Below are 46,614 nucleotides of genomic sequence, written 5' to 3'. Positions count from 1 at the left end.
ATACCCTTAAACGGCTACCCATACCTTTGTTACCGTGCTTGATACATCGACTTTATTTACTTATCTTCACACAGTTTGGTTTTTTTATGTCGTTCTACTTAGTTTATTCAAACTCATTGACAACGATGCCAAAGGATAGGATCTGTCTTAAGAACAAACCTTTGGGTAAGAGGGAGTTTGGGATTTAATGTTATAAAATAAGTAAATAACTGTTAAGCTGTTAAGCGATCGCCTATAGGCATTCCGTTGTAGTAAATCATCGAAACAAGAGCAAAGAGCCGTGTCTGTCGAAACCATTGAGAAGAGTTCCACATCCCGCAAGCTCGCCCCTCGGTATCGCGTTTTGCTCCATAACGACGACTACAACTCTATGGAGTATGTGGTGCAGGCGCTATTAACCACCGTACCGAGTCTCACTCAGCCCCAAGCTGTGAGCATCATGATGGAAGCCCATACAAACGGGTTAGCATTAGTCATTACCTGCGCTTTAGAACACGCTGAATTTTACTGTGAAACATTGAAAACTCACGGTTTATCCAGCAGTATTGAACCTGATGAATAGTCATTGGTTATTGGTCATTTGTCTAAAAACAGCTTTGGCGGCGGGAAGTCGCGGCTACATAGACAAAACCCACCTGCGTGGGTTAAAAACCCTAGATTTTTTCTTAGTCCGCGCAGGCGGACTTTGTTTGTATAGCTGCGATTTCTAATCGCCTAGCTTTGGGTTCTTGAACTACTCAGTATGAAAAACAACCTTGTCCGATTAGCTCAAAGCCCTGCCCCCATTCGGCTGGGTTGTTTTATTTTAATGCTGTTGCTGCTATGGTTGCCTTTTGCAGCACCGATTTACTTACTAGTACGTGATGCTAACTTAGTAAGTATTTTAACAATGGTTTTGCTATACGCAGAATTTATTTTACTTTTGAAGTTGTGGGGTAAGTATGTCTATCAGCAACCTCAGATATTGCAGCATTATGGTTTAGATACTACGCAACACAACAGAATAGATTTGCTGCGTGGCTTGGCTATAGGTTTAACTAATATTTGGATACTATTTGGCATAGAAAGTCTTTTAGGTTGGCTGGTATGGCAACAACCAAAGGTTTTTTTATTAAAAATAGTTATAGAAGGTTTAATTGTTGGCTTGGCTGTTGGGTTTGCCGAGGAGTTATTATTTCGCGGCTGGTTGCTTAATGAATTACAGCGTGATTACAGCCAGCGTATAGCACTTTGGACGAATGCTATTGTATTTGCTGCATTACATTTTATTAAGCCATTAGAGGCAATTATCCAAACTTTGCCGCAGTTCCCGGCTTTAATAGTTTTAGGGTTAACGCAGGTATGGGCAAAGCGTTGGCGTAGGGGACGTTTAGGTTTACCAATTGGTTTACATGGTGGTTTGGTTGGCGGCTACTACATTATCAATATCGGGGGATTAATTAAATATACGGGTGCAGTGCCTGATTGGGTGACTGGAGTATATCAAAATCCTTTGATGGGTGTGATGGGGTTATTTTTAATGAGTATTTTGGCGGTATGGATGAGTAGGCAAGTGAGGCGATCGCACCTCTGATAAAATAAATTAAAAAAATTATGCAATCCAGTAGCCAGAAACAACAGCAAGTTATAGCTATTGGCGATCGCCGCTACGCCACATTTTTGACTGAGATAATTCCTTCACTACACCATTGGATAAGTAGCCATCTGTCAGAATCTTTATCCAGTGCTGGCTTGAGACGGAAATTAAAAACCTCTTGCCATACCTCTACTCCATACTGGGATACAAAGTCTGCCTCCAGTTCTTTAAACTTTTCCCATTGTCGATTTCCGATAGCGGTCAACATAGGAATGATTGCTGTGATTGTGACTTGTGCGGCGACAGGTGTCATTCTGGGTAGTCCTCAAAAATACAAATAAAAGGCATAGGTGGTTTTTTAGTGTTGATGATTTTAACCAACCGTTTACCCTTGCTTCTAGCAAGTGCAAAACAGGCTAACTCTGTTTCTGCTGCTGACCAATCCCTTGGGTCTATTACCGGGTCAAACTCCTCTTCATCTGAGTTGTTTGATTGGCTTTCGTCAGTCATACTTTGATTCTTTAATAGGGATTGCTAGTGGTACAGTTAGGCTTACAAATTTTTACTCGCTTCACCTGCGAAAATTTTAACAATAGCCAAGGATACTGCCTTTTTTAGTGCAATATTTACGCCAGTGTCTCAATTACAGTACCCACCAAACAAGCTTTATCCAACTTCACACCGCTTAAATTTACCCCTTCTAACTCTGCACACAGCAAGTTAGCACCTGTCAAATTTGCCCCTGCTAAATTCGCGCCTCGCAAGTCAGCTTCTTCAAGATTCGCCTCACTCAAAAGTGTTCCTTGCAAGTCAGCACGGCTTAAGTCTGCGCCTTTAAGATTTGCCCCACTCAAGTTAGCACCACGCAAATCAGCACTGCGTAAGTCAACGCCTTGTAAGTTGACATTCATCAAATTCGCGCCACTTAAAAAAGCACCCGCTAACGATACATCATTAAGGGTTGCACCCATTAAGTTAGCACCGCGTAAATTGCTACCGCGCAAGTCAGCACTGGTTAAGTCGGCTTGCATTAAGTTTGCTCCCATCAGGTTCGCCCGCAAGTCAGTTTCTTGCAGGTTAGCCCCCATTAAGTTGGCTCCTTCTAAATGCCCACCTTCGAGTTTAGAACCGCTAAAATTAGTGCCAACAAGCGTTGCGCCTGCAAAATTAATCCGGCTTAAATCGAGTTTACAGAGTTCCTCGTCTTCTAAATTTACCCCTGGCAGTTGTTTGAGGGTTCCTGATTTAATAGCGTCAATGTTCATTTGCGGTAACTACCAATCTCCTCACTACTCTTGCTATGGCTATCCCAGCGAGAATCAAGTAACCACATACCGTTGCTGGCTTTGGTTGTCATCACAGGTAAATCTAGCCCTTGTTGCAAACCCATGACTAATAAAGTTAGGGCATCTATTAGTTTAGGGTCAAAGCGGGTTGATTGTTGCTGTCGGCATTCTTCTAAAGCTTGAGCAAATATTTCTTCTCGACTTTGATTAGCTGATTTTATTTGATTGACTCGCCATTGAAATTCTGCGACTAAGGCTAAAATTCTTGATTCTAAGGGAATTTCATCTCCAGCTAAACCTGCTGGTTCTCCTGTACCATCCCACCACTCGGTTTGGTGCGTGATAAGTTGAGCAACAGCCCGTAGCCTGGGCATGGTTCGCAATACCTGCGCCCCTGGCACTAAAGGACAAGTTAAAGGACAACTGGGCGCGTGTTCTGTGTAACGGCCAGATGTTCCGGGAGTAAGAACGCTTTCGGCTTTTTGTAGCGGATCTATGCGGTGTAATAAACCTGCTAGCCGCAATCTTTTAATTTGCCAAGCTGGTAGTTCTAACAACTGTGCCATTGCTTCGGAAAGGGCTACGACTTCCGCAGCTGCCATTGGGTTGTTGATATCGGCAAAATCTATCAACTGTGCCATCCGCAAAAATGCTTGGATTTCGTTAGAAACCAAGTTACGGTCTAAAGCTTGTTGACGCAGTGCTGTAGGAATCGATAAGTTCTCTTGTCCTGTTTGCAGGTAATCAACTACACGAGAGACTACTGTACTTAAGTCTTCTGGTGCAGCTAGACGAGACTGAATTGCTTCTTTATGTGTAGTGAGTTTTGCTGCTAATTCTGGATTATATTTTTGAATATGAGCGATCGCCAGTTCTGCTGTTTCTTTCACTAACTCCGGTTCAAACGTCCACAAACCGTAGAATTTGCGTTCTAAGTCTGAAGCTGGTAGCCCACCTGCACCATAATCAGCCTCCGATAGCTCTTGACAAAGTACCATTGCTGTGTATCCAGGCGACAGAATAATCAAATGCCATTCCTGCGCTACTGGGTCGTTTGGCTCTAATGCTACTAAGTCTACATTGGGTAATTGGCTGGTAGGATGTTCAGCAAAGCCTGCATCGGTTGCAGCCATGATGCTAATTTCACGGCTGCACTTGGCTATGTCTGCATATCTTTCGGCTTCTTGTAAATACCATTTACCACGTTGGAAGGCTGTAATGACAAGAGGCTGAGTCTGATCAGCTAAAATGTGGTCTTCTAGAGCGTGACACAGAGCAACTAGGGTGTTTTTATAATACACTCCAAATCGAATTGGTCTGGTGGTATGGCGATGCGCTGTTTCCAGCTTTTGTAAAATCGAACCTTCTAACATAGGGGATGGGGAGTAGGGAGTAGGGAGTAGGGAGTGGGGATTACGGAAGGTTTTTTCATACCCCATCCCTTGATTACTACGTATTTTATGATATGCCTGCTAATTGTTTTGCTTTCGTTTCAATTGGCGCGGATAGTGCTGCTTCTAATTCTGCACAACCTAGCCTTTCTTCTAAAATCTTCATAACTTCCCGTCCGAAGTCATTAGGATTTTGTCGCCAAGCTTGTAAGCAGACTTCGCCAAAGAAAGAACCAAGGGGTTCGGGGTTCCATAGCAGTTTTTTAGCTGTCCACGGCATCAAGCTCATAGGATTGTACCCTGGTTTGAGGATGCCTTCTTTAAAGGCATACTCTTCTAAATGGGTGTGGGGTTGCAGTCCAATGAAGAAAATGGCTGGTTCAACTTTATCTGCACCAAAGATTTGTTCTAGTTCGCGGTGATAGGCTATGGTTTGGCGAATAGTTTCAGGGCGTTCGTCAATCACATTAAAAGAGTAATTGACAGAAACTAAATCGTTAAACCCGGCTGCTTTTAAGTCACGACAGTTTTGTAAGACAGTCCGCAGGTTGTAACCCATCCGCATTTTGCGTACCAGTTCTTGAGAACCACTGGTAATGCCGATTTCAAAATAGTTCATCCCGGTTTTTGCCATTAAGTCGCACAATTCGGGAGTTAAGTTGTCGGCTCTGATGTATGCTGCCCAATGAATATCTGTCATCCCAGAATCAACGATCGCCTGTAATAGTTCGATGGCATCATTAATATATCTCCGCGCTGGGATAAATTGGGCATCGGTAAACCAAAAGTTCCGCACACCGCGATTATATAGTTGTCGCATTTCCGCCACAACTTCCTCGGCGGGATTTATCCGAACTTGTTTACCTTCCACAACAGTGTAAACACAGTAGCAGCAGTTATGGGGACAACCGCGCTTGGTTTGTACTCCTATATAAAAGTCTTGGTCTTGCAGATAATAGTTAAACTCTGGCCAGACGTTTTCAATATAGTCGTAGTTACAAGCAGTTTTTTCTAATGGGGTAGGTTGTTCGTGAATCAAGCGTTGGCGTGGTTTACCTTCTCCGACGACATAACAGCGTTCATCACGAATTTCTCTACCACTTAAGAGTTTTTCTAGTAAGGTTTCGCCTTCACCCACAGAAATAATTGTTCCTGAAGGTAAGCTTTTACCCAACTGTTCATAAAATACGCTGACTGCACCACCACCTACAACTGCACGTGCTTCAGAGTTATATTTTTGAGCGCGTTTTAAACCGCGTTTGATTAATCCCAAATTGCGCCATAACTCTACATAGTAGGCAATGAAGATTCGTAAACCACCTAATCCGCCACGTAATTTGGTCAGGGGATTTTTGGCGTAATAAAATTCAAAAGCATTTTGCAGTGGGTTTCCGCCACGTCCACCAACTGGGGCATAAATCTGAATATCTCGCCAAGAAAATACTAGCAGTGTGGGTTTAAATTCATCGATACAACGGTCTAAAGCCGCAGTGTAGTCTAAAGGTGGAACTGTCCCCAAATCGAAAATGCGCTGTTCGATGTGAGGAAATAGTTTGTGGACATGATCACAAAGATAAACAACCCCAATAGGAAATATGGGGTTACAAGGAAGGCGAACGTAGAGAATTCGATTTTTGATCATTAGTGTTTTATCCTCCATCTTGCCATTCTTTAAGGAAAGCGAGACATATTTTTAGAAATGTAGTTTGAGTTAGTCTTATTTATGACAATCTAGATTGACGTTTAGGCTGATTTGTGCTTCTTCTTTTTTCCTGTTAGGAATGGCGGAGATAGCTATCTTGGCTGGGCATCAATCAGGAAAGATTGTTTTATGAATAAATTGTTCATATATCTTTACCATAACATTGAGTTCAACTATTAAGCGATGATCCCTTGCTACCTATCTAAAGGTATAACCGTGTCAACTCATTCAAAATAGATACAAGCTAGAAGAAGGTTTAACATACTCTATTGATAGTTAATTAATGTATGAGGCAATTTCGTTACCAAAGAAAACAATGAGAAATTTTTGTTAATAGTGTATAATTTTTTTTAAAATAGATGATTTTATAAAGTTTTCATAACTTGAACATATCTTTAGATAGAAATAACGTAGAAATTTTCAGTTGGTAGTCGGAGTTACAGTAGCTGGGGATCAGCCAGTGTTAGTCTTGGCTTATGTAATATACAAAGTGTTGCGTAAAGCTCCTCGGCAGTTATGGCTCAAATATTAGATTCTCTACCACCTGAGCAATCGGGGAAATTTCTCTGCTGCTACGTTAATGCCACCAGCAAAATCCAGGTGGCTCGGATCTCTAACATTTCTAACTGGTACTTTGAAAGGGTTGTTTTTCCTGGTCAACGCCTGGTGTTTGAAGCCCCGCTAGAAGCTCAAATGGAGATTCATACCGGGATGATGGCAAGTGCAATTTTATCGGATACAATTCCGTGTGATCGCCTTGCGATTCACGAACCAAGCAGTATTGACTTTAATACCGACTCAGTTACCCTCGACCCTATCAGTAAAAATCCCATAGTCAAGGCAATTAATACCAAAAGCGGAGATACAACAAAACCTTTAACAGTTGCTGGTTAATCATTTCCTTGCTTAAAATAAAAAATTTGTTCAAAAAAATTTAAGGTTGCTGATATCAGCAACCTTTTCTATTGTTAATAAGGGTTGTCATTAAGTTATTCTCCCTTCCTTCTACCTCTTCTTCCACTCCCCACTCCCTAAATTTATGCATCTACCCTCTTTTATCTGGCTGTGGAAAATAGCCGCCTGGTCGATGGGATTATCGCTATTGGCTTATGTGCTGTTAGCTATCACAGGTATATGGATGCGGCAAGCTAGAACTTCTGAGTCCTTACCTAGCTTTCCCGGATTCCCTGTGAGTCGTGGAGGAGTGCGATCGCTCCACTATACAATGGGCATCAGTATGGTGAGTTTAGTGCTACTATTGCTGGCGATCGGTATTATCGGCACCTTAGGACACTTTGGTTCTTTAGGACATTCATCACACTTAGCAGCTGGGCTAATAGTAGTATTTTTAGTATTGCTATCTGCTATCAGTGCAACTCAAATTAGCCCCAGAAGACCTTGGGTAAGAACTTTACATATTACCGTAAATATTATTCTCTTCGCTGCCTTTGCTTGGGTATCTTGGACTGGCTGGACTGTCGTACAAAAGTATTTACCCTAGCCTCTAACCCCTTGCGGCTGTAAGATGAGCATCAGAAGATTCTGGAGTAAATTCCATGACAGGCAGCCTGAGAGCAAGTATCTTGAGTGCTAAGAAGTTGTATAGGTTACTGCTATTATTCTCCACACCTTGGCTGATGAATTTTTGGCCCGGAGTTGCAATTGCAGCACCCCAAAAAGTTGCTCAAGCAGTGACCGGAGCGAGCATTAATCGTCCTACCTTAAGAGTTGGCAGCCAAGGAGATCGTGTATCGGAGTTACAAGCCGCACTCCAGCTTTTGGGCTTTTATTCAGGTAAAGTTGACGGAGTTTATAGTGACAATACAGCTAATGCAGTTTCTCGGTTTCAGCAAGCAGTTGGCTTAAACCCTAATGGCGTGGTTGATGCTGCTACTTGGCAAAAACTGTTTCCCAAAGAGCCAGCATCTACATCCAATACTGCTGCGGCTTTACTAGCTCCATCTGGGCAAAATACAAACACTGCAAAACCGGAACCAAGACCTGCTAATCCCAGAAATAGGGCAACTCAAGTGCCAACTCTAGCACCTGAACCTAGACCAGCTAACCGCAGAACTTCCACAAATCAAAACAGAACTTCTGCCCGGTCTTCCTCGTCAACTCGCAGTACGCCAGCTATCACTTTTCGCCAAGTCCCAGGTCTTCAGTACACCTCGGAAGGATATCCAATTTTACGCTTAGGCAACCAAGGTTCAGAGGTCACTACATTGCAACGACAACTGCAAAGGTTTGGCTTCTTAAGTAGCAGTAATATAGATGGCGATTTTGGCCGGTCTACCGAAGCAGCAGTTAAAGCCCTGCAAAGACGCTATGGTTTAGAAGATGATGGTGTAGCAGGTGGTGCTACTTGGGAAATTCTCTTGCAGCGATCGCCTAGGCAACGATAGGCTAAACATCATAGTCAGTAGTTCTGGCAATTCAAGTACAAAACTTCCTGCTCCTTCTTACAACTCCCGTCCTACTTTCTGTTTTATATGAAGCACTTTTTGTTAACTTGGCTGGGTACTGCGGTAGCTTTACTCATCACCTCTAGAATTGTTGATGGTTTTGAAGTTAATAACTTTGTTGCGGCTTTAGTGGCTGTGATAGTTATCGGGCTGGTAAATGCCTTTGTCAGACCAATTTTGCAGCTTTTGGCATTTCCCATTACCTTACTAACTTTCGGTTTATTTACATTTGTTATCAATGCTATTTCTCTATGGATAGCAAGTGCTATTACCCCTGGGACTGGTTTTGAGATTAAAGGGTTTCTACCGGCTTTACTTGGTTCAGTTGTGCTATCTATTGTTTCCAGTGTAATTAATTATTTTCTGAGAGCTGTTGATAATTGAAGAAGTGGCAGGAGACAGGAGGTAAAAATATTACTTTTCCTGAAATTGGCTCTTAAAATGTCCTTATTGACATATTCTTGGTAGCTATAATTCCTCATTGCTGTATTTCTTCAGCTACAGCTATAGTTACTACCCCTGGTTCTCCTGGTAAGCGAAAAATCTGTTTAGGTAGCAACAAATCGAAATCTAACCGAGAAGCTGCCAAGATAGCAGCCGCCTCCGCAACACTGGGTGTTCCTACTGCTGTGGTAATGATTTCAGTAGGGTTGGGAACTTCGACAGTAGATAGTTGTTGTGCTGAAAAGATTTTAAATTGCCAGTTGCGTAGGCGGCACAGTTCTATTAAAAAATTTTCCGAAGCTTTCGTATCTATAGTAGCAAGACCCGCGATCGCGCTTTCATCAAGTAAATTTTTTTGAAAAACTTCCTGAATTGCTATTTCAATCAACTGCTGTGAACTGCCCCGCTTAAAACCAATTCCTATCCACAAAAATTGCGGATATTTAAAAATTTTCTCATTTGATTTACTAGTTGATTTAGCCAGCAACCTCAAATTACATCAGCTTACTTAATTATCGTTGAGCGTTATACCTGGAAACTGATCAATACAATACTGTTTCCAGAAACTAAAAATTATATATTGATAAATGTCTAGCACAGTAGGAAACACCAAGGGAGAGATTGGGCGAAATGCTTAGGTTTTCCTAATCTTTTGCTTCATCATTTTCCGTGATGTACAAACGTTTTGCTTGTGCTTTACCTTGGTGTTTCAGTTTCTTTGTTCTCCGTCGCAGTAGGCGAAAATAGCTGCGGTGGAGTTTTGCTTTTTTGAGTTAATTATGCACTGGGGTATTTTATATAGCCCTCGTATAATAAGTAAATACCGTGGATTTTCACCTTTGTCAAGCTATTAGTAATGATATTAAAATTTGGTATTTTAAATCACAAAAATTGCAGATGTTTAAAGCAGCCCAAGAGTAATATTTAAACAAAGAATGAGAAATAATTACCTAATATAGAAGCTATATTTTCTGCCTCTATTAAGCTGTTTACATTTTTGATTTAAGAGAAATAGTTCAATCGTAAGAATTCAGCATCCAGGAGTCAGAAGTCAGAATGGGTAGGAGATTTAATCTGCGCTTACTGATTTATTTCTTCATTCTCAAATATTGGGCTGATTCTTTAACTGTTCTGACTTCTGAGTTCTTACGTTCAATCTCTCTCCCCTGCACCTCTGCACCCCTGCCCCCTTGCAGTCTAAATGTATAAACTATATATGTAGGAGCTTATTCCTGCGCCCCAGCTTTTTGCAGTAGCTTGACGACATTTTTATAGCCATTAAATTCTGCCAGCATTAAAGCAGTATAGCCACCACGATTTTTAAGATTCATATTTGCCCCAGCTTGCAATAATATCTGCACAGTTTCGCTATAACCACCAGAAGCAGCCCACATTAATGCTGTCGCGCCAGATGTATCTTGAAAATTTACATTTGCGCCTTTTTCTATTAGCAGCTTAATAATTTCTACGCGGTTGCGTTCAGCAGCCTTTAGCAAAGCTGCTTTTCCATCACTGCTAAGAGCATTGGGATTAGCACCGTAGTCTAGCAATAGTTTTACTATTTGAGTATGTCCTAAAGATAGTGCCGCCAGCAAAGGAATTTCAGTTCCCCCAACAGTTTTGACACCAGCACTCAGCAGTAATGGCACAATTTCGCTATGTCCTTGTAATACGGCGACTAACATTGCTGTATCGCCTAATTTATTTCTAATTTGTAAGTTTGCGCCGCGACTGAGTAACATCTGTACTATGTCAATATAGCCTTCGACTACGGCAATATGTAATGCAGTTTCACCGTCTTTATCTTGGTGATTAATTTCGGCACCTCTATCTAGTAAAGCAGATGCGATCGCACTGTTGCCTGCGGCGGCGGCGGCTAATAATGCTGTACTACCATCGCTGTTTTTTAAGTTCACATCTGCGCCAGCTGTTAATAATGCTTGGACAACATCTAAATTGCCTAAGTCAGCAGCAATCATTAACAATGTTTCGCCATCTTCATCTTGAAGATTTACATCCGCGCCACTTTGCGCTATGAGTTGCACAACTGCGGCGTGTCCCTGCTTCACCGCCAATTTTAAAGCAGTGTCATCATCATGATCAGCAATATTTACCTTCGCACCAGCAGCCAGTAATATCCGCACTACCTCTACATAACCTTTAAGCGCGGCTGCCATCAAAGCTGTGCTGCCATCTTCATTGATAGCATCGACATTAGCACCTCTTGATACTAATAACTGCACAATATCAACTTGATTGTTACTAGCAGCTAACATTAACGCCGTTAAGCCATAGCGTTTTCTCGCCAAGTTAATATTTGCCCCGGCATCTAACAGCGATCGCACAATTTCGGTGTAGCCTAAATTAGCAGCAAACATTAACGCCGTGGTACCATCGCGATCGCAAGCATCCACCCTAGCACCAGCAGCTAATATCGCACTCAGTCGCTTTATATCTCCAACTTTCGCAGTCTTCAGCAGCAAGACATCGTTGTTTTCAGCCATTAATTAAATCCTGCCCAGGCAGTTTTTTGTCTACTCACAGAATTTAGTGTGAAATTCTTTAGGTACTTTTGCAATAGGGGCTAGAGGCTAGAAAACAGATATTTCGTAGACAAGCGTTGTGGAGGACAGGCTGTAGAAGTATGTTTTGAAACCAAGTAGTGACAAAAAAATATTCATCTCAACTCCCTAATCTCTAGCCCTAGCCTCTAGCCCCTAGTCCCTTTTTTATTACACTTGTGCTAATTTTTATTAAGATTTAAGAATTGGGCGATAACACAATGACTCTGGAACTGTCTGCCTCGGTTAAATACTGGCTGAACTTTTTCCACCCGCTAATGATGTGGGTACTTTTAGCAATTTCACTTTATGCTGCTTACCTGGGACTGCAAGTACAGCGTACCAGAAACGCTCAAGGGGAAGAAAAGAAAGAACTAATCAAAGGTAGATATAACGTTAAACACTACCAAATCGGGTCTATTCTTTTAGCTTTGATGGTAGTAGGCGCAGTAGGTGGTATGGCTGTCACCTATATTAATAACGGTAAGTTATTTGTCGGCCCACACTTAATTGCAGGGTTAGGGATGACTAGTTTAATTGCATTTTCTGCTGCCCTATCGCCTTTTATGCAAAAAGGTGCAAATTGGGCGCGGGTGACTCATATTCTGTTAAATTTCGGAATTTTAGGTCTTTTTACGTGGCAGGCTATCACTGGCGTGCAAATTGTTCAAAGAATTCTTTCTAACGCATAGTCAATAGTCAATAGTCAAAAGTTTCACCACTATTGACTATTGACTGTGGACTTTTGACCTATCGCTTTTTTTTGGAACGGTCAGGAAAAGGTATGCCTAAAGATCCATGAAAATCTTGTTGAACTTTGTATGTTAAGCGGCGAGAGACTTGACGGACAATTTGATTAAGTAAGCGATCGCCTGTAGATTGAATTATAGACTTGGGTAATCGCTGAATAAATTTGGGAAAGTGAAGATAAACTTTTAAATCTAATTCCCATTCCACGCGTGTTACCTGACTTGATTTGAGGTCAGCATCCTCATTGAAATATTCTTTGAGTTGCATCGATGCCCGATAATCTACATCGTAGCCAGGTGCTTGGTAGCCAGGAATCGGGATAGTCCGAATGCGATAAATTCCTTCTTGGGCTGGTAAAAGTTCCAAGCCAATTTTTGGTTCTACTTCATAACCAAAAGAACCGAAACGTCCAATAACCAAAGCATAGCCATTTTCTCCCAATGGTTGTACCTTCATGGGTTCAGCACAGCGTGTAAACCATGAAGAATGAGCATTGAGATACTCAGCAACTTGATGTATTGGGGCATACATTTCCATAAAATCGCTATAGGAACCGCAAAATTGGGTTTGTGTTCCAACAGTTACAGATGTAACTGTATTCTCAGTTTCTATTAAATTGGAATCTACAGGTAAAACAGCTTCTTGTATTTCTAAAGATTGATATTCGCCGTCTATTGAAAGCATGAATGCATTCCCCTCCCAGTTGGCGTATGGCTATATTAATAATTCCCAGATTTTTTGGGAAATTTCGCACGCAAGATATTATTGTGGCTGAAATTTCAAGTTTCTGTCATGGGGTTTATGAAATTACTAAAATACTGATAAATCACATACTAGTTTTTTAGGATAGCGTTTGTAATGAAAGCATTTGTAGCAGGGGCGACAGGCGAGACAGGTCGGCGAATTGTCCAAGAGTTAGTAGCGCGTAATATTCCTGTGCGGGCTTTAGTGCGGGATATACAGAAAGCTAGGGCGATTTTGCCTCCTGATGCTGAGTTAGTTGCTGGCGATGTGTTGCAACCCGAAAGCCTCGCTGCTGCTTTGGGAGATAGCACTGTATTGTTATGTGCTACTGGTGCAAAACCAAGCTTTGATCCAACAGGGCCATATAAAGTAGATTTTGAAGGTACTAAAAATTTAGTGGATGCGGCTAAAGCCAAAGGTATTGAGCATTTTATCTTAGTTTCCTCTATGTGTACATCTCAGCTATTCCATCCCTTAAATCTGTTTTGGCTGATTTTAGTTTGGAAAAAACAAGCCGAGGAATATATTCAAAAAAGTGGTCTCACCTATACAATTGTGCGCCCTGGTGGTTTGAAAAACGAAGATAATTCTGATGCGATCGTAATGCAAAGTGCAGATACATTATTCGAGGGTAGCCTTCCTCGGCAAAAAGTTGCTCAAGTTTGTGTCGAAGCACTATTTGAACCAGCCGCACGCAATAAAATTGTTGAAATTGTTGCTAAACCAGAAGCTAGTGTTAAAACCTTTAGGGAACTATTTCAACAGTGCTGAGTCTAGAGTTGATTGCATTAATTCTCATGGGCGGAGAAATACCCGACTTCTTCAAGAAGTTGGGTATTTAACCAATCTCACTCATCAAAAGAAATAATTTGCAGATTACCATTAACTATTGACTAATAAAAAGGAGTGATAATCTGAAAGATTTTAAACTTAAAGGTGTTGAGAAGTTAATTGGCCCAATAGCTGCGCTACTGGGCTTTGTATATTTGTTGCAGTGGTATATTTTTGGAGAGTTGCGATCGCCATCTGATCCCGTTTTTAATGTTCAACAACCACCCTTAGTCATGAAAGGCGGCGACCCTTACATCCGCGCCTTAATGCGAACTATTTCAGCCAGCGAAGCTAATGGTAATCGTCCTTATTCTTTGCTGTATGGTGGTCAGCAAGTAACAGACCTTAGCCGCCATCCTGAAATCTGCGTCACTATCGTCGTTGGGCCGAACACTGGTAATTGTTCCACTGCTGCGGGGAGATATCAAATTATCAATACAACTTGGTATAACATTGCACCTCGCTATCACCCTGACCCAATGAAAATGGTGTTTTGGACTTCTTATAGTTTTGAACCCGAATATCAAGACTTAGTAATATATCGTTGGTTAAATGATTCTAAAGTTTGGGGAGTTAATATTTCTCAATTGCTGCGTCAAGGAAAGATAAACGAAGTTTTGCGGCGTTTATCGCCCACTTGGACAAGTTTAGGCTATGGTATCGAAACGAACACTGTCAGTAAATCCTTACCGAGTATTTATCAGAAGATGTTACAAGAAGAATTAACCGCAGCTATTCAACCCACAAACGGAAATTTAATTCCAGCCACTCCTAAGAGCAATTAGAATAAAATATTTTATATTGTAAAATTCAACTCAAAAACTCTTGAATACTTTGTACAAAATCTCCAGTATTTTCTAAATGAACATTGTGTGCAGCGTTATTAATTACCTTTAAATAAGCAGATTTACAGATTTGAGACATATTAGTATTAATATCTAAAAATTTTTCATCTTCCTCCCCTACTAATAAAAGTAAAGGTACTTTGATATCTTTCAGATTTTCCCATAAAGAAGGCTGGCTTCCAGTTCCCATAAAACGTAGAGATTTAGCCAATTCAAGGGGGTTATTCTCTAACCGACTCTCTAACATTCTGGCAAATTCTGGGCGTTTTTTTATAGAACCAAAAATTGGCTGATTATACCAATTAAGTAAAAAGGCTCTAAAATCTTCCTGAGAAGTAGTTCGAGTTAACTTTCTAGCTATTTGTTCATCTTTTAAAATCCGTTCTAATCGTTGTTTTTCTGTACACAGACCAGGAGAAGCTGACTCTAATACAACTTTCTTAAACCGTTCAGGAAAATTGACAGTGAGATATAAGCCTAATCTGCCACCCATTGAATAACCAACTAAGAAGCATTTTGGAATATTTAAATAATCTAATAAATTGATTAACCCCTGGGCAGTTTGCTCTATTTTATAATACTCTTCTGTGGTTAAAATTTTAGTTTTGCCATGTCCAGGTAAATCGACTGTGAGATAAGAAAATTCTATACCTAGGAATTTTATTACTTCATCAAATTCATCTAATTTACCAATAAAGCCGTGTAAAAAAAGCATTACTGGCTGCTCATTATTTTTAATAAAATTATAGTTAAGTTGATAATTTTTAAGCATAAATACTATTGAAAACTCTAAAATATAATTATTAACCTTTTACGTAAACCCATAATAAGAAATGTAGTATTCTAGACAATCACTAGGAAATCTACAGCGAGAGTATGCGGAAAATTAGTTTGTTCATCGCTTCTAGCCTTGACGGATATATTGCCAGAGAAGCAGGCGAAATAGATTGGTTATTTACAGATCAAGATTACGGGTACACAGAGTTTATCGCTGAGGTAGATACTTTAATTATGGGTCGCAAAACCTATCAGCAAGTATTGAGTTTTGACGAGTATCCATATAATGATAAGGAAGTTTTTGTATTTTCTCAAAGCTTACAAGGAGAAACAGAAAATAAAGCCAAACTTATAAATGATGATTGGCAAAATTTTATTGAAGATTTGCGTCAATCAAATGGTGGCGTTATTTGGTTAGTTGGAGGCGCACAAACTATTCATTATTTTTTAAAGCATGATTATATTGATGAATTAATTTTATCAATTCATCCAATTATTTTAGGTAGTGGTATTCCTTTAATTGTCAATGACCCAAGTGTTGAGACAGTGCTTGATTTAAAAAATGTTCAAAACTATAACTCTGGATTGGTACAACTTTCTTATGACTTGAAAAAAAAGTAATTTAATATTGAGTGCGATCGCCCTGACTGAAACTTGACAGATGCGATCGCACATCAGATTATGTTTTAGGAAGGAATGACTTGACTAACGGAATTCCGCCAATCACGACAAAAAGCGACCCCATTCCCGTAAACATCCCAGGTAAAAACCATAAATCCAGCCAAGAGTTAATCATCGCCGATTCTGGTGCTTGAGGATTGTAGAGAATATCTATCTGTTGTCCTCTATGATGCGCCGGTGGGTTACTACCGCTATTGGCTTCAAATACAATTGGATCACCAGAACTAGGAGTAAATTTTATCACTGGATAGTAAGCAGTCGAAGAGCGACCTTTGCTATCTGTTGATGTATGTCGCTCTAAATCAACTACAGTTCCTTGCGTTGATATACTTTTACCAATAAAAGAATGAGTATTTAATACGAAGACAATGCCAAGGATGGCAAATATACTGCCAACACCAGCAAATATAGAACCGAATAACCGAAAGAATACTACATCTTCATTACGCATATAAAGTTGCAATTTTAGGTAATAGCTTGGTATAGATTTACTTCATACTTTATATTTCTCTTTCAGCAAAGGCTATTTCGGAAACTAGTAACATTAGTTTTTGACTAAACTTGATCAGTAATATAGTTGCGCTTCCCAATAGTCAAGGGCTGGAAATAATTCTTTAACTGTTTATTTAAGTACCATTAAGATGGTACGAAACCTGTGCGGTACAACTATGTCCACGGAATGTCTGACAACCTTGAAAATAAATTATTTAGAATAAGTGGCAATTTATTTTGTATCCCGATTGCGGAAATTGCCTTATAGCTGCTGTATCTATAGCAATCGTAAATTATTTGCGATCGCCTATACATTCTATTTATCAATAAACAAGTTTCTCAAACCTCTCTTATAAACCACTCCAGCGAGAATTATCAGTCTTATTGAAAAACTATGCAATTATCTAGAAACAACAAAAGTGGATATTTAGCTGCAATTATAGGTAGCCTAATTGGGGCTGTAGTACTTCTGTATGTAGGCGGTTATTTAGGAATGATTTATGTCAATAATTTCATGCCAAATGCTGAACTAGATGGTATAGTCCCTCCCTTAATAGGTCAATTTCTTGGTTGGTGGGTTGGAGAAGTTCTTGGTTGTTTGGTGGTTTTACGTTGGTTAAATTACCGAAAAGTAAACCAAACAGTGAAACTATTAGCAATGTTGACACCTATTGCCATTATCTGCTGGATGCTGTTTTCTCTTTTTATTTTCCAATGGGTGAATAGCAATTTCGGCGATTCAATGTTTATAAAACTGCACAATCAATTTAGACCAATCTCTGTCGGTATAACCATAATTGCCTCAGCATGGCTGGCAAGATATATGACAAAACCTCGTCCGCGTCACCGCCATAGTTACGAGTCAATGTAATCTATGAAACCCCGACTTTTTACAGCCGGAGTTCTTTGCTAATCAACCAGCTTTAAATTACTGCAATACAATCAATCTCTACCAATACATCTTTTGGCAAACGAGATACTTGCACACAAGCACGTGCTGGGGCTGTATCTTCTGGAAAATATTTAGCATAAACCGCATTCACGGCGGCAAAGTCATTCATATCAGCTAAAAATACAGTCGTCTTCACAACATCAGCAAAAGTCGCCCCAGCAGCTTTCAAAATTGCTTCTAGATTTGCTAATACTTGCTCAGTTTGCTTTTTCACATCCTCGGTGTAGACGACATCACCCAGCCGAGGATCGATCGCAATTTGTCCAGCCACAAATATCATTTGACCAGAAGCGGCGATCGCTTGATTATATGGTCCAACTGGTGCAGGTGCTTGATCAGTATTAATAACTTGGCGTGTCATAGATATTACTTTTTCTAACGATGCTTCCTGTTTACCGATTTCTACCTCAGAGGCGATCGGTTTGTAGATTTCTCCATCAGGCATTATCGCACCAGTGAGGTCAGCATCTATAAAGGTTGCACCATAAATATTAGCTCCAGTTAAGTCTACTTTCTTAAGATTCGCCCCATTCAGATTTACTTTCATCAAATCGGCTGCTTGCAAATCTGCTCTCTCTAGATTGATTCCATGTAAATCGGCTCTTCTAAAATTTGTACTTCTTAAATTTGCTGCACCTAAATCAGCGTCAGCTAAATTCATCCCTGATAAATTATGTTGAGATAGATTAGTGCCTCGAATTTTAGTTTTTTGGAAGTTAACTTCTTTAAGTGTGACTCTAGATAAATCAACTTGGCTTAAATCAGAACCTGTCAAGTTAACAAAGCTTAAATTAACACCCTTAAAATTTGCTCTGACAAGATTTACTTCATGTAAAGAGGCTTCCGTTAGATTGGCATAATCTAAAGTAGCATCACATAAATTGGCATTATCTAAATTGGCATGACTAAAGTTAGCACTAGTTAGATTTGCTCCACTCAAATTACAATTATTTAAATTAGCGTGAATAAAATTAGCACTATTTAAATTTGCACGGCTTAAATCAGCATCACTGAGATCTGCCCAACTCAAATTTAAATTAGAACTTTCTGCTAACTCTGACAAACAAGCACCTGTTAAAGAAGCTCTAGATAGGTTGGTATTTTGAAGGACTGCTTTACTTAGATTGGCATCATTTAAATCTGCTCCTGTTAGATCACATCCTTTTAAATCTATCCCAGGTAATTTTGCACCTTTTAAATCTATTCCTCTAAGATTTATTTTTTCAAAACTTCTTTGTCCTTGTGCGTATCTTTTTAATAATTCCTCAGCATCCATAATGCACCTTTGAATACCACTGACACAGTATAATCTCCAGGATTCTGTGTGCCACCAGTATTCTTCTCTTTCTCCGCGTCCTCTGCGCCTCTGCGGTAGCCGACGGCAAGCCGCTACGCGTCTACGTTTCTAAAACCCTAACCGAGGACGTACACCATAATGCCGATAATGCCAATAATCTTGCAGAATGCGATCGTGGTCAAAACATAAATTACTCGGTACAAGCCAAGACTCAAAAATACCTATACCTTTAGCATCATCTCCCGCCTTTGGTTCTCCCGTTGCCGTCGCCAAAAATACAATACTGAGCGTATGCTGACGGGGATCGCGATTGGGGTCAGAGTATACCAAAAATTGTTCAATTAACTCCACCTGTAAACCTGTCTCTTCCTCAGCCTCTCGCTTTGCTGCTACCTCCACAGGTTCGCCATAGTCAACAAAACCACCAGGAATCGCCCAACCAAGAGGAGAATTAAGCCTCTCAATTAACACTATTGGCCGATGTGGTCTGTCAACTAATTCGATGATGATATCAACCGTCGGAGCCGGATTACGATAAGTCATAGTCAAGAGTCAAGAGTCATATTCATTAGTAATTAGATCACTAACCTAGGACAAATGACAAATGACCAAGGACATATGATACATTCAATCGATGCGATCGCCTAGCATTTCGCGCTAGACAATTGCCTCTGCGTATATATAGAAACTAAATAAATATGCCTTTTCCCAGATCAAGCGGCATTTTGCTGCATCCTACCTCTTTTCCCAGCCGATTTGGTATTGGTGATTTAGGCTTAGAAGCCTACAAATTTATTGATTTTCTCCGAGAGAGTTACCAGCAATATTGGCAAGTTTTGCCTTTAGGCCCTACTGGTTATGGTAATTCTCCTTATGCTGCCTATTCAGCAATGGCAGGGAATCCTCTGATCATTAGCCCTGAAAAATTGCAAGAGCAGGGTTTACTAACAGAAGAAGACTTTGCTAATCTGCCAGCTTTTGACGTTGCTAAAGTAGATTACGACAAAGTTCTACCAATTAAACTTGAACTACTAAAAACAGCCTGCAAAAACTTTCAAGTTCAAGCAACACCTTTACAACAAACAGAATTTGCAGGTTTTTGTGATAGCAAAGCTTATTGGTTAGATGATTATGCTTTGTTTATGGCATTGAAAGATGCCCATGAAGGTGCAGCGTGGCATACTTGGGAACCAGAACTGGTCAAGCGCGAACCAGAAACAATTGAGCAAGCACGACGACAGTTAAGCGCAGAGATTTTTTATTACAAATTCGTCCAATTTGAATTTTTCCGCCAGTGGTCACAACTCAAGACCTACGCCAATATGAGCGGTATTCAAATTATTGGCGATATTCCCATTTATGTAGCTCAAGATAGTTCTGATGTGTGGGCGCATTCCGCAATCTTTTGTCTAGACGAAGAAACCAGAGAACCGAAACTCATGGCGGGAGTTCCACCAGATTACTTTAGTGTTACTGGTCAATTATGGGGCAACCCAGTTTATAACTGGGAGGAATTACAAAAACAAAACTTCAAGTGGTGGATAGGTCGCTTTGAAGCGATGCTGGATTATGTAGATGTAATCCGCATTGACCATTTTCGAGGGTTTGAAGCTTACTGGGCAGTACCAAAGGGACAAGAAACAGCCATCAATGGCGAGTGGCTCAAAGCACCAGGAGAAGAATTGTTTGACGCGATTAAAGAAAAACTGGGCAAGCTACCTGTATTAGCTGAAGATTTAGGCGTAATTACACCAGAGGTAGAGGCTCTCAGAGATAAGTATGAATTTCCTGGGATGAAAATTTTGCAGTTTGCCTTTGGTGCTGATGCTGGTAATCCCTTTTTACCGTTCAACTTCTCACGGAATTTCGTAGTTTATACCGGTACTCATGATAACGATACAACTATAGGCTGGTTCAACAAAGCCAGTGACTACGAAAAGCAAAATTTACAGCTTTATTTAGGTTGCCTTAGTGCTGACGGTATTCATTGGGATTTAATTCGTCTGGCTTTAAGTTCTGTTGCCAATCAAGCCCTAATTCCGTTGCAGGATGTGTTGGGTTTACCAACCGAGGCGCGGATGAATTTCCCCAGTGTGGCGGAAGGTAACTGGGAATGGCGTTATCAACCAGAAGCACTGACTAAAGAATTAAGCGATCGCTTAAAAGTTCTCACCCAATTATACGGTCGCGCTCCCCAAAGAGAATAGGGGCAAGGAGGACAAGGGAGACAAGGAGGACAAGGAGGAATTTTCTCCCTTGTCTTCCCTATCTCCCTTGTCTCTTACTTCTTCCATACCTCCCATGCTCCCACATATCAATATTGGGGTTTAGCTGCAATCTTCACCTCTTCTGGTTTACCCGGCTCTCCCATTTGTTTAGCTGCTTGCTGATTAACGCTCATCATCACACTGCCAGCATTGTTAGTTTTAACTGTTAGTTCGTCTTGAGCTTTCCAAATACGATGAGTTCCTTCTGGGAGAATGCCCTCAAAGGCAGTTTTACCATCAGCTACTACACGAATCCAGGATGCTTCTTTCAATGTGACACCAATCTGTACTGATTGATTTTCTTGATCAGTATTAACTGTTTCACTTACAGGTTGAGCTTCTATAGCTTCTTCTTCTGGTGCTGGTTGTGAAACAGTCTCTGGTTTTGGCTGGCTTTCATTGGCGCTGACAGCTGCTTTATTTAGTACATGAGATAAGCCACTGACAGAACAGACAATTACAAATATATAAAGTAAGTACAGATGAATTGGGCGTAATAAACCTAGCGATCTATTTACCGGAGGGGGAGCAGGGGGTGTCACTACTGGCGCAGATGCAACCGGAAAGTCTTTAGCAAATTGCGCGCCATTAAAGCCCAATGCATCGGCAAATTGTCTAATCAATCCTTGAATATAAACAGGCTCTGGTAAATCTTCTAAATTACCTTCTTCAATGGCCTGTAATAGCCGCCGCGAAATTTTGGTTATTACCACCATTTCGTCTAGAGATAAACTCCGTTCTTGACGAGCCGCCCAAAGTTGAGCGCCCATTTCTCGCAACTTTTCTGCTCTTTGTTGCTCTAGAGTTGGTGCTGGCTGTTCATTCTTTTTTCTTTTCAACCACTTCATACTTTTGTTCCTCTCCTTAGCTCTGCTGAATCTTTAATAGGTATTTGCTTGATGCAGTTTTGCAAAAAGCGAACTTCGTCATCTTTAAGAGAACGATATTGACCCTCACGTAAAAAGGGTTCTTTTGGCTTTTTTAATTTAATTGGGCCTATAGCAGTTCGATGTAATTTTATTACTGGATGTCCCAAAATTTCGGCTACACGGCGAATCTGACGATTTCTTCCCTCCTTTAAAACTACTTCTAAACAGGTGTTTTCCGCATAACTTTCTATCAGGTTTACTTGTGCAGGTCGTGTTTTTCTGCCATCTAAGATTACACCCTGACACCACTTTTCTATTACTGCTCTTGATGGATGACCTGCGACGACAACACGATAAGTTTTTGAAATACTATGACGGGGATGGGTGAGTCCAAAAGTCAGTTCTCCGTCGTTCGTGAGAATTAATGCGCCTGTAGACTCCGCATCTAAACGACCCACTGGATGAATACCTGAACCTACACGTAACTCCTTGGGTAGTAAATCTAAAACTGTCTTTCTTCCCTGGGGATCGGCGCAAGTCGAAACTACTCCTGGTGGTTTGTGTAGTAATAAATAAATTAAAGGTGGGCGTTTTTCAGTAGAAATGGGCTTGCCATCAATAGCAATCGCATCTTTTTGGAGGTCAACTTTTTGACCTAAATTTACCAATGTCCCATTTACCCGCACGCGCGATTGCCGAATCATTTCTTCCGCTTCTCGACGTGAGGCAATACCTAACTGAGCAAGAGCTTTTTGTAACCTTACCTCCATGATGAAATTACTGGTAAATTTTTCAAGCTTTAAATAATAATAATATTTGCATTTTGTACTGAATCGCCATAAATGTTAAATTTAAAGCTTGTTTCAGTTCAGTCAGTTGATCAGCTAATACTTATCAACAAAAATTTCCATGCCTGAGAAAAATTCCCAAGCAAAAGGTGCAAATAAGATACGAATTATCACCAACGTTCTCACAACTGCACTCAAACTCTGGTTAAGAGCGCAAGTGAGTCATTTGTCCCAACTAGAGGTGGATATAAAAGCGAGCGATCGCCAACTTCTTTCTGGTAGTATTCCTTGGGTTTCTATTGCTGCAAGCAATGCAGTTTATCAAGGCCTCCATATTAAACAAATTCAACTCGTAGCGGAGAAGATTCAAGTCAATATAGGCGGAGTACTCAAAGGTCAGCCATTGCGACTTTTGGCACCAGTACCAGTGGTTGGCGAACTGCTCGTAGACGAGAAGGATCTCAACAGTTCCCTCTCATCCGAACTATTATCGACTGGTTTAAATGAAGTACTGGTTCAACTTTTACCAGAAAACTGCCGACAATCCCAGCCAATTTCTTGGCAAAAAATTATTTTGGAGAATCAGAGAATCATTCTGGCTGCTATAGTAGCACGTTCAAGTGAAAATACGCCTCTGGAAATCTCTTTAGATTTAAATTTAAGTAGTAATCACGCATTACGGTTATCACATATTCAAGTCTTAGAAAATGGTACGTCGCTAGTCTTAAATAAGGATGATTACCATATCGATTTAGGTTCCGATGTCGAAATCGAAGAACTAAGCTTGATCCCCGCGCAATTGGTATGTCGTGGCAAGATTAATGTGAACCCGTAGAAGAGGCAGGGGGGCGGGGGCAGGGAGCAGGGGAGAATAAATACCATTGACCATTGACTCTTGACTCATATCAATGGCAATAATAGGGTAACGAAATAATAGACTAAGGGAGCTGTGAAGATATAGCTGTCGGTACGATCTAAAATACCACCATGACCGGGGATCAACTGTCCAGAATCTTTTACACCAGCGTCGCGCTTGAGCATAGATTCAGTTAAATCACCTAACAGACTAGCAATGCCAATCAGTAAACCTAATGCTACACCTGTAAATAGAAATTTGGGTAACTGAAGATAATAGGCTCCTGCTATTGCCACAAAGACACTGCCTGCAATCCCAAATGCTGCCCCCTCGACAGTTTTTTTCGGGCTGATGTCAGACAGACGGGTTTTGCCGAAGAATTTACCGAAAACATAAGCACCGATGTCTGCTGCCCAAATGCATAAGAACGTTAGTATTGTTAACGTAAATCCTTGTGGTAAGGCTGCTAAGTTTTTCTGGTCTAAAATATCAGCCCAAGAATTAGGCCAGTAACCTTTTAAAGGAATATTGCTAACGGCGGCACTACCGATCGCCCTTAATCTTACCCAGTAACTCGACAGGTAAGCTACATAAAATAGTCCCATAATCGAAGCGGAAATATCAGCGATCGTTGCCATTTTGGGTTGAAATAGCAAGTAAAAACAAATGACAGTCCCACCTAAAGGCAGTACCGCATCAGCTAAACTGTCATCCACGGTGCAGATGATCAGCAAGATTTGACTAACAAATAAGGTAGTTTTTGCAGCAGGAAGAATACCTCTGGACTGCACCAAATTAAAATATTCCTGTTGACCCAAAAAGATACTGACCGCAATCACAATGGTAAAGTACCAACCCCCTAAAAGGGTGGCTACTAAAGCAAGAGCGATCGCAATAATTCCACTAATGATTCGAGACCAAGGCATAAATGACAAGTATGAAGTGTGTAGACACCTTTTGGGTGGCTTGCCGCAGGCTAGTATGAAGTATGAATTTCAGCCTTCATACTTCATACTTCATCCTTTAGATTTAGTCTAGTTTCTCACCACTGAGGATAAAAATGGGATCAACTGCTGTAAAAGTCTGAGAAAAGCCTCGTGTTTCTAGACGATTGACCGCAGACTGCACAACTTCAATATTTCTCGCTCGTAACTTTGAAAAGCTTTGCGAGATAGCATACAAGCTTTCTAGATTACCTGCTGTGGCGACAACTCGCCCAGAAGCTGGTAAATAATCCCACACTGCTTGTAAAATCTCCTGAATATGTCGCCCACCTTCGATGCAGACGCGATGAGGAGCGACTTTAATCTCATGCAAACATTCGGGTGCGCTACCTTCAATCACCTCAACATTTTTGACCTCAAAGCGATCGCAATTGCTCCTAATCAGGTTGGCTACCTCTTCATCTCGTTCTATAGCAATGATTTTGCCTTTGGGACACAGTAGCCCAACTTCGACGGGGATCGTACCTGTTCCTGCACCAATATCCCAAAATACTGAATCGGGTTGTAGCCGTAGTTGGGCTATTAATAACAGCCGCACTTCTCGTTGACTGAAGGGAATTCCTGGCAAATGCTCAAATAATTCGTCAGGAATTCCAGGGGTAACGTAAGGCCAATGTTGGGAAGGCATACAAAGACAGATTTATATTAAGAATATGTGTTTGTTAAATTTAGACAAGTTATAAACTATCAAGAGTTTTGCAACGTAGCGTCATAAGCAATCATGATAACTGGACAGATATTAAGCGATGCCTTACGGCAAGACGCAGAGCGCCAACGCTACGAAATTCAACAGCAGTTGGGTAAAAAGGCTGGGCGACAGACGTTTGTCGCTCGTGATTTAACCACTCAGGAATTAGTCATCATTAAGTTACTCTCTTTTAATAGTGACTTTGAATGGGATGATCTGAAGTTATTTGAGCGAGAAGCTGAAACTTTAAAATCTTTATCTCATCCTGCGATTCCGCGTTATTTAGACTATTTTGAGGTTAATTCACCTACCATTAAAGGATTTGCTCTAGTACAGACTTATATCCCAGCCCAAACTTTAGAGCAATACTTACAATCTGGGCGGACTTTTACAGAAGTTGAACTTAAACAGATAGCTACAGCAGTTTTAGAGATCCTGATTTACCTACACGGTTTAAATCCACCTGTAATCCACCGTGATATTAAGCCTAGCAATATTTTATTGGGTGAGCGTTCTGGTAACAGTGTCGGTCAAGTCTATTTGATAGATTTTGGTTCAGTGCAAACCGTCTTGGCTAATGAGGGGGGAACGCGGACGGTAGTGGGAACTTATGGTTATATGCCACCAGAACAATTTGGTGGACGTACAGTACCTGCATCTGACCTTTATAGTTTGGGAGCAACCTTAATATATTTAATTACAGGAACTCACCCGGCTGATTTACCCCAAAAAGATTTTCGGATTCAATTTGATACGGACGTAAATCTCAGTTCTAATTTGACTCGGTGGTTAAAGTGGATGACTGAGCCTAGCTTGGATAAGCGAGTGAGTTCGGCAAATGTAGCTCTGCAAGCTTTAAATGATTCTCATTGGCAACCACCAACTACAGCTTTAACTATTGGTAAACCGCCTGGCAGCAAAATCCAACTCACAAAAAATTGGGATGCAATAGAAATTAGCATTCCACCAAGTGGTTTTAAGGCATCGATGCTATTTACTGGTGGATTTGCGATCGCCTGGAATTCATTTATTTTATTTTGGACAATCAACGCTCTTGCTGCACCTTTTCCGGCAAATATTCCCTTTGTTTTGTTCTCTTTGCCTTTTTGGAGTGCTGGCTTTGTCATGCTCTGGGGTTTAATATTTGGTTTATTTGGCAGCCTGCGATTACGAATAGATCACCAGGAAATTAGCGTCAAACGTGATTTATGGGGTTGGACATTTTTTAAACCTCAGCGATCGCCTAGAGAAAATATCACCAAGATAGTTTACATTCCCCAGCATTTTATTAAAGATAGTGAAGGTAATCGAACTACCATCCCAGCAAGATTAGATATCTGGGTTGGAGTCAAAAAATATCCGGATGGTAATATTGTCTTATCAGAACCAGAACTGCAATGGTTAGCTCATGAATTAAGCGATTGGTTAGGTATCCCCTTTACCCAAGACTAGACAAGATAGTTTCAGAAATAGCTTGTACACCATCAGTTTATAGTTGAGTACAGAAGCTTGAGAGGAAACTTGTATGTTCGGATTAGGATGGCCAGAAGTGGGTGTAATTGCCATAGTCGCGCTGCTAATTTTTGGCCCTAAAAAAATTCCTGAATTGGGAAACGCACTAGGCAAAACTCTAAAGGGTTTTAAGCAAGAATTGAACAATACCAGTGATGAAACGAGTTCGGAAAAAGAACAGGAATAAGGAATAGGTTACAGTTTACAGGGGACAGTTTAAAGGCTTGTTTTGATTGCCATAGTAGGCATTACGCTGTTGAGGTGAAAATATAAAGGCGCGAAATTTTCGCGCCTTTACTAAATAAAGATGAATTATTGTCTTTAGGTTAAAACAGCGTGTTGATCACCGAGGAAGGTGTCACTCCATTTTGATTTTCTGCGGCGGTTGTGGGAGTGTTTTGTAGAGGAACTTCTTCCTTGACTAGGCCACGTAATTTGATTAACTTAATCGCGCGACTGACGCTCTCTGGCAAAATTACCACTAGGCCATTTTCTGGAGCCATATCCAAAGCTTTGTTAATTGCTTGGGTTTCGTCCATGATGACTTCGCAACGGGCATCGGGTTTAACTTGAGTAATACCTTTTGTAATCAATTGCGAAGCTGATCCCCGTGGTCTACCACGCGTGTCATCGTCTTCTTTAACGATGATGTAGTCAAAAATGTCGGCGGCTAGTTTACCTAAAGTCACAAAGTCTTCGTCGCGGCGATCGCCAGGGCCACCAACTACACCAATTCTTTGTCCGGTGTTCCAATTACGAACAAATGCACCTACGGCTTCGTAACTAGCTGGGTTGTGAGCATAATCTACTAGGGCGTGGAAGGTTCCTAAGTTAAATAGGTTCATTCTGCCTGGAGTTTGACTGACAGAAGCGCGGAATGTTCTTAAACCAGCGCGAATTTGTTCAATAGTCACGTTTTGAACAAAGGCTGCCAAGCTAGCGGCTAAGGCGTTGGCAATCATAAACGGTGCGCGTCCGCCCATTGTCAATGGTATTTGCTCGGCTCTTTCGATGCGGTGTGTCCAGTCGCCCTTGACAATTGACAGATAACCGTTTTCGTAGACTGCGGCTACTCCTCCCTTTTGAATGTGCTGACGCACTAATTCTGAGTCGGGGTTCATCGTAAAGTAGGCAATGTTCGCCTTGGTTTTTTCTGCCATTGCAGCAACGCGGCGATCGTCGGCATTGAGTACGGCATAGCCATCAGGATATACGGATTCGGCAACTACACTCTTGAGATTGGCTAGTTGATCGATAGTATCAATATCACCTATACCTAAATGATCGGCAGCTACATTCAGGACGATACCAACATTCGCAGCTTCAAAGCCTAAGCCTGAACGCAAAATGCCACCACGTGCGCTTTCTAATACAGCTACTTCTACAGTTGGGTCTTGCAGGATCAGGTGCGCGCTTTGGGGGCCTGTGTTGTCTCCTGCTTCTACTAAGTAGTCACCGATATAAGTTCCATCTGTAGTTGTATATCCTACTACTTTCCCTGTTTGCTTATAAATATGTGCCAACAGTCTGGTAGTAGTAGTTTTACCATTTGTACCTGTAATGCTGAGGACGGGGATACGGCTAGACTGTTCGTTGGGGAACAGCATATCCATAACTGCACCAGCGACATTGCGGGGAATGCCAACGCTGGGGGCAACGTGCATCCGAAAACCAGGAGCAGCGTTGACTTCTACAATCACCCCATCAACTTCTCGTAAGGGGCGGCTAATATCTGTAGTGACGACATCTAAGCCAGCAATATCTAAACCGATAGTTTTAACTACCCTTTGCGCCATCCAAATGGTTTCGGGATGGATTTCGTCAGTCCGGTCTACAGCAATGCCACCTGTACTAAGGTTAGCGGTCGCTCGGAGGTAACAAATTGTTCCTTTCGGTAAAACAGTGTTGAGGGTATGACCTTGCCTTTCTAATAATTGGTAGCTAGTCCGGTCTAGTTCAATTTTGGTGAGAACTTTATCGTGTCCGTCACCACGATTTGGGTCTTTGTTGGTTTCTTCAATTAATTCTGCGACCGTGGATCTACCATCACCAACGACATGAGCTGGTACACGTTCGGCTACGGCCACTACTTTGCCATCTACCACGAGTACCCGATGATCGCGCCCAACGTAATACCGCTCAACAATTATTGACCGGGAAACTTGTCTGGCAGCTTCATAAGCTGCTTCGGCTTCTTCCCAGTTTCTAATATCGATGGTGATGCCGCGTCCATGATTACCGTCTAGTGGCTTAATCACGATAGGATAGCCACCAACGTATTCAATCGCTTCTTCCAAATCATCCAAAAAGTTAATTACTGTACCCCTAGGTACTGGGACACCAGCGGCTGCTAGGATGCGTTTTGTAGCTTCTTTATCACAAGCTAGCTCCACTCCGAGAATGCCGGTTTTATCCGTCATGGTGGCTTGCATCCGCTTTTGGTTCACGCCGTAACCCAGCTGAATCAAAAAGCGCGCTCCCAGTTGCATCCAGGGAATGCCTCTTTTTTCTGCTTCTTTGACAATTGCTTCTGTAGAGGGGCCTAAAGAAGCATCACGCCAGAAGTCTTTCAGGTCTTGGATATCTTGTTCTAGTTCCGCCTTAGGATAGCGACCGCGATCTACAATGCTTTGGCACAGCCTGACTGCGGCTCTGCCAGCATAGCGTCCTGCTTCCTCGTTCAGGTATTCTATGACTACCTGATAAACTCCGGGGGTGGAAGTTTCACGGGTGCGACCGAAGCCGACGTGCATTCCCGCTAGTTCTTGGAGTTCTAAGGCTACGTGTTCCACAATGTGGCCCATCATAGTACCTTCTTTTACCCGCATTAGAAAACCACCACGACAGCCAGGCGAACAATAGTGACCCTCCAGACTTGGCAGTGCCTCAACTAATCCTTCATAAAATCCAGGGATTTCATTTGAGGGTGTTTCGGCAAGGTTCTCTAAATCGAGGCGCATGACGATCAGTTTGTGGCGTCGAATGCTCCAGTAGTTTGGGCCGCGTAAGGTCTGGATCTTGAGGATTCTCATGGGAATAGGTAGATGGAGATTCGGAACCAAAATTCTAGTTTCTTACTGGAATTGACCGCTAAACTGTTCATGGCAAACAGTTTTTTATGTTTAATAAATGGTATTCCGTAAATTTTTTCTACCGTCATAAATAAACACGCGATCAACTCAGTGTAACCTCGGATACTCTATTCCGTCAGCTGGAGATCCGGTGTACCGCAGGCAATACAGTCCGTTGGTACAGGTGGAAGCGATCGCCATAGCTGAGGATGTGCAAGCGTAAATTATGCAGTGTTAATGGTTCATTAGCACCAACATGGGGTTCGTTGGTATGGGTAAGTTCTGTGGGATCAACAATTGTGACACTGCCTTTGCCCATAACTTGTAGCCAACCATCACGCTCAAATACAGCACAGGTATCTTCATCGATACCAATTCCCAGGCGATCTGGATGAGCTGCGATCGCGCTAATGAGGCGACCCATACGATTGCGGTTATGGAAGTGTTGGTCAACAATCACTTCCGGGATAAATCCCAAGCCGGTCGCCATGTCAACTAGGGAGCGATTTGGTGTTTCACCACTACCGCCACCAGCAATCATATGATGCCCCATTACTGCTGCGCCAGCACTCGTGCCTGCTAAGGTCAGCTCTCCTGCTCTCACCCTCTGACGGATAATATCCATTGCTGGTGTGTCTGCCAATACGCCACATAGGCGCAATTGGTCTCCTCCCGTGAGGAATATCCCGCTACACGCCTCTAGAGATGCCTTGATCTGGGAGGATTCACAATGTTCCCGCTCACGAATGTCTAAGATTTCAACTTTTGCTGCACCCATTTCCTCGAAAATGCGAATATACCGACCACCGATAATAGCGGGTTCGCGGGAGGCAGATGGAACAATTGTAATATAAGCATTACTAGCACCAGCACGACCAAAAAAAGTTCTGAGGATTTCGCGTCCATGAACTTTATCTTCAGCGCCTCCGATGACCATCACAGCGGTTTTAGTTGCTTGGGGTGTCCTCATTTCCAGCGATTTAGCTTGTAATTGCTGCATTATGTTTCTCCTGTCAACAACTTCAGGAGCCATCGCCTTGGTGTTAGCGACGCAGGAGCGTCGGCAGCGACGGATTCGTAGGGGAGCCACTGCGTTAGGGAGACAGTGCTGTGGTGAGGCAGTCGGGTCTTGGGGGTTTCCCCCAGGAGGAACTGCCGAAAGGGTTTCCCGACTTCGCTAAAGCGGAACTTGTTCCCTCGTTCGCGTTAGCGTCTCCGTAGGAGAAGAGGGTTCCCGCAGGGTAGGGTAGCAACTGTTGTCAGGTTTCCCGACTCCCTCAGTGGGGTGGTTTCCTCTATGAGCGACTGCCGAAAAGGTTTCCCCGGCTTGTGGCGAATGGCGTGTGAATTTAACAAGGTTCAGTATCCTAATGCTTTTGGCATTTTGTTTTCTTGAGAGGACACTTTTTGGAAGTTGACAGCGGCGGCTTGTGCCACTTTAGCTCCTCACTTGACGCACATGAGGTGTTTAGATTCATGTTTTCGTCTTTGCCGTTCCTCAAAGCCAGCGCCTTGTTGTTCATCTGTCCACGGTTCCAGACTGGCAGAATGTAGTTTAGGATATTGGGTTCCTAATTAAGGGTGGGAAATAAGTTTCCCCTCTGGGCTTGGGTGTGAGCAGGCCTTAACACGCTGTTGCTGAGTCTGGCTCGATGCATCCTGAAAGTTGTTAACTTTGGTCAGATTATTAATTTAAATGTAGTTGTGACAATATTTAAACATAAATTAAGTAATTAGAAAAACTTTAGTTCCCACTAAAAATCAATAGTTCTGAGACTTTTAGATACTATTGATGAAGCTTATCTGTAGTTGTAACCTACATTTGCTTCTTGTGTTTAGTAGACATTCAATTTTAAGATTAGTGTTCTCGAATACGAATTACTGTGCGCTTTGATATAGTTACGCTTTTTCCTGATTGTTTTACCTCAGTTCTTAGTTCTGGGCTGTTGGGTAAAGCTTTAGCCAAACAAATTGCCCAAGTGAATTTGGTGAATCCCAGAGACTTCACAACTGACAAACACCGAAAGGTGGATGATGAACCCTACGGAGGTGGGGTGGGGATGTTGATGAAGCCAGAACCTATATTTGGCGCGGTGGAGTCCTTGCCTTGCTTACCTCGCAGAGAGATCATTCTGATGAGTCCTCAAGGTCAAACAATTAACCAACCACTGTTGCGAGAGTTGGCGACTAATTATGACCAATTAGTAGTCATCTGTGGACATTATGAAGGGATAGATGAGCGAGTGCAACATTTAGTCACGCGAGAAGTCTCTTTAGGAGATTTTATTCTCACAGGTGGGGAAATTCCCGCAATGGCTTTAATTAATGGTGTGGTGCGCCTTCTACCTGGAACTGTGGGCAAAGTTGAGTCCCTGAAAGCCGAAAGTTTTGAAGAAGGATTGCTGGATTATCCCCAGTATACTCGTCCCGCTAATTTTCGCGGCTGGAAAGTGCCAGATGTGTTGCTGTCAGGAAACCATGCGGCGATCGCTCGCTGGCGATATGAACAACAAATTCAACGCACAGGCACTCGCCGTCCCGATTTGCTCGAAAAATGGCAAGAGGAGAAGGAGCAGGGGAGCAGGGGAGCAGGGGGAGAGTAATTGTTGACCAATGACCAAGGACAAAGGAAAAATGACTAACATCAGAATTGGTAACGGCTACGATATTCACAGATTAGTGAGCGATCGCGCTTTAATTTTAGGTGGAATCCAAATTCCCCACGAACTTGGTTTACTAGGACATAGTGACGCTGATGTATTAACTCACGCCATCATGGATGCCATGCTGGGAGCTTTATCTTTAGGTGATATTGGACATTATTTTCCCCCCAGCGATCCTAAGTGGGCAGGTGCGGATAGTTTAATCCTTTTAACTCAAGTGCATCAGCTAATTAAAGAGCAAGGTTGGCAGATAGGCAATATTGATTCAGTAGTAGTTGCAGAACGTCCAAAATTAAAACCGCATATTGAAAAAATGCGAGATAAATTAGCGACTGTTTTAGAATTAAAACCTAATCAAATTGGTATCAAAGCTACCACTAACGAAAAACTAGGGCCAGTAGGCAGAGAAGAAGGCATTTGTGCTTATGCTGTAGTCTTACTCCTCGCAGATGATTAAATTAATTGAAATCTAATTTTGAATATGGCAAGACCAGAATAGCAGTTAATTAGATATTTATTTTTCCTAAATTTCAATATTATTTCATCCAAAAATATGCCATTTTATAGTGATATTTTACCTAAAATAAAACGTCTTTGGATACTTATTATTGTATCTGCATTTACAGGGGTTACCGTTGCAGCTTGCAACCCTAGTAACTTTAAAACCTCTGCAGCACAAGTACCGCAATTAGTAACTAGTATTCTTAGCGATCCTAAAACATTTAATTACCCTCTTAGTCAAGAATCACCAAATATTTTTGGTTTGACTTATGAAGGCTTGGTTGATCAAAATCCTCTCACTGGAAAAGTGGAACCAAGATTAGCCGAAACTTGGCAAATTTCTGAAGACAAATTGAAGTTCACTTTTACTCTACGTCAAGGGTTGAAATGGTCTGATGGGCAGCCACTGACAACAGATGATGTTGTATTTACCTACAACGATATTTATTTTAATGAAGCAGTCCCTACAGATGTTAAAGATGCTTTTAGAATTGGATTAAGTCGCAAATTACCTACTGTCCGAAAACTCGATGAACGGCGGGTAGAATTTACTTTACCAGAACCTTTTAGACCTTTTCTGTTGAATACAGGCACTCCTATATTACCTGCCCATGCCTTGCAACAGTCTGTCAAACAGAAAGACAGTGAAGGGAAACCGATATTTTTAAGCAAGTGGGGTGTTGATACTCCTCCTGATGGAATTATCGTCAATGGCCCTTACAAACTTGAGCGATATGATACTAGTGAGCGCGTTGTATTTCGGCGTAACCCTTATTATTGGCGTAAAGATACTCAAGGTAATTCCCAGCCTTATATTGAACGTTTGGTTTGGCAAATTGTTGAAAATACTGATACTTCTTTGCTGCAATTTCGTTCTGGTGGGTTAGATACTGTTGGTGTTACAGCTGAGTACTTTTCTTTGCTCAAGGTGCAAGAAAAACAAGGAAATTTTAAAGTTTATGGTAATGAGCCGGGAACGGGTACTAACTTTGTTTTTTTTAACTTGAATAAAGGTAAAAGGAATGGCAAACCACTAGTAGATCCAATAAAATCACGCTGGTTTAATACAGTGGAATTTCGCCAAGCGGTTGCTTATGCTATTGACCGCCAAACAATGATTAATAATACATTTCGCGGTTTGGGAAGACCACAAAACTCACCAGTTACAGTGCAGAGTCCCTATTATCTTTCACCAGAAGAAGGGCTAAAAACTTATAATTACAATCCGGAAAAAGCCAAGCTATTGCTCATCAAATCTGGATTTAAATATAATCCTCAGGGTCAATTATTAGATTCTAAAGGTAATCGGGTTCGCTTCACTTTGCTGACTAATTCTGGTAATAAAATCCGTGAAGCAATTGGGGCGCAAATTAAACAAGATTTGGCTAAAATCGGTATGCAAGTTGATTTTACACCAATAGCCTGGAATACCTATACAGATAAGCTTTCTAATACCTTAGACTGGGAAGCATCTTTACTCGGATTGACAGGCGGTTTAGAACCAAATGATGGGGCTAATGTTTGGTCTCCTGAAGGTGGTTTGCATATGTTTAATCAAAAATCTCAACCTGGACAAAAACCTATTGAGGGTTGGGAAGCTTCTCCTTGGGAAGTAGAAATTGGTAGACTTTATATCCAAGCTACTCAGGAATTTGATGAAGCGAAAGTTAAACAAATTTATGCAAAAACACAACAAATTACCCAGGAAAATTTGCCTTTTATTTATTTAGTAAATCCATTATCCATGACAGCAGTACGCAATCGCTTTGAAGGCATTGAATATTCTGCTCTTGGTGGTGCATTCTGGAATATTCATGAAATTAAAATCACAGAATAGTCAAGAGTCAACAGTCCATAGTCAAAACATGAGCTAATGACAAATGACCCTTCGGGTGACGCTCCTGCGTCGCTAACGCCAGTCGCTACCCTGCGGGTTCCGCGTTAGCGAAGCCGGGAAACCCGTCCAACTGGCTCCCAATGACTAATGACAAGCGACAAATGACAAATGACAAATGATCAAAACTTGCGATCGCTTCTAGAAGCTGTTGCTAATGGTAAAGTGAGCCTGGATACTGCCTTAAACTCACTGAAAGACTTAGCTTATGAATCTGTAGATGAGTTTGCCAAAATAGACCACCATCGCGCGCTCAGAACTGGTTTCCCAGAAGTAATTTGGGGGCCAGGTAAAACCCCTGAACAAATTGCGCGAATTATTGAGGTGATGCGTCAACGTAACCCGGTAGTAATGGCTACCCGCATCGAACCATCCGTTTATGGAATCTTGCAATCCAAAGTCCGGGGTTTGCAATACTACGAGTTAGCCAGAATTTGCGCCATTACTCCCCCAATTATCGAACCTCAGTTCCCTGGAGAGATTGGTATTCTCTCGGCTGGTACTGCTGACTTACCTGTAGCAGAAGAAGCCGCAGTGACCGCAGAACTTTCAGGTTTTCGCGTCTTGCGGCTTTGGGATGTAGGTGTAGCGGGAATTCACCGCTTGCTGAGTAACCGTCACTTAATTGAATCAGCATCAGTATTAATTGTTGTTGCTGGGATGGAAGGTGCTTTACCCAGTGTGGTAGCTGGTTTAGCCAATTGTCCTGTAATTGCTGTTCCTACTAGTATTGGCTATGGTGCGAGTTTTGGCGGTTTAGCACCTTTATTGACAATGCTTAATTCTTGTGCTGCTGGGGTCGGGGTAGTAAATATTGATAACGGTTTTGGTGCAGCAGTATTAGCAGGGCAAATTTTGCGGACAGCTGAGAAGTTGAGGTAGAGGCTATAGGCTATAAGCTAGGGACTAGGGGTTAGAGAGTAGTATATTTTACTTATCACTTTTTCAAGCTAGATCCCTAGAGGCAGATGGCATCCACAACGCTTTGATGAAAATTTTTTATCTAGCCTCTAGTCCCTAGTCTCTACCTCACATTAAATTATTTAGCCAAACACTAGACATACCTGACATATAGAGTTATGACATAAAGGACTTATCGGGGACTCGGTATGAACTACCTCAACGGTTTAACGTTTCAGTTGTTTTGGCATTTACCTGACAATGTGATCCTACTAGCACAAGAAATTCGTGACCCAAATTTGATGGGACAGATACAAAAAACCTGGAACCACTTTATACAGACAGGTCAGATTTGGGCTTTGTTAATTGGTTTAGTGATTGGCTATATGTTTCGCACTCTATCTAGCTACGGTTGACACTGATGGGGGGTTGGTAGTAGGGATTAGAGTATTTGCCTACTTCCCAATTCCCTTTGTTTTATGACGCAACAACAAACTTGGAGCCAGCGATTTGAATCAGCCCTGCATCCGGCGATCGCTCGTTTTAATGCCAGCATTAATTTTGATATAGAATTAATAGAATACGACCTGACTGGTTCTCAAGCTCATGCCAAAATGTTGGCGCATACGGGGATAATTTCTGCTGAAGAAGGCGAACAACTCGTTACAGGTTTAGAACAAATTCGCCAGGAATATCGCCAAGGAAATTTTCAACCAGGAATTGATGCCGAAGACGTACATTTTGCTGTAGAACGTCGGCTGACAGAAATTGTCGGCGATGTTGGCAAAAAATTGCATACAGCGCGATCTCGTAACGACCAAGTTGGTACAGATACTAGACTTTATCTACGTGACCAAATTCAGCAAATTCGTCAGCAATTGCGTGAGTTCCAAGGGGTATTACTAGATATAGCTGAACAAAACATTGAAACTCTCATCCCTGGTTATACCCATCTCCAACGCGCCCAACCCTTGAGTTTAGCCCATCACCTCTTGGCATACTTTGAAATGACACAGCGCGACTGGGAACGTTTGGGAGATGTTTATCGCCGCGTCAATATTTCTCCTTTGGGGTGTGGTGCTTTGGCTGGAACTACCTTTCCCATTGACCGCCATTACACTGCCCAATTGCTCAATTTTGATAGCGTTTATGCTAACAGCTTAGATGGAGTGAGCGATCGCGATTTTGCGATCGAATTTCTCTGTGCGGCTAGTTTGATTATGGTTCACCTCAGCCGTCTCTCTGAAGAAATTATTCTGTGGGCATCGGAAGAATTTCGGTTTATTACACTCAAAGATAGCTGTGCTACTGGTTCTAGCATTATGCCCCAAAAGAAAAACCCCGATGTTCCAGAATTAGTGCGTGGTAAAACCGGGCGAGTTTTTGGTCATCTTCAGGCAATGTTAGTCATTATGAAAGGCTTGCCTTTGGCATATAACAAAGACTTGCAAGAAGACAAAGAAGGTTTATTTGATAGTGTTAGCACAGTCAAAGCTTGTGTAGAAGCAATGACAATTTTGCTGCGCGAAGGATTAGAATTTCGTAGCCAGCGATTAGGCGAAGCCGTTGCAGAAGACTTTTCTAATGCCACCGATGTAGCAGATTATCTCGCTGCTAGGGGTGTTCCCTTCCGGGAAGCTTACAATCTCGTGGGTAAAGTCGTAAAAACTAGCATTGCTGCGGGTAAACTTCTGAAGGACTTGACATTAGACGAATGGCAACAAATACATCCTGCATTTAGTGCAGATATTTATGATGCGATCGCACCGCGTACAGTTGTCGCTGCCCGAAATAGTTTTGGTGGCACAGGTTTTGCCCAAGTCAACAAAGCACTAATTGCTGCTCGCACTCAAATTAGGGAACAGGTGACAGGTGATAGGTGATAGTTGACAGGTGACAGCGTTAAAAGCCTTGCTTTGTCTAAGCTCATCTGTTGATCTCCTCAACTATACTTTTTCACACTTTACACTTCATACTTCCAAAAATAAGGGCGTACAGATGTACGCCCTTAAAAATATAATCACTCAAAGAATTAGAAATTAAGCAGGCAGCTTACTCAGCATCAATTGCTGCTGCGCCCTCATCTTCCTCATTCTTAGGTGGTCTTTGTTGGAACCTTCTTTGCATTCTTCCCGTTGTAGTCCGTTTACGAAACTTTCTGGCATATGCCTGGTTCCGTAGCGCCTTTTCTTTTTTGGGATTACGGCGCTTAGCCATGTTCACCTCATTAATAAACAACAAAAAAAGATAAACTAGGCATCTCTTAGGCATTATCAGCTACTAATGCTGATGCTAATGATATGGTTTTCCCCTAGTTTAACAATCTAGATACTTTCTTTGAACAGCATACAATCATATCTTAGTTATTTTATTCATGTCAATAGGACTTTCAGATTATTTCCTAAAATTCTGAAATTTTGTACGGTCAAATAACAGAAAAAAAGTTGAATTTTATGTAAGTTAAAGTATATATATTAAGGTTACACAAATGAGAATAAAATTTTAAAGCACAAGCATATTTGTGTAAAACAACTCTCAAGAATTAAGTAATTGAGTAAATGCGAGTGCAAAACATAAAAAAACACTACAAAGACAGTTTCAGCTTGAACATTCTTGCTTTTTTTGCGGCAATTGTCCAATCTACACGCGGTTTATGGCGCTATGGACAAACAGTATTAGGTATTATCTTCCGTCATCCTATTACTGGTACAAGTATTATTCCCATATTACCTGATGGTCGAATTGTGTTAATTAGGCGGCGAGATAATGGTCTTTGGTCATTACCAGGCGGGATGGTAGATTGGGGAGAGGATATTCCGACCACAGTCCGCCGAGAGTTAGTAGAGGAAACTGGACTGGAGTTAGTGGCAATTAAGCGTTTAGTAGGGGTTTATTCTGCACCAGATCGTGATCCTAGAATTCATTCGATTTGTGTTGTGGTTGAAGCGGAAGTACAAGGGGAAATGGAAGTTCAGGATACTTTAGAAGTAATGGAAATCCAAGCTTTCTCTCCCAGTTATTTACCGACTGAGCCAATGTCTCACGACCATTCCCGACAGCTAAAAGACTACTTAAACGGTTTGACGACATTAGCGTAACAATATTTTAGATTTTAGCGTGGTGATTTAATTGCAAAATCTAAGATAAAAACTAAAATCAGCTATGATGTAACTTTTATATATAAGATGGATACGCTATTACGTAACTCCCGCAGAAAGCTGTCGCAAGGATTATTATTCTGGAGTGAAGCTGGTCAAGGCATCCCTGTGATTTTGTTACATGGTGCTTGGAACGATAGCAGCCAATGGTCATCCGTAATAGAAAAACTGGCTCAAGATTTTCATTGCTTTGCACCAGACTTATTAGGCTTTGGTGAGTCTGATAAGCCTAAAATTCATCACTCGATAGATTTACAAGTAGAATCTATAGCTGAATTGCTGCAAGCTTTAAGATTGGAAAGAGTCTATTTTGTAGGACATTCTGTTGGCGGATGGATTGCAGCCAGTTATGCTTTGAAATATCCAGAGCAAGTAGAAGGTTTAGTGTTGTTAGCACCAGAGGGTGTAAAGATAGAACAACAAGAAAAACGTTGGCAGCAAATGAGGAAATTAGTGGAAACTCCGCCACTATTTGTAAAGATTTTGAAATTCCTCAAACCCTTGACTAAAATGCTGGGTTGGCAAGAGAAAATTGAGCAAGATTTAGCACAACGCCACATTTGGTTGCAATATCCAACAGCTTGTCAGTTATTATTTCAAAGACAGAAGCCAGAGATTGAAGCAGAGTTACTGCAAGATAAACTGCATTTAATAGAAGCTCCAGTATTGATTTTGCAAGGCGGAAAAGATAGCTCTGATGCTTTATTTAGAAGCCAAACTTATCAACAATTAATTCCGCAAGCTGAGTTTAAATTGGTAGCTCATGCTGAAAATGATTTACCCTCTAATTGTGCTGGAATTGTGGCTGAAGAAGTTAGGGATTTTATTAATGCAGTTAAACTGATTTAAGTGCATAAAGATAGAAAATTGGATGAAGTTACGTTTGAAACTTTTGTATCTCAAAGCGTATTGAACATTCCTGAAGCCAAGCGCGGTTGTTTTAGTCCTGTAGAGCTTGGGATTCGTATTACGAATAATACGCAAGGCTCATTGTACTTTTCAACGAATTTTTACTCAATGTTTCCTGAAATGATCGCACCAGATGGTCAACTCATGCTTACACGTATCAACTGTGCGCGATCAAATCAACCACTTGAATCTGAATTCTTATTATTAATACCAGGAAGAGCAGTTACACTCTATCGAGATGCTTTTCTTTTTTGGGAACGGAAACACATAAAAAAGCGCGATCGCCATTTAGTTTTATATATCCCTTTTCCTGCTGAGGATATTTATTGTTTTTATCCACTCTATCCAGGTACATATCAATTTCGTTTCAGGTATCGTGAATCTCCTGGTGCTGAAAAGTATCTTTCTAGGTGGATTGAAGAAACAAAATTACAACTTATATTAGAAAATCTCTGGACTGGTGAGGTACTAACTCCCTTGGTTGATATTCATTTAGTTGAGCCATCCAGTTGAGGCAATATTTATAAATAATAATTAATTGTTGCTATTCCCCAAAAAATTAAATTAGGTTCAAAAATTAAACAGGCTGTAATTTCTGGATATAAAGTTTGCATATAGTTAAATAATAAAGTGCGATCGCCTCCTTTAATTGCCACTTTACTCTCAGGAAATAATTTCCACCATGCAGTAATAAAATCTTTAATTCCTGCCAACAAAGTATAAATTACACCACTTTGAATTGCTTCTGGTGTATTAAGTGCAAAACGCGGTGATAATGATGAGAAATTTTGCGTTTCTAACTGTGGTAATTGACTTGTTTTTTGACCCAAGCTTGCCAATTGTAAACCTAGTCCTGGCAAAATTGCACCACCAACTAAACGTTGTTGATTATCTGCACCTGTAAAAGTAAGTGCGGTTCCGGCATCAATTACTAACATCGGAAATCCCCACTTTGTACCCGCACCCCACAACGCTAAAGCACGGTCAATTCCTAATGTGGGATAGGTATTTTTCAAAGGTACATCCTCTAAGGTAATCACCTGAATATTGGGGTAAGTTTGCCAAAGTGCTGTTTGGCTAGGAACAACAGAAGCAATTACCAGAGGAAGAGGACTGGGAAGGGAAAAAATCTTTGCTGGGAAATCATCTAAAGTTTGACCGTTACCCAACTGCTGTATAACTGAATCAGGTAGATAGTCTGTATTCCACGTAAATTCAAGGGTTTCGTCTACGAATAACCCCCAATGCAGTCGGGAATTGCCGATCTCTAAAGCTAGCCAAGGTTTCTGTATACGCGGTTTCACAATTCGATTTTTTTTAAGTTATCTATAGGTTTTTTAATAAAAATTTACATTTAAGCTGTGTCAAAATAAAACAAGAGGAATAAATACTCATTGTATTAAGGAGGGGAGTTATGGTATCACTCACCGAAAAAGCGGAAAAACGGCTGACTATACAGACTGAAGAAATTGCTCAAGATACGACGGCAATTCGCTCTCTAGATTGGGATCGCGATCGCTTTGATATTGAGTTCGGTTTACAAAACGGTACAACCTACAACTCATTTCTGATTCGCGGTGAGCAGATTGCCTTAGTTGATACCTCCCATGAGAAATTTCGCAAGCTGTATTTTGATACCCTGACAGGACTGATAAATCCTCAAGATATCAATTATTTGATTGTCAGCCACACTGAGCCTGACCATAGCGGCTTGGTAAAAGATTTGTTACAAATGGCTCCAGAAATTACAGTTGTCGCCTCGAAAGTGGCAATTCAATTTTTGGAAGATTTAGTGCATCAGCCATTTAAGCGGCAGATTGTGAAAAATGGCGATCGCTTAGATTTAGGCAATGGTCACGAGATAGAATTTGTCATCGCCCCTAACTTACATTGGCCGGACACAATATTTAGCTTTGACCATAAAGACCAAATTCTTTTCACCTGCGATGCTTTCGGAATGCACTATTGCTCCGATGCAACCTTTGACGAAGACTTAAAAACTATAGAAGCTGATTTTAAATATTATTATGAATGCCTCATGGGGCCAAATGCGCGGTCGGTGCTATCTGCCTTAAAGCGCATGGGAGAATTGCCAGCTATTAAAATGATTGCTACAGGTCACGGGCCGTTACTCTATCACAACGTTGACGAACTAACAGGGCGTTACCGCAAATGGAGTCAAACACAAAGCAAACCAGAAACTACCATTGGTGTATTTTACGTTTCGGAATATGGTTATAGCGATCGCCTTGCCCAAGCAATAATAAACGGTATCAGCAAAACTGGCGTAGCTGTAGAAATCGTAGATTTGGGTTCAGCAACAGACTTACAAGAAATACGCGAATTAGTTGGGCGGTGTTCTGGATTAGTAATTGGCGTACCTCCATCGGCTGGTGATAACATTGCTCAATCTGCACTCAGCACCGTGTTAGGCTCTGCCAAAGAGAAACAAGCTATAGGTATCTTTGAGACTGGTGGTGGTAATGATGAGCCGACTTATCCCCTGTTGAATAAATTCCGGGCGTTGGGACTGCACGTAGCATTCCCGGTGATTCAACTTAGCGAAACCCCAAGCGAAATTACTTACAAGCAGTGTGAAGAAGCAGGCACAGACTTAGGGCAATGGTTAACACGCGATCGCAGCATCAAAGCCATGAAATCTCTAGGTGCAGACTTAGATAAAGCCCTCGGTAGACTCAGTGGCGGACTGTATATTATCACTGCCAAAAAAGGCGACGTTTCCAGCGCGATGTTAGCTTCTTGGGTAGCACAAGCCAGCTTTAAACCCTTGGGATTCTCCATTGCAGTCGCTAAAGACCGGGCGATTGAATCATTAATGCAAGTAGGCGATCGCTTTGTGTTAAACGTCTTAGAAGAAGGCAATTATCAAACACTGATGCGCCACTTTTTGAAGCGGTTCGCCCCTGGTGCAGACCGTTTTGCCGGTGTGCGAACTCAACCCGCCGAAGATGGTACACCCATCCTCGCCGACGCTTTGGCATATATGGAATGCGAAGTCGTCAGCCGGATGGACTGCGGCGACCACTGGGCGGTATACAGCACCGTCTACGGTGGAAGAGTTTCTAATCCTGATGCAATGACAGCCGTGCATCATCGCAAAGTAGGAAATCACTACTAAAACTTTTTGCTACTCATAAGAGGACTTTTAAAACATCTATAAATGATAGCGATCGCACTTTTGAGAATTAGGGAAAGTGCGATCGCTATCATGTTTTAGGGTATAGCATGAAATAGCTAATATTTATTCACTGTATAATGTCATCAATATTCTGTTGAGTCAGGAGAAATTGTTATGTTGACCTCTGAGACTAACGAAACATTATATGAACAAGATTTTTACTTATGGATACAAACTACAGTTAAACTTTTGCAGGAAGGTAAGCTGGAAAAATTAGATATTGCGAATTTAATTGAAGAAATTGATAGTATAGGGCGAAGTGAAAAGAAAGAACTTAAAAATCGTCTAATAATCTTAATTGAACATTTATTAAAACTGCAATACTGGACAGAAGAAAAAGAGTCTAATGCCAGAGGATGGCGTAATACTATTGTTGAGCAAAGACGACAAATAATTTATCTTCTAGAAGATAGTCCCAGTTTAAAATCTGTTTTAGAGGATGTATTTCTAGATTGTTATAAAGATGCTAGAAATGATACCATCAGAAAATATCGACTTCCATCAGAACTATTCCCACAAGAATCACCTTTTTCTGTAGCTCAGATTCTTGACGCAGATTTTATACTTTAATTCTAGAGCGATCGCTTTGTTGTTAGATATGCAGATAAAGACTGATAAAATTAATCCTGCATAATCAAAATATTTTGATATTTTTGTGAAACGTGACTCTATTTATTACCAAATTTTCAAGCGATTTCCTGCGTTAATATTTGAACTCGTTGATAACCGTCCTGCACAGGCGCAAAACTATCGATTCGAGTCAGTGGAGGTGAAAGAAACTGCTTTTCGGATTGATGGTGTTTTCTTACCACCAGAAAATGCAACACCCAAAGTCATCTTTTTTGCTGAAGTGCAATTTCAGAAAGATGAGGGTCTTTATCATCGGTTTTTTACTGAATCATTGATGTATTTGAACCGAAATCAATCTCAATACGATGATTGGCACTGTGTGGTAATATTTCCATCACGCTCTTTAGAACCAAACGATCAAAGAACTCATCGCATATTTTTAAATAGCGACCAAGTGCAACGCATTTATTTAGATGAGTTAGGTACTTCTGATACTCTGCCAATAGGTATCAACTTAATGCAGTTAACAATTGCATCCTCTGAAACAATGGCAGAGCAAGCCAAGCAACTAATTCAACGGGTAAAATTAGAAGAAACAGGCACACTGCCGAAAAACGAAATCATTGAAATTATTACGACAATTGCTGTTTACAAGTTTTCGTCTTTGAGTCGAGAGGAAGTAGAAGCTATGCTAGGAATAACTTTAGAGGAAACAAGAGTATATCAGGAAGCCAAAGAAGAAGGTTTAGAACAAGGTCTAGAACAAGGTCGAGGTGAAATTTTGAAAGTTGCTGTACCACTGTTACTGAAAAGTGGGATGAGTGTAGAACAGATTGCTCAACAATTTAATGTTGCTGTGGAAACTGTGGAGAAATACAGGTAGAAAATCCTACCACAGACGCGAAAGTTTTGCTCACCATAACAAATGCGTGCTGTTTACAAGTTGTCGTCTTTGAGTAGAGAAAGTAGAAACTATGCTAGGAATAACTTTAGAGCAAACAAGGTTTTATCAGGAAGCAAAAGCTCAGGGTCTAGAAGAAGCTCGAAAACAAGGTCTAGAAGAAGGTCGAAAAGAACGGGAAGCTGAACTGTTGCCACTTATCGTCCCACTGTTACTGAAAATTGAGATGAGTGTAGAAGATATTGCTCAACAACTCAATGTTGCTGTGGAATCTGTGGAGAAATACAGGTAAGGTATACCCTTGATGATTTATGGCGATCGCACCCCATTTTACCCGCATTGGTAAAGTTTCATTCTGTACAATTGACTTTTGACCCTTGCTCCCCTTCCCTTGTAGGGAAGGGGTTGGGGGTTAGGTTTGAGAGAAAGTTTCACACAGGGTTACTTATCACCCTTTCATTCCTCATCATTTAAACCTTTAGCTTGTTGCAGCACAGGAATATATTGATTAATCAGCCAAATCATCACTTCAATAGCTGAGTCGCCTTGCTGAATGCGGTTTTTAGCTTGGACACCTAAAAATAGAGTTTGCAGAACTAGTAACAAAGCAATAATTTTACGGCTCAAGCTGAAGTTAGTTTTTTTAGTAGACATTGCATTCACCTTGTTTGTGGTTACAAGGTGAATTGTTTTTTTGGGTATTTCCCCAGACACGTTCCCCAAGCATAATATATAATGCTTGCATCACAAAGGTTTGCGGCTTAGGGAAGCGTGTTTGTTTGGGCAAAACAAATTTCTTAATATAGTGTTTATATTTAACGAATGCCAAGAAATATTCGCTGGGATGAATCGCTTTTAGACAATGTGCTAAATTTGGTGGGAGCTTTGCTGCAACTATCAGAACAGCAATCGGACAAATTACAACCAAAGCCCCAGCTTTATGTTCAGTGGGATAGTGAGAAACTCAGAGTCACAGGATACGAAACTAAACAAACAAGAGCAAAAATCAGCCGCACCGTTGAAGTAGGCACAAAAAAAGAACATTTACTAAAGTTAGTTAAAAATTTAAAACTCCCTCAACGTCAAACAGAATCTGGTAGTAGTCAGCAAGATAAAGAATTGCAGGAAGTGCAATATGTCCTCGACAGTCTCAGAGAATTGGGAGTTTTGCAAGAAGATCCCAACCAGACTGGAAAAAGTAAAGGTTATTGGAAATTTACGCTGATCCTGAAGCACCAGACAGCAACAAAAGAAGAGAATTTAGCAGTAATTAAGCAAAAGTGGGAAGAACATCCCAAGAATATCAAGAAAAATTCTTCCGCAAGTTCTCAGCGTACAGAAGCCATAAATGACAGCATTGACTGGCGTGAAGTTTGCAACGCCATACTACAAAATCAGCAAGAAGCAGCAAGACTCAGACGCAAAGCGACAGAACAAGGTTTTGAAGTTAACGTTTATGTTCCTTTGGGGTTGGTAGAACGCAAACAGCAGCAACGCCGACAGCTAGATGAACGTCAAGACAGGGCGCAAGTCTATGAATTAACTCAAGAAGTTATAGTCAAAACCTATGAACATGACGTATTTTTGCAAGAAGTAATTACACAACAGCCAAGCGGAAATAATAAACATATTGCCATCATCGGTGAACCGGGAGCAGGTAAGACCACTTTATTGAGTACAATTGCTTCTTTTATTAAGAACAAAACTCAAGATTTACCTATTTGTATTTCTCTCGCCAACTTACAGGGAAGAACCATTGAGGAATATTTACTCAAGCAATGGCTGACTGACGCGATGAGATTAGTTAAATCTGATGTTGTCGTCACGCCAGAAATTGAACGTCAATTAATTGAGTGTTTTGCTAAAGGGGGAGTTTGGCTACTGTTAGATGGTGTAGATGAAATGGGTGAAAATTCACCTGTGCAAGCCTTAGCCAAAATTAATCGAGAATTGACAGCATCTCTGAGACCTTAAGGGGCTACAAAAAGGGCTAGAATGCAGACAGAATAAGTCTCATAGCTCTTTGACCTTGTTGGTAGAAAGGACGCTTATTAGGACTTAATGTCAATA

The 46,614-nt window shown here is 41.2% G+C and carries 52 protein-coding genes; 31 read left to right on the top strand and 21 right to left on the bottom strand.

From position 1 onward, the window contains the following. Nucleotides 1-280 precede the first annotated feature (280 nt). Genes clpS through H6G76_RS26570 form a run of 3 tightly spaced genes read left to right on the top strand, consistent with a single transcriptional unit; the run spans nt 281 to nt 1,573 of the window. Nucleotides 281-562, top strand: coding sequence for an ATP-dependent Clp protease adapter ClpS (clpS, locus tag H6G76_RS26580; RefSeq protein ID WP_190707823.1), 282 nt, complete (start codon nt 281-283; stop codon nt 560-562). Then, the gene (locus H6G76_RS26575; protein WP_190707821.1) at nt 555-710 is read left to right on the top strand and encodes a hypothetical protein; all 156 of its coding nucleotides are present in this window, start codon (nt 555-557) and stop codon (nt 708-710) included. Before clpS ends, H6G76_RS26575 begins: the two co-directional genes overlap by 8 nt. A gap of 32 nt (nt 711-742) precedes the next feature. After that, the gene (locus H6G76_RS26570; RefSeq protein ID WP_190707818.1) at nt 743-1,573 is read left to right on the top strand and encodes a CPBP family intramembrane glutamic endopeptidase; all 831 of its coding nucleotides are present in this window, start codon (nt 743-745) and stop codon (nt 1,571-1,573) included. 73 nt (nt 1,574-1,646) lie between these two features. Here H6G76_RS26570 and H6G76_RS37300 read toward each other — a convergent pair whose 3' ends face one another. From H6G76_RS37300 to H6G76_RS26545, 5 genes are all read right to left on the bottom strand, one after another. Beyond that, nucleotides 1,647-1,889 (bottom strand): hypothetical protein, encoded by a 243-nt coding sequence (locus H6G76_RS37300; protein WP_242056527.1) that lies wholly within the window; start codon nt 1,887-1,889, stop codon nt 1,647-1,649. Then, the gene (locus tag H6G76_RS26560) at nt 1,886-2,086 is read right to left on the bottom strand and encodes a hypothetical protein (protein WP_190707812.1); all 201 of its coding nucleotides are present in this window, start codon (nt 2,084-2,086) and stop codon (nt 1,886-1,888) included. Before H6G76_RS26560 ends, H6G76_RS37300 begins: the two co-directional genes overlap by 4 nt. A gap of 116 nt (nt 2,087-2,202) precedes the next feature. Then, nucleotides 2,203-2,841: a pentapeptide repeat-containing protein gene (locus H6G76_RS26555; RefSeq protein ID WP_190707809.1), complete on the bottom strand. Its 639-nt coding sequence runs from the start codon at nt 2,839-2,841 to the stop codon at nt 2,203-2,205. Further along, entirely contained in the window at nt 2,838-4,235 is a 1,398-nt protein-coding gene (locus H6G76_RS26550; RefSeq protein WP_190707836.1) for a DICT sensory domain-containing protein, read from the bottom strand. The genes H6G76_RS26555 and H6G76_RS26550 overlap by 4 nt, the downstream gene beginning before the upstream one ends. A gap of 85 nt (nt 4,236-4,320) precedes the next feature. Then, nucleotides 4,321-5,895 carry a photosystem II high light acclimation radical SAM protein gene (locus H6G76_RS26545; protein WP_397333757.1) on the bottom strand — a complete coding sequence of 525 codons (1,575 nt, stop codon included), beginning with the start codon at nt 5,893-5,895 and terminating at the stop codon, nt 4,321-4,323. Nucleotides 5,896-6,471: 576 nt separating this feature from the next. On the opposite strand from H6G76_RS26545, the gene H6G76_RS26540 reads away from it, so the two are divergent. The 4 genes from H6G76_RS26540 (at nt 6,472) to H6G76_RS26525 (ending at nt 8,804) form a co-directional block, all read left to right on the top strand. Then, entirely contained in the window at nt 6,472-6,849 is a 378-nt protein-coding gene (locus H6G76_RS26540) for a DUF1830 domain-containing protein (protein WP_190707804.1), read from the top strand. Nucleotides 6,850-6,994: 145 nt separating this feature from the next. Then, nucleotides 6,995-7,456: a DUF4079 domain-containing protein gene (locus H6G76_RS26535; RefSeq protein ID WP_190707801.1), complete on the top strand. Its 462-nt coding sequence runs from the start codon at nt 6,995-6,997 to the stop codon at nt 7,454-7,456. 55 nt (nt 7,457-7,511) lie between these two features. Next, nucleotides 7,512-8,360, top strand: coding sequence for a peptidoglycan-binding protein (locus H6G76_RS26530; RefSeq protein WP_190707798.1), 849 nt, complete (start codon nt 7,512-7,514; stop codon nt 8,358-8,360). An 87-nt stretch (nt 8,361-8,447) separates the two neighbouring features. After that, nucleotides 8,448-8,804, top strand: a complete 357-nt coding sequence (locus H6G76_RS26525) for a phage holin family protein (RefSeq protein WP_190707795.1) — start codon at nt 8,448-8,450, stop codon at nt 8,802-8,804. Nucleotides 8,805-8,898: 94 nt separating this feature from the next. Here H6G76_RS26525 and H6G76_RS26520 read toward each other — a convergent pair whose 3' ends face one another. Further along, nucleotides 8,899-9,351, bottom strand: a complete 453-nt coding sequence (locus H6G76_RS26520; protein ID WP_242056526.1) for a cobalamin biosynthesis protein — start codon at nt 9,349-9,351, stop codon at nt 8,899-8,901. Nucleotides 9,352-10,090: 739 nt separating this feature from the next. Beyond that, nucleotides 10,091-11,368, bottom strand: coding sequence for an ankyrin repeat domain-containing protein (locus H6G76_RS26515; RefSeq protein WP_190707792.1), 1,278 nt, complete (start codon nt 11,366-11,368; stop codon nt 10,091-10,093). A 278-nt stretch (nt 11,369-11,646) separates the two neighbouring features. Here H6G76_RS26515 and H6G76_RS26510 point away from each other — a divergent pair, with 278 nt between their 5' ends. After that, complete coding sequence (locus tag H6G76_RS26510) at nt 11,647-12,117, top strand: DUF4079 domain-containing protein (protein ID WP_190707789.1); 471 nt, start codon at nt 11,647-11,649, stop codon at nt 12,115-12,117. Nucleotides 12,118-12,175: 58 nt separating this feature from the next. Here H6G76_RS26510 and H6G76_RS26505 read toward each other — a convergent pair whose 3' ends face one another. Beyond that, the gene (locus H6G76_RS26505) at nt 12,176-12,859 is read right to left on the bottom strand and encodes a DUF1997 domain-containing protein (RefSeq protein ID WP_190707787.1); all 684 of its coding nucleotides are present in this window, start codon (nt 12,857-12,859) and stop codon (nt 12,176-12,178) included. Nucleotides 12,860-13,033: 174 nt separating this feature from the next. On the opposite strand from H6G76_RS26505, the gene H6G76_RS26500 reads away from it, so the two are divergent. Together H6G76_RS26500 and H6G76_RS26495 are read left to right on the top strand one after the other, a co-directional pair. Next, nucleotides 13,034-13,690 carry an NAD(P)H-binding protein gene (locus H6G76_RS26500; protein WP_190707785.1) on the top strand — a complete coding sequence of 219 codons (657 nt, stop codon included), beginning with the start codon at nt 13,034-13,036 and terminating at the stop codon, nt 13,688-13,690. Nucleotides 13,691-13,869: 179 nt separating this feature from the next. Beyond that, nucleotides 13,870-14,535, top strand: a complete 666-nt coding sequence (locus H6G76_RS26495) for a glycoside hydrolase family protein (protein WP_313934837.1) — start codon at nt 13,870-13,872, stop codon at nt 14,533-14,535. A 25-nt stretch (nt 14,536-14,560) separates the two neighbouring features. Here H6G76_RS26495 and menH read toward each other — a convergent pair whose 3' ends face one another. After that, nucleotides 14,561-15,367: a 2-succinyl-6-hydroxy-2,4-cyclohexadiene-1-carboxylate synthase gene (gene menH, locus H6G76_RS26490; protein WP_190707783.1), complete on the bottom strand. Its 807-nt coding sequence runs from the start codon at nt 15,365-15,367 to the stop codon at nt 14,561-14,563. Between the two features lie 104 nt (nt 15,368-15,471). Between menH and H6G76_RS26485 the strand changes: the two genes are divergently transcribed. Beyond that, nucleotides 15,472-15,993 carry a dihydrofolate reductase family protein gene (locus H6G76_RS26485; RefSeq protein WP_190707781.1) on the top strand — a complete coding sequence of 174 codons (522 nt, stop codon included), beginning with the start codon at nt 15,472-15,474 and terminating at the stop codon, nt 15,991-15,993. A 58-nt stretch (nt 15,994-16,051) separates the two neighbouring features. Here the strand turns inward: H6G76_RS26485 and H6G76_RS26480 are convergent, their stop codons facing one another. Next, nucleotides 16,052-16,504 carry a DUF3592 domain-containing protein gene (locus tag H6G76_RS26480; RefSeq protein WP_190707779.1) on the bottom strand — a complete coding sequence of 151 codons (453 nt, stop codon included), beginning with the start codon at nt 16,502-16,504 and terminating at the stop codon, nt 16,052-16,054. 435 nt (nt 16,505-16,939) lie between these two features. On the opposite strand from H6G76_RS26480, the gene H6G76_RS26475 reads away from it, so the two are divergent. Next, on the top strand, nt 16,940-17,416 hold the full coding sequence (locus tag H6G76_RS26475; protein ID WP_190707776.1) for a hypothetical protein: 477 nt from the start codon (nt 16,940-16,942) through the stop codon (nt 17,414-17,416). Between the two features lie 52 nt (nt 17,417-17,468). On the opposite strand, the gene H6G76_RS26470 is transcribed toward H6G76_RS26475, so the two are convergent. Together H6G76_RS26470 and H6G76_RS26465 are read right to left on the bottom strand one after the other, a co-directional pair. Then, nucleotides 17,469-18,773 (bottom strand): Rid family detoxifying hydrolase, encoded by a 1,305-nt coding sequence (locus tag H6G76_RS26470; protein ID WP_190707773.1) that lies wholly within the window; start codon nt 18,771-18,773, stop codon nt 17,469-17,471. 129 nt (nt 18,774-18,902) lie between these two features. Next, a complete protein-coding gene (locus H6G76_RS26465; RefSeq protein ID WP_190707771.1) occupies nt 18,903-19,337 on the bottom strand; it encodes an NUDIX hydrolase in 435 nt (144 codons plus the stop codon). A 155-nt stretch (nt 19,338-19,492) separates the two neighbouring features. Between H6G76_RS26465 and malQ the strand changes: the two genes are divergently transcribed. After that, the gene (malQ, locus tag H6G76_RS26460; RefSeq protein WP_190707768.1) at nt 19,493-21,001 is read left to right on the top strand and encodes a 4-alpha-glucanotransferase; all 1,509 of its coding nucleotides are present in this window, start codon (nt 19,493-19,495) and stop codon (nt 20,999-21,001) included. A gap of 107 nt (nt 21,002-21,108) precedes the next feature. Here the strand turns inward: malQ and H6G76_RS26455 are convergent, their stop codons facing one another. After that, nucleotides 21,109-21,909, bottom strand: coding sequence for a RodZ family helix-turn-helix domain-containing protein (locus tag H6G76_RS26455; RefSeq protein ID WP_190707766.1), 801 nt, complete (start codon nt 21,907-21,909; stop codon nt 21,109-21,111). After that, nucleotides 21,906-22,700 (bottom strand): pseudouridine synthase, encoded by a 795-nt coding sequence (locus H6G76_RS26450; RefSeq protein WP_190707763.1) that lies wholly within the window; start codon nt 22,698-22,700, stop codon nt 21,906-21,908. The genes H6G76_RS26455 and H6G76_RS26450 overlap by 4 nt, the downstream gene beginning before the upstream one ends. A 139-nt stretch (nt 22,701-22,839) precedes the next feature. On the opposite strand from H6G76_RS26450, the gene H6G76_RS26445 reads away from it, so the two are divergent. Then, a complete protein-coding gene (locus H6G76_RS26445) occupies nt 22,840-23,553 on the top strand; it encodes a DUF2993 domain-containing protein (protein WP_190707760.1) in 714 nt (237 codons plus the stop codon). 65 nt (nt 23,554-23,618) lie between these two features. Here H6G76_RS26445 and H6G76_RS26440 read toward each other — a convergent pair whose 3' ends face one another. Further along, on the bottom strand, nt 23,619-24,500 hold the full coding sequence (locus tag H6G76_RS26440) for a phosphatidate cytidylyltransferase (protein WP_190707757.1): 882 nt from the start codon (nt 24,498-24,500) through the stop codon (nt 23,619-23,621). A gap of 103 nt (nt 24,501-24,603) precedes the next feature. Beyond that, a complete protein-coding gene (cbiT, locus tag H6G76_RS26435; RefSeq protein WP_190707754.1) occupies nt 24,604-25,206 on the bottom strand; it encodes a precorrin-6Y C5,15-methyltransferase subunit CbiT in 603 nt (200 codons plus the stop codon). Between the two features lie 93 nt (nt 25,207-25,299). Here cbiT and H6G76_RS26430 point away from each other — a divergent pair, with 93 nt between their 5' ends. After that, nucleotides 25,300-26,718, top strand: a complete 1,419-nt coding sequence (locus H6G76_RS26430; RefSeq protein ID WP_190707751.1) for a serine/threonine-protein kinase — start codon at nt 25,300-25,302, stop codon at nt 26,716-26,718. 73 nt (nt 26,719-26,791) lie between these two features. Next, nucleotides 26,792-26,965, top strand: a complete 174-nt coding sequence (gene tatA, locus H6G76_RS26425) for a twin-arginine translocase TatA/TatE family subunit (RefSeq protein WP_190707749.1) — start codon at nt 26,792-26,794, stop codon at nt 26,963-26,965. 139 nt (nt 26,966-27,104) lie between these two features. Here tatA and cphA read toward each other — a convergent pair whose 3' ends face one another. Next, a complete protein-coding gene (gene cphA / locus H6G76_RS26420; protein WP_190707747.1) occupies nt 27,105-29,810 on the bottom strand; it encodes a cyanophycin synthetase in 2,706 nt (901 codons plus the stop codon). Between the two features lie 175 nt (nt 29,811-29,985). Next, nucleotides 29,986-30,849, bottom strand: coding sequence for a cyanophycinase (locus H6G76_RS26415; RefSeq protein WP_190707744.1), 864 nt, complete (start codon nt 30,847-30,849; stop codon nt 29,986-29,988). A gap of 1 nt (nt 30,850) precedes the next feature. On the opposite strand from H6G76_RS26415, the gene H6G76_RS26410 reads away from it, so the two are divergent. The 7 genes from H6G76_RS26410 to argH all read left to right on the top strand — a co-directional run bounded on the left by H6G76_RS26410 (nt 30,851) and on the right by argH (nt 37,690). Further along, a complete protein-coding gene (locus H6G76_RS26410) occupies nt 30,851-31,030 on the top strand; it encodes a hypothetical protein (RefSeq protein WP_190707742.1) in 180 nt (59 codons plus the stop codon). 702 nt (nt 31,031-31,732) lie between these two features. Then, nucleotides 31,733-32,452, top strand: coding sequence for a tRNA (guanosine(37)-N1)-methyltransferase TrmD (gene trmD, locus H6G76_RS26405; RefSeq protein WP_190707739.1), 720 nt, complete (start codon nt 31,733-31,735; stop codon nt 32,450-32,452). A gap of 31 nt (nt 32,453-32,483) precedes the next feature. Beyond that, complete coding sequence (ispF, locus tag H6G76_RS26400) at nt 32,484-32,969, top strand: 2-C-methyl-D-erythritol 2,4-cyclodiphosphate synthase (RefSeq protein ID WP_190707736.1); 486 nt, start codon at nt 32,484-32,486, stop codon at nt 32,967-32,969. Between the two features lie 96 nt (nt 32,970-33,065). Further along, entirely contained in the window at nt 33,066-34,850 is a 1,785-nt protein-coding gene (locus H6G76_RS26395; RefSeq protein WP_190707734.1) for an ABC transporter substrate-binding protein, read from the top strand. A 168-nt stretch (nt 34,851-35,018) separates the two neighbouring features. Beyond that, a complete protein-coding gene (gene larB / locus H6G76_RS26390) occupies nt 35,019-35,789 on the top strand; it encodes a nickel pincer cofactor biosynthesis protein LarB (RefSeq protein ID WP_190707731.1) in 771 nt (256 codons plus the stop codon). Between the two features lie 227 nt (nt 35,790-36,016). Beyond that, nucleotides 36,017-36,223: a hypothetical protein gene (locus H6G76_RS26385; protein WP_190707728.1), complete on the top strand. Its 207-nt coding sequence runs from the start codon at nt 36,017-36,019 to the stop codon at nt 36,221-36,223. 63 nt (nt 36,224-36,286) lie between these two features. Next, a complete protein-coding gene (gene argH / locus H6G76_RS26380) occupies nt 36,287-37,690 on the top strand; it encodes an argininosuccinate lyase (protein ID WP_190707727.1) in 1,404 nt (467 codons plus the stop codon). Nucleotides 37,691-37,859: 169 nt separating this feature from the next. On the opposite strand, the gene H6G76_RS26375 is transcribed toward argH, so the two are convergent. After that, nucleotides 37,860-38,024 (bottom strand): hypothetical protein, encoded by a 165-nt coding sequence (locus tag H6G76_RS26375; protein WP_179048417.1) that lies wholly within the window; start codon nt 38,022-38,024, stop codon nt 37,860-37,862. A gap of 386 nt (nt 38,025-38,410) precedes the next feature. Between H6G76_RS26375 and H6G76_RS26370 the strand changes: the two genes are divergently transcribed. From H6G76_RS26370 to H6G76_RS26360, 3 genes are all read left to right on the top strand, one after another. Then, nucleotides 38,411-38,905 carry an NUDIX hydrolase gene (locus tag H6G76_RS26370; RefSeq protein ID WP_190707828.1) on the top strand — a complete coding sequence of 165 codons (495 nt, stop codon included), beginning with the start codon at nt 38,411-38,413 and terminating at the stop codon, nt 38,903-38,905. A gap of 87 nt (nt 38,906-38,992) precedes the next feature. Then, nucleotides 38,993-39,814 (top strand): alpha/beta fold hydrolase, encoded by an 822-nt coding sequence (locus H6G76_RS26365; protein WP_190707724.1) that lies wholly within the window; start codon nt 38,993-38,995, stop codon nt 39,812-39,814. Nucleotides 39,815-39,832: 18 nt separating this feature from the next. Next, nucleotides 39,833-40,387, top strand: coding sequence for a hypothetical protein (locus H6G76_RS26360; RefSeq protein WP_199337539.1), 555 nt, complete (start codon nt 39,833-39,835; stop codon nt 40,385-40,387). Nucleotides 40,388-40,395: 8 nt separating this feature from the next. Here the strand turns inward: H6G76_RS26360 and H6G76_RS26355 are convergent, their stop codons facing one another. Then, nucleotides 40,396-41,178, bottom strand: coding sequence for a pantothenate kinase (locus H6G76_RS26355; RefSeq protein ID WP_313934836.1), 783 nt, complete (start codon nt 41,176-41,178; stop codon nt 40,396-40,398). A 110-nt stretch (nt 41,179-41,288) separates the two neighbouring features. Here H6G76_RS26355 and H6G76_RS26350 point away from each other — a divergent pair, with 110 nt between their 5' ends. The 4 genes from H6G76_RS26350 (at nt 41,289) to H6G76_RS26335 (ending at nt 44,836) form a co-directional block, all read left to right on the top strand. Next, the gene (locus H6G76_RS26350; RefSeq protein ID WP_190707720.1) at nt 41,289-43,013 is read left to right on the top strand and encodes a diflavin flavoprotein; all 1,725 of its coding nucleotides are present in this window, start codon (nt 41,289-41,291) and stop codon (nt 43,011-43,013) included. Nucleotides 43,014-43,187: 174 nt separating this feature from the next. After that, nucleotides 43,188-43,643: a DUF29 domain-containing protein gene (locus H6G76_RS26345; protein ID WP_190707718.1), complete on the top strand. Its 456-nt coding sequence runs from the start codon at nt 43,188-43,190 to the stop codon at nt 43,641-43,643. Between the two features lie 85 nt (nt 43,644-43,728). Beyond that, entirely contained in the window at nt 43,729-44,526 is a 798-nt protein-coding gene (locus tag H6G76_RS26340; protein ID WP_190707715.1) for an Rpn family recombination-promoting nuclease/putative transposase, read from the top strand. Nucleotides 44,527-44,617: 91 nt separating this feature from the next. Continuing rightward, entirely contained in the window at nt 44,618-44,836 is a 219-nt protein-coding gene (locus H6G76_RS26335) for a hypothetical protein (RefSeq protein ID WP_190707712.1), read from the top strand. Nucleotides 44,837-45,000: 164 nt separating this feature from the next. On the opposite strand, the gene H6G76_RS26330 is transcribed toward H6G76_RS26335, so the two are convergent. Next, on the bottom strand, nt 45,001-45,198 hold the full coding sequence (locus tag H6G76_RS26330) for a hypothetical protein (RefSeq protein ID WP_190707709.1): 198 nt from the start codon (nt 45,196-45,198) through the stop codon (nt 45,001-45,003). Between the two features lie 168 nt (nt 45,199-45,366). Here H6G76_RS26330 and H6G76_RS26325 point away from each other — a divergent pair, with 168 nt between their 5' ends. Next, the gene (locus H6G76_RS26325; protein WP_190707705.1) at nt 45,367-46,518 is read left to right on the top strand and encodes an NACHT domain-containing protein; all 1,152 of its coding nucleotides are present in this window, start codon (nt 45,367-45,369) and stop codon (nt 46,516-46,518) included. Nucleotides 46,519-46,614 lie beyond the last annotated feature (96 nt).

It is taken from the genome of Nostoc sp. FACHB-152, from assembly GCF_014697475.1.
Taxonomy (GTDB): Bacteria; Cyanobacteriota; Cyanobacteriia; order Cyanobacteriales; family Nostocaceae; genus Nostoc_B.
Note: the sequence above shows the minus strand (reverse complement) of the source record. Positions and strands in the feature narration are given on the sequence as shown.

Coding starts and splice junctions, on each gene's coding strand:
- H6G76_RS26345 (WP_190707718.1), top strand. CDS start 43,188: ATGTTGACCTCTGAGACTAACGAAACATTATATGAACAAGATTTTTAC.
- H6G76_RS37300 (WP_242056527.1), bottom strand. CDS start 1,889: ATGACACCTGTCGCCGCACAAGTCACAATCACAGCAATCATTCCTATG.
- H6G76_RS26385 (WP_190707728.1), top strand. CDS start 36,017: ATGAACTACCTCAACGGTTTAACGTTTCAGTTGTTTTGGCATTTACCT.
- H6G76_RS26535 (WP_190707801.1), top strand. CDS start 6,995: ATGCATCTACCCTCTTTTATCTGGCTGTGGAAAATAGCCGCCTGGTCG.
- H6G76_RS26575 (WP_190707821.1), top strand. CDS start 555: ATGAATAGTCATTGGTTATTGGTCATTTGTCTAAAAACAGCTTTGGCG.
- H6G76_RS26545 (WP_397333757.1), bottom strand. CDS start 5,895: ATGATCAAAAATCGAATTCTCTACGTTCGCCTTCCTTGTAACCCCATA.
- H6G76_RS26450 (WP_190707763.1), bottom strand. CDS start 22,700: ATGGAGGTAAGGTTACAAAAAGCTCTTGCTCAGTTAGGTATTGCCTCA.
- malQ (WP_190707768.1), top strand. CDS start 19,493: ATGCCTTTTCCCAGATCAAGCGGCATTTTGCTGCATCCTACCTCTTTT.
- H6G76_RS26365 (WP_190707724.1), top strand. CDS start 38,993: ATGGATACGCTATTACGTAACTCCCGCAGAAAGCTGTCGCAAGGATTA.
- H6G76_RS26395 (WP_190707734.1), top strand. CDS start 33,066: ATGCCATTTTATAGTGATATTTTACCTAAAATAAAACGTCTTTGGATA.
- H6G76_RS26335 (WP_190707712.1), top strand. CDS start 44,618: ATGCTAGGAATAACTTTAGAGCAAACAAGGTTTTATCAGGAAGCAAAA.
- cphA (WP_190707747.1), bottom strand. CDS start 29,810: ATGAGAATCCTCAAGATCCAGACCTTACGCGGCCCAAACTACTGGAGC.
- H6G76_RS26470 (WP_190707773.1), bottom strand. CDS start 18,773: ATGGATGCTGAGGAATTATTAAAAAGATACGCACAAGGACAAAGAAGT.
- H6G76_RS26505 (WP_190707787.1), bottom strand. CDS start 12,859: ATGCTTTCAATAGACGGCGAATATCAATCTTTAGAAATACAAGAAGCT.
- tatA (WP_190707749.1), top strand. CDS start 26,792: ATGTTCGGATTAGGATGGCCAGAAGTGGGTGTAATTGCCATAGTCGCG.
- H6G76_RS26455 (WP_190707766.1), bottom strand. CDS start 21,909: ATGAAGTGGTTGAAAAGAAAAAAGAATGAACAGCCAGCACCAACTCTA.
- menH (WP_190707783.1), bottom strand. CDS start 15,367: ATGCTTAAAAATTATCAACTTAACTATAATTTTATTAAAAATAATGAG.
- H6G76_RS26570 (WP_190707818.1), top strand. CDS start 743: ATGAAAAACAACCTTGTCCGATTAGCTCAAAGCCCTGCCCCCATTCGG.
- H6G76_RS26410 (WP_190707742.1), top strand. CDS start 30,851: ATGTTTCTCCTGTCAACAACTTCAGGAGCCATCGCCTTGGTGTTAGCG.
- H6G76_RS26325 (WP_190707705.1), top strand. CDS start 45,367: ATGCCAAGAAATATTCGCTGGGATGAATCGCTTTTAGACAATGTGCTA.
- H6G76_RS26480 (WP_190707779.1), bottom strand. CDS start 16,504: ATGCGTAATGAAGATGTAGTATTCTTTCGGTTATTCGGTTCTATATTT.
- H6G76_RS26550 (WP_190707836.1), bottom strand. CDS start 4,235: ATGTTAGAAGGTTCGATTTTACAAAAGCTGGAAACAGCGCATCGCCAT.
- H6G76_RS26465 (WP_190707771.1), bottom strand. CDS start 19,337: ATGACTTATCGTAATCCGGCTCCGACGGTTGATATCATCATCGAATTA.
- H6G76_RS26330 (WP_190707709.1), bottom strand. CDS start 45,198: ATGTCTACTAAAAAAACTAACTTCAGCTTGAGCCGTAAAATTATTGCT.
- H6G76_RS26415 (WP_190707744.1), bottom strand. CDS start 30,849: ATGCAGCAATTACAAGCTAAATCGCTGGAAATGAGGACACCCCAAGCA.
- H6G76_RS26510 (WP_190707789.1), top strand. CDS start 11,647: ATGACTCTGGAACTGTCTGCCTCGGTTAAATACTGGCTGAACTTTTTC.
- ispF (WP_190707736.1), top strand. CDS start 32,484: ATGACTAACATCAGAATTGGTAACGGCTACGATATTCACAGATTAGTG.
- H6G76_RS26515 (WP_190707792.1), bottom strand. CDS start 11,368: ATGGCTGAAAACAACGATGTCTTGCTGCTGAAGACTGCGAAAGTTGGA.
- H6G76_RS26540 (WP_190707804.1), top strand. CDS start 6,472: ATGGCTCAAATATTAGATTCTCTACCACCTGAGCAATCGGGGAAATTT.
- H6G76_RS26375 (WP_179048417.1), bottom strand. CDS start 38,024: ATGGCTAAGCGCCGTAATCCCAAAAAAGAAAAGGCGCTACGGAACCAG.
- argH (WP_190707727.1), top strand. CDS start 36,287: ATGACGCAACAACAAACTTGGAGCCAGCGATTTGAATCAGCCCTGCAT.
- H6G76_RS26500 (WP_190707785.1), top strand. CDS start 13,034: ATGAAAGCATTTGTAGCAGGGGCGACAGGCGAGACAGGTCGGCGAATT.
- H6G76_RS26555 (WP_190707809.1), bottom strand. CDS start 2,841: ATGAACATTGACGCTATTAAATCAGGAACCCTCAAACAACTGCCAGGG.
- H6G76_RS26485 (WP_190707781.1), top strand. CDS start 15,472: ATGCGGAAAATTAGTTTGTTCATCGCTTCTAGCCTTGACGGATATATT.
- H6G76_RS26525 (WP_190707795.1), top strand. CDS start 8,448: ATGAAGCACTTTTTGTTAACTTGGCTGGGTACTGCGGTAGCTTTACTC.
- H6G76_RS26475 (WP_190707776.1), top strand. CDS start 16,940: ATGCAATTATCTAGAAACAACAAAAGTGGATATTTAGCTGCAATTATA.
- H6G76_RS26440 (WP_190707757.1), bottom strand. CDS start 24,500: ATGCCTTGGTCTCGAATCATTAGTGGAATTATTGCGATCGCTCTTGCT.
- larB (WP_190707731.1), top strand. CDS start 35,019: ATGACAAATGATCAAAACTTGCGATCGCTTCTAGAAGCTGTTGCTAAT.
- H6G76_RS26445 (WP_190707760.1), top strand. CDS start 22,840: ATGCCTGAGAAAAATTCCCAAGCAAAAGGTGCAAATAAGATACGAATT.
- H6G76_RS26530 (WP_190707798.1), top strand. CDS start 7,512: ATGACAGGCAGCCTGAGAGCAAGTATCTTGAGTGCTAAGAAGTTGTAT.
- H6G76_RS26430 (WP_190707751.1), top strand. CDS start 25,300: ATGATAACTGGACAGATATTAAGCGATGCCTTACGGCAAGACGCAGAG.
- cbiT (WP_190707754.1), bottom strand. CDS start 25,206: ATGCCTTCCCAACATTGGCCTTACGTTACCCCTGGAATTCCTGACGAA.
- H6G76_RS26560 (WP_190707812.1), bottom strand. CDS start 2,086: ATGACTGACGAAAGCCAATCAAACAACTCAGATGAAGAGGAGTTTGAC.
- H6G76_RS26350 (WP_190707720.1), top strand. CDS start 41,289: ATGGTATCACTCACCGAAAAAGCGGAAAAACGGCTGACTATACAGACT.